The sequence below is a fragment of the Bacillus sp. TL12 genome (assembly GCF_022625245.1).
In the GTDB taxonomy this organism is placed as follows: Bacteria; Bacillota; Bacilli; order Bacillales; family Bacillaceae_G; genus Bacillus_A.
The window spans coordinates 57,672-115,342 of the sequence record NZ_JAJJBY010000007.1; the positions used below are offsets into that span (position 1 = coordinate 57,672).

Sequence of the window (57,671 nt, forward strand, 5' to 3'; positions counted from 1 at the left end):
AAGTAAAAAAACAAGAGTAGTTACACACTACTCTTGTTTTGACTCTAAAATAAATACATTACAATACTCAATGAAATCGTTAAGCATATAACCCCCAAAAAAGAAATTACATATTCCTTTGATTCTTTATCATATTTCCATTCCATAAATGTTCGAAAAACATGTAATGCGATGAAAAATATAAAAAATAAGTAACCTATATTCTTATAATCAAAATTCATTATCAAAATGAAGCTCGTGATTAAGTAAATCATAAAAATGCTAATTTCTCCCCATTTTTGAATGTTATTTACTGGCTTATATATAAAGCTATGTTTCCTAGGTATATGTAATTTTTTTCTTAACAATTTTTCAAATAAAAAAAGTGCAACAATGATGACGATGACGATTGCAAGTTTCCAGAACACGAAATCACCTCACCTCTTGATCACATTCAGCACCGTATAAATATATTAGGATAAAAAATACAGAACAAAAATGCATATGAGATAAAACAAAATAAACAAGAAAGAAATTACATATTCTTTTGATTCCCGGTTATACTTCCATTCTATCCATGTCCCAAAGCTATAAAATATAACACAAAAGATAAATAATAGATAAGTTAGAATGAGATTATTTGAAGAAAAAGAACAAATCAATATCATAACTAAAAAGGAAAAGAGAATTAACCTTTCTCCCCATTTATGAAGCTTATTAATATGTCGTGCTTTCCATCCCGTTTGCCTTGGTATCTTTAGTTGCCCTCTTATCTTTTTCTCTGAAAACGAAAATAATATGACAAGTAGAATTAATGCAATCACTTTCTCGAGAGACATCTACTCTCTCCTTCCCTTTGATTAGAGATATGTCCTTTTTGTAAGTAAATGCGAGACATTATCGTATTTTGATGCTATTAAAGAAACAATTCCCTCGGGATACGTCGGTTTACCTTTCAACTCTCGTATATTTTTCCATGTAAGAATAATATTTTCATGCTCTTTATGAACTAACACTTCATTGATCTCCGTTACCAGCTTACACCAATGAAATAACGTACATTGATGATAGGAATTCCCATCAACTTGAAATATATGTTCATTTACAATCGCTAATGCTTCCACTTGAACTTGTAGATCATATTCCTCCAATAACTCCCGATTAATTGCTTCGCTTGCTGTTCCACCAAATTCAATAGATCCACCAGGAAAACGGTAAAATGTTTCTTGTTTATCACACTGAACGAGAACTCTAGAATAACCCTCATTTATGATAAGAGCTTCCGCTCGTAGTACAGGTCTTTTCATTTCTAGTCTCTTTCTAACTTTTTCTCTGGTTGATCACTCGGATAAGTAGCATACGTACAGTTTTCAAAGTCCCAGCTAATCATCGTTGCACTATCTCGTCCAAACTGATGATGTACATGTTTTAAAACATTTTGAACACATGTCGTTAATTCCAGGTTATTTTCATACATATCTTCGTACAAATGATGCGAATTTTCATAACGACGTTCTCCGCATTCTAGTACACCATCCGTTACCATGACAATTCTATTTTTCCCTTTACGTAATTCTCGAACACCAGATGAATAACAAGGAACTGGTAAAGAAAATGTATTGATCTGCCCAATCCATTCATAAAAATGACGTTGATTTAGTGCATGTTGTCCTAGTTTATGTAGCTCTTCATGCAATACGTAAACGAGACAATCCCCGATAGAAAACCACCAAATATAATTTTCTTTTCGTACACAAATCAAACAAGCTGTTTCACCTTTTACTTGCTCGCACGCCTGTTTGAACGAATCCGATTGAAAAAGTGTAAGGATATGATTTTCAACAGAACGAAATGCTGTTTCGATAGGCTCTTCTAATAAAACTTTTATATTTTCATATTCATTTTTTATTGTATGTACTACTAAAGCGACACTTTCTGCACTATTGTGTCCATCTAATATCATCGCAAATTCCCAGTCTCCATTTGACCAAACAAAAGCGCCGTCTTCATTCTTCTTTGCGCCTGCACTCGTATTTCCACCATATATCTACCAAGCACTATCTCACCATGTTGCTGAACTGAAGTTTCCCCTAAATACATTTCGTCGCTACCAACCCATGAATATTGTCTGTTATTTGTTATATGCATACTCGTTCACCATATACGTTCGTATTCTTTCACATAGTTTTTGTATTTTTTCTGCTTGTCCATGAGGTGCACCTTTCCAACTTGCTATCTTTGTCGGAGACCAAAATTCCTGCGGTGTATTTGGGTAACGAGGAATGAGGTGCATATGCATATGGTTTGCCCCATTACCAGAAACGATAGCATATATATGTTCTGCACCCTCACGTTCTTTTAATGCTCGACTGACCCTACTTGTAACTAATCCAAAAATCTTCGCTTCCTCTTCTGTTAATTCAGCTAATCCTGGTATATGCCGTTTTATATCAATCATTACATACCCAAGATATGTTTCCTCTTCCCCCCAATGAACATGCCCTACATATACGAGTTCATCTTCATAGATCGCCCCGCCTGGCACCTTAATTTCTCCTTTATGTTTCTGACATATAAAACAGTGTTTTTCAAAGTGACTTTGTGTAGACATGTATATTCCTCTATTCCTTAAATTTACCATAATAATACCATAAAACACCCTATATTTCAGATTATTCAGAAGAAAATCATTTTATATTCCTATAATAAAATCGATGGAACAACAGCAAAATCAAGTGTGTGCACCAGCTGGAGGTTCGGTAATTGTGTGTATGTAACCCTGTTTCATTCTATACTTTCATTCAAATAAAAAACACGCATCGTAACCTCGCTTACAATGCGTGTTTCATTTCTTTTTACACTCTTTTTTTCTTATGAAATCCTTGTGTAATCCGATCTAATACAATCGCAATGACTACAATAGCTAGTCCAGCTTCAAATCCCATTCCAATATTTACTTGGGTTACAGAACGATATACATCTACCCCAAGTCCTGGTGCTCCTACAAGTGAAGCTGTAACAACCATTGATAAGGACAGCATGATGCTTTGGTTTACACCAGCCATAATAGTTCCCGTTGCGAGAGGTAACTGAACTTTAAATAACTTTTGCGATGTAGTTGAACCAAATGCATTTGCAGCTTCAATTAAATCTTCTGGCACTTGCCTAATACCAAGGTCAGTAAATCGAATTGTCGGTGGCATCGCAAAAATAACAGATGCAATAATGCCTGGAACAACGCCCACTCCAAAGAATGTAATTGCTGGGATAAGGTACACAAAGGCTGGCATTGTTTGCATAAAGTCTAACGTTGGTTTTAAAATTTTTGAAAATCGTTCATTTTGCGATGCTAAAATGCCGATTGGAATCCCAACAATAATGGAAATAATGACTGATGTAAGAACAAGTGCTAATGTTTGCATCGTTTGTCCCCAATAGTTAATGTTTAAAATAAATAATAAGCCGATTAACGTAAAAACCACTAAAGATATTTTACGTGTTGTATACCAAACGAGAAAACATACGATTATGATCATTAAAAGTGCTGGAATCACTGATAAAAGATTCGTAAGTAAATCAACAAAACCGCCAATGACATACGAAAATCCTCGAAACAGTCCTTCAAAGTTTGCATATAAACTCTCTACAAACGCATCGACCCATTCACCTAACGGAATACGAGGAATACTATTCATTTTTATTCACCTCTTCCTCAATATTTCCTGCGAGTGCTTGAATGACGCTTTCACGTTTGATAATCCCTCTTAGCCTATTTTTCTCATCAATAACTGGTAATGGAAACTTCATCTCTGCCATTTTTGCATATGTTTCTTCTAGCAATGTATCTAAATAAACATGAGAAATATCTTTTATTAACAAATCAGCAATTGGCCATTGCTTGTGCACCGCTTTGCTCGCATCATCTGCCGTTAAAATACCTAAAAATTCATGCTTTTTATTGACTACATATACAGTGGACACACCCGCATTTCTCATAATTTGCAGCGCTACACGTGGTCCACGATCAATTAATAATGTTTCTGGTCTTTTCAGAATCGATTCGGCAGTAATGACTTTTCCTAGGTTCACATCCGCAACGAATTTCTCTACGAACTCATTCGCAGGGCTCATCATAATTTCTTCAGGCGTTCCGATTTGTACAATTTCTCCATCTTTCATTAACGCAATACGATCGCCAATTCGGAGCGCTTCATCTAAATCATGCGTAATAAAAATGATTGTTTTTTCCATTTTATCTTGGAGCTCTAACAATTCATCTTGCATTTCTTTTCGAATCAGTGGATCTAATGCGCTAAATGACTCGTCCATGAGAAGAACATCTGGGTCATTCGTAAGAGCCCTTGCAATCCCAACACGTTGCTGCATTCCTCCACTTAACTGTCCCGGAAAGCTATCTTTATGATGATCTAATCCCACTAACTTAAGTGATTCCAGTGCCTTTTCTTCTCTTTCCTCTACTGGAACTCCTTGTATCTCTAAACCATAGGCAACATTTTGTATAACTGTACGATGCGGAAACAACGCAAACTTTTGAAAGACCATGCTCAGTTTTGTTCTTCTAACTCTCCTAAGCGCTTCTTTCCCCATCGTTGCAATGTCTTCTCCATCTATATAAATATGACCCGCAGTTGGTTTAATTAGCTGGTTTAACATTCGTACAAGCGTTGATTTTCCGCTTCCGGACAATCCCATAATTACAAAGATTTCCCCCGTGTTTACTTCAAAAGTGGCTTTTTTCACACCAACATTCATTCCTGTTTCTTTCAATATTTCCGATTTACTTTTTCCTTCTTTTAGTAGTGCAACTGCTCTTTGCGGGTTTTTTCCAAAAACCTTCGTTACATTTTCAACACGAACTTTTGCATTTCCCATACAACGACTCCTTTTCTGCCTATCTATTCACATAGTGTAACGATTTTAAACAGAAATATTACATAGAAATGACATAAAGTGAAACTTTAATCAGTGGGAGCGTCATCCCCACTAATTATTAGCCCTCACGAATCGAACTTTTACGAGCAATTGATTTCCTACTTAACTTTGTTGTTTTGGATAAATTTTAAGGCGAGAATATCACCGCCCATTTATATAGGATTATTAAGCTTTTTTTAAAATTCTTGTTTCCGTTCATAATAAGAAGGTTCACTTATAGATTTATTCATAAAAGCAATGCTATCCAAAATGAAACAAAACAATTTTTATTTATGAAACGGGAGGATTCAATGAAACGGAAAATATGGCTTATAAGCATTTTGTTATTTATCAGCATGATTATTACCTCTTGTAATGCTACGAATGCAAATATGAAAGGGAAAATTAAACTTGGTGTAACAAGTTGGAAAGAAAATATTGCGGCAGCAAATATGTGGAAAGTTTTATTAGAACAAAAAGGCTATAAAGTTGAACTCATGTATTTAGAAAAAGCAGCCATTTGGACTGGTGTCGCCCGCGGTGATGTTGATGCAAACTTAGAAGTATGGCTTCCGGTTACCGATAAACCCTTAAATGATCGGTATAAAAATGACATTGTCTTAAAATCAAAATGGTATGAAGGAACTGGGCTTGGTTTAGTCGTCCCTTCTTATATGAAAGACATTAACAGCATCGAGGATTTAAATGCTCATAAGGATGAATTTGATAATAAGATTGTCGGTATTGAACCTGGTAGTAGCCTTATGAATTTAACGGATAAAGCAATGAAAGAATATGATATAAAGCTAAAACTTGTCCAATCCTCAGAAGCAGCAATGATGAGTGAGCTAAAAAAAGCATATACACAAAAGAAACCAATCGCTGTAACGCTTTGGAATCCACACTGGGGATTTTCAGAATTTGATTTAAAATATTTAAAAGACCCTAAGAAAGTATATGGTGAAAAAGACGACATTTATTACTCTGTACGAAAAGGATTTGAAAAAGATTATCCGGAAATTGTGAAATACTTCGATAAATGGAAAATGAATGATGAACAACTTGGTACTTTAATGGTTATGTTAAATAAAATAAAGGATCCTGAAGAAGCTGCACGAAACTGGATTAAAAAGAATCAAGCATTAGTGGATACATGGACAAAAGATTAATTTATTATACAAAAACAGGCCAGAGATCCCAATGTTCTCTGGCCTGTTTTTGTTATTTTTTTTCAATTACAGCATCAACAATACCATATGTTTTTGCTTCTTCCGCTGTCATAAAGTAGTCTCTTTCTGTATCAAGAGCTACCTTTTCAATCGGCTGACCTGTTCGATCCGATATGATTTTGTTAATATCGTGTTTTAACTTTAATATTCGTTTTGCAGTTATTTCAATCTCTGTCGCTTGCCCTTTCACTCCGCCAAGCGGCTGATGAATCATAATTTCACTATTTGGAAGCGCAAATCTTTTTCCTTTTGCTCCAGCAAGCAACAATAATGCTCCAAATGACGCTGCAAATCCCATACAAAGTGTTTGAACATCTGGTTTAATCAAATTCATCGTATCCAATATCGCAAATCCTGCTGTAGTGGAACCACCTGGGCTATTAATATATAGAAAGATATCCTTCTCCGCATCTTCTGCTTCTAAAAATAATAACTGTGCGACTACACTGCTTGCTACTTGATCGTTAATTTCTGATCCAATCATAACAATACGATCTTTTAACAACCTTGAATATATATCATAGGAGCGCTCTCCTAATTTTGTTTGTTCTACAACATACGGAATTGCATTCATCATAATCCCTCCATCTACTTTTTAAGCTGCGCACAGCATATAACCGTAAGAAGAAGGTGTTTTCGTATTGAATAGTAGTACTGGCTGCTTCGATGATAGATGTGTAAAGTCGATTGTTGGAAGAAGTTTTGTCAACAATTCTGGTCTTTGTTCACGAATAGCTGTTACAACTACTTCAACATCATCCTCCTGCCCTCCTAATTCAATCACCTCTTCTTCACTTACCGTTTTCAATCTATTTCTACTTCGAAACAACGAAGCCTTTACTGCACCTTCTGATATTGAACATATCTCCGCAATATCGGATAAACTATATTGAAAAACATCTTTTAATAAGAAGATGACGGATTGCTGTACATTTAATAAAGACAAAACTTTCTCCGCCATCTCATGCACATCAGCAATTTTTTCATGTGGTTCTTCAAATGTAATCTCCTGCTCTAATTTCTTCTTAACTGATTTTGCTTTGATTTGATCTAGCCATTGATTTCGAGCAATTTTATATAGAAGCGTAATACAAACCTCTTTATGTTCTGCACCTACATATTTTTGGAGTACTTTACAAACCGTTTCTTGGGCAAGGTCTTCTCCGTCCCATTTGCTTTTTGTTAAAAACGTACAGTACCTTTTTAACTCCGCATAATTTTCAATGATAAAGTTTATATTTGAATGATTCATATCAATATGATTTTTTAACATTCGAGTTACTTTTGTGCACAAAATAACCACTCCTTTTCAGCGCTTACTTTATAAACGATTTTACCGATAAAAAAGTTACGGGTCTGATAAAAAATTTTACAACGTTTACGATTACGAAAATGGGGTCATAAATATGTTATGTAGAATTTTAAATGAGGAGGCAATAATATGCCAAAATTAACCGTTATTGGTAGTGGCACGTTTGATGTAAAAGAAGGAACAAAATTAGTACTAGCACTTGAAGATAATGGTGTCAATATTCTTCATCGTTGCGGAGGGAAAGCACGTTGTACCACTTGCCGCGTTGAAATTATAGATGGAGATTTTCAGGAGCCAACACATGTTGAAAAAAATGCGATTACAGAAAAAGGTATTGAAGATCATTTGCGATTGTCATGTCAAATGTACGTACATACAGACCTTACTGTTCGTCCCATATTAACAGTTGAAAATTCCGGATTAGACGCTGGACCACGACCTGCGGAATAACTTTGGGAGAATGATAATGAACTTAAAACGTTTAGCTGGTGAATACGCTGTTGATTTTATAAAAGATGGAATGAATATCGGCCTTGGCACTGGTTCCACTGTATACTGGACAATCCAAAAATTAGGACAGCTAGTCAGTGAAGGTTTAACGATTCAAGCTGTACCTACTTCAATAGAAACGAAGAATTTAGCGGAGCAACTTTCTATTCCTTTAATCTCTTTAAGTGAAATAGATTCTCTTGATCTTACGATTGATGGTGCTGATGAGATTAACCCGGATTTACAGTTAATTAAAGGGGGCGGTGGTGCTCTTCTTCGTGAAAAAATAGTTGCTGTGTCTTCTCAAAAACTAATCATAATCGCTGATGAATCAAAACTTGTAACAGATTTAGGTCTATTTCCTCTTCCTATTGAAATCGTACCGTTCGCTTGGGAACAAACTTCAAAACGAATTCAATCATTAGGTTGCCAGACGATTTTGCGTATCCAAAACAATCAACCATTTATAACAGACAATGGCAATATGATCTTAGATTGTGTTTTTCCAAACCAAATAACCAAACCGATCAAAGCTCATCAGCAGTTAAAAATGATAACCGGTGTGATTGAAACTGGTTTATTTATTAATATGGTAGATACAGCGATTATTGCTACGGAAAACGGTATAAAAGAATTATAATGAAAAGGCTGGCTGTATAATTATAGTCAGCCTTTTCATTATAATTCTATTTGTTAAAACTGCTATATTGTCATATATACCTTTTTACAGAAAATCACTATATGTTTTCTCTAATTCAAGTAACCATGGTTTCACATTCTAAAAACCAGAAAAATTAACACTAATTTTATCTAAAATAGACCATTCATCTCCCACTTTCACTTCCAAACGAAGTGAAAGTGGGAGTAGTTCAAATTATAATGTTACTTTTATTATTAAACCCACTACCCCTGTTAAAACTGCACCTATAATAATTCTCAAACTCCAAGTTGTATTCATTTTAATTCTTTCTAATTGTTTATTAATTGTCGCTATATCTTTTTTATTTATAAGTACACGCATTTCTATAAGTCGAATATCTTTTGTAAGTTCTTTAATTGTTACTTTTAAATCATCAATTTCTTCATGCAAATCTTGAATCTCTTCATCTGAACTTTTCATGTTATCACATCCTTTAAGTGAAACATCTATCTCTATATAATATGAGACAAGTTTTTCGATGTGAATGTGTATACCAATACATTTCTTAGTACATATAAAATAAAATAATAATACACCCTAGTATATAAAAACAGTATCATAATTTTCCGAACCTACCAGAAAGGACTGAATAAGTTGCAATCAAAACAAATAAAAGAAATAATTGATTTAGAAATTGCCTTTCACATTCGAAAAGAAGTATTTGTTAAAGAACAAGATGTTCCTCTAGAAGATGAATTTGATACATTTGATACACTAAGCGATATATGTCATCATATTTTAGTTTATTTTAATGAAATGCCTGTAGGAACTGGGCGTATTAGATTTATTGATAACATTGGTAAACTAGAAAGAATCTGCATTTTACAACCCTACCGAAAATACGGTTTAGGTAAAATCATTATTCAAACATTAGAAGAGATTGCTAGAGAAAAAGAGATCTCTAAGGTGAAACTGCATGGGCAAACACATGCAGAGGGATTTTACAATAAACTTGGCTATCAAACTTCATCGGATGTATTTATGGAAGATGGTATTCCACATATTCTTATGATTAAAGATTTATCTGTTAATAAAGTTATAAAATAATAAATTAAAATCCCTTTTTCACACTTGTGAAAAGGGATTTTGAAATTCTTATTTTTATACTTTTCTCAAACCTATAATTTTTTTCGAAAAACGAATTCACAGAACGTGCCAATTCCAATCCCTATCGTATAAGCCAATACATCACTCCACAAAAACCCATAGCCTAATACGAGTCCTCCTAAAGTTGTTGCTCGTATACTATCTATCCATTCCGCATGATATAATTGACTGATCTCGATACAATAGCAAAATAGCAAACTCAATAAAGCAACCTTTTTGGTCCCCATTTGATGAAAAAGGAATCCAAATCCAATGAAAATCATGAGAGCCCATAGTGCATCTCCTAAATAGTCATTTAATAGAGTTGGTAAAGCATACGCAAACTTTCTTGACCCTAATCCTAAGATAATTACTAGTATCGTTAGTACCGCATACAGTATCCTATTTCGTTTATAACCCATTCCTAAATCCTCTCTTATCGCAACAAACTTTTATTTATTCCTCATACAACACTTGAAAATCAGTAACAATTGAAACTATATCTCCCTTCTCATCAACTCCCCAATAGGAAGGATAAAAACCATCACCATAACCTGAACGGAACATAATAATATTACTACCCGTTTCCTCACAAACTACACAGTTTCCCCATTCATCATCATGTTCTGTTAGAATATCGTCTATCAAATCATCATACAAGCTTATAAATTCGTCTCCTAATTCTTGTTGTAGTCTATCTTCTATTTCTTCTAATTTATCAATTGCTTCAACATCTGCAAAACATCCTATACCTGTATCGACTGGGTATCCAAAAATAAAGCCTTCTTCTAGTTCACTTGCATTCTGCCCCGGTTTTGTTGCCATCTTCCATTCTGTCACCTTTGATTTCGATAGTTTCAATTCAGCACCAGCAATTACACCATCTTCTTCGTTCCACCAAGCAATAATTGGATATGCACCTGGCTGAATTGTATGTTCGAAATGATTTTTATGAAAAATAAGAGGATCACAAGCAACCAATTTACCCGAAGTAATTTTTAAACGCCCTAATACTTTGGGGCGTAGTATCTCGCTATCCGGTTTAGATAATTCATGTAGTAGTCTTGACATACTGTTTCTCTTCCTTTCATTTTCTTATTCGTAGAATTTACTTAATAAAGTGTAAGGCAATCGAATGGATAAGACACCGTTTATTCCTCTCCCAAAATCTCTTTCTGTATCTTTTTCGAAAGAGACTGCAGAACTAAATCATAAGACCAATCTACCATTTTATTAATTTCCTCTTGTCCTAAGCCCTTATTTATGTAAACTGTATTCCAATGCTTTTTATTCATATGATAACCAGGAATAATTGAATCCGGATATTCTTCTCGAATTCGCAATGCGATATTGGGATCACATTTCAATGTGATCGCTGTTTTCTCCCCTTTTTCATGGTTTACAATCGCAAATATTTTATTATAAATTCTCATACATGTTGCATTCCATCCATCTGGAGAATCTTCCGTTACTTTTCTTTTTGAAAGGCAGTATGTACGTGTTGCTTCCAATGTTTTCTTCACCTCTTACATTTATTGATGCTTCGATTACAAAGTTACATAATATAATTATGTTATATCTCTAAACGTTTCTCTAAAAAATGCTGGCTATACCCTTTAGGATGATCCTCTACTACCCCAAACTCTCTATACCCGTGCTTCTTATAAAATTCAGGTGCTTGAAAACTAAATGAATCAAGCAGTATTAATCTACATCCTTTTTCTTTTGCGATTTCTTCGATTTTATTTAGTAGTTGACTACCATATCCTTCATGACGCACTGATTCATCCACCCATAAAAAATCAATATGAAGATGATAAAAATACATCGTTCCTGTTATGCCGCCAAATATTTTGCCCTCATCGTCTTTTACTAGAAAGCTTACATGCTCTAATGGGCTTTTCACTTCATTTGGTAGTACAGACATATTGTATTGGATTACTTTATTTTTTATATACTCACTTTCGTTTGGCGTGTACTGTTCAATAATTTTCATATAATAATACTTCCCTTCCTATCAATGAAATAAGAACTAAACGCCCTTTTCTCTTGATCCACACATTTAATTATCTTTATTTTTTCTAGCCAAAATGCTAACAATAATAAATCCTTCTGCTTATATATGAACATATTTCATTTCTTTTTCTATACACTCTTTATACAGACACCTTAAAACTTCTATTATTTTAGAATCAACTTCTTGATTCTCGTAACGATTTGGTAAATCCATTCCGCCAATCACATAAAGCAATGGATTTTCATGAAATGTTCCTAGTATACCAATATTTATAAAAGCAGTAGGTAATCCACCTGTCATATGTGTCAGGTGGTAATTTGGTATTCCCTCATAGTTTCCTTGTTGTCTCACCATCCCATTTATAATGGGTTCCCATAACATTGGATTCGATTCATATCCTTGGAATATACGAATTAAAAGTTTAAGAACTTGTTTTAATTTCCCAACGTTTTTCGCATCCCTTGGGTCTTTCGTAATATTAATCTTTGAAAAAGAACTTTGAATTCTCTTATTTACTTCTTCCCATCCCCCGCAAAAGCCTACAACAGATTGTGCAATACAATTGTCATGACATGCAATCATTATTTCCACAGCATTTCTGAGTGTTAACACTGTTCTTCCCTGCAAATGTGGATATATTTCTTTACTATCCTCTTTATGACTAAATGCTATATTGTCGATTTCATCACTCCAGCGAACCTGCTTTCCTTCAATCATTTTGGCTACAGCAAATCCAATTGCAATTTTTGCTGCTGACGCTAATGGAACCACAACATCATCATTATATAAAGCGACAATATTTTGACTTTCTGCTGAATAAACAACTATACCTACCTGACCTGATTTTATCTCCTTTATTTTCTTGATTACTTCCTCCATTTGTACGCCTCTTCTCGATTTCGTTTTATCCCTTTCAGTATTTCGATAATACAAATCAAAAATCCTTTTATGAGGTTAACAAATTAACAAATGTATTCTATTAGTTACGCTCTAACTCTACCGGTAAAACATAGACGCCATTTTCTTTCTGAAGTTCTACTACTTTCACAACAGCATCAGCATTTACGGTTCCATATATATGTGGATAATTTTGACCATTAGACGCCAGTTCATATTTTATTTCCGCATGAACAAATTCTGGGTCAATTACAAGTAAAACTAGCTCCATGTCAGTACTAAAATGTTTTTCTGCAACTTCAAGCGATTGTTCTAAAAAAGAACAATGAATAAACCCTTCTTTTGTAAGTGAATCTTCAATTATTTCTCTTTTTATTTTTGCTACTTCCCATGCATTTTTTCTCATTATCTTTGTAATCATATTCGATCTCCTTCTTCCCTATTATTAAAAAAACAAGAGGATTTTCTCGCTTATTACTTGAAAATCCTCTTAAACAGCTTCTATTTACTTTCATAAAACTCTTCTTGTATTCCTTGAATTAACGGTGATGCTTCTCCAGAATAGAAAATCCGTAATTCATGAAGTGATCTCGTACATCCAACATATAATAATTTTGCATCATGCTTTGTTCCTTTATAATGCATAGCATCTACATCTATAAGTAATACAGCATCGAATTCTAAACCTTTTGCCAAATAGACAGGTACAACTGAAATACCACCTTCATATTTACTTTGGTTCGCTTCGATAACATTAACAGTGATTCCTGCAGCTGTTAACTTCTCATATATATCACGGCACTCATCATCTGTTCTACCTATTACAGCAATCGTCTTCACATTTTCACGTTGCATTTTTTGTAGTGTTTTTACAATCTCCGCAAATTGATCGTCTGTGGAAATAACCTTTACTTTCTCACCACTACGAAAAACAGGAGTTGCAAGCCCTACCGGAATGTCCGCGTTTTTAATGACTTCATTTGCAAACTCAATAATTTCTTTTGTAGAACGATAACTTCTCGTCAATTCATAGTAACCTGTTTCTTGAAACACTTCTTTAAAGTCATTCCAGTCTTCAATTCCTTGATAATCATATATCGCTTGCGATAAATCCCCTAAAATCGTAAACGAGTTACCCATTGTAATCTCTTTTAATATATGAATTTGGAAGGGTGAAAAATCTTGCGCTTCATCTATTACAACATGGTGGAATTTTTGCCCGATTTCAATACCTGCCAATCGATGGTGAATATGAATAAGAGGCGCTAAATCTTCTACATACACTTCTTTTTTACGGCAATTTTTTTCTGTTTCTTGAACAAGTTCTTCAGGCAAAAGTTCTAATATTTCTTTTTGCTTCATCATCGAACTATAAAATGCTAACGGGCTCATTTTAGGCCAAAATTTCATATAGGCATTTAGTCTCTTTGTAGCTTCTTTTTTTAATTCCTTTTTCTTGTTCGTTCCTTCAAACTTCTTGAGTTCGATCTCAATCCAGCGCTTTATCCGACCAACTAATCGTTCTCTACGCTTCGCTAATGGATAGTGCTTATATTCAACTTGCATCCATTTTTTGATCTCTTCTACTGTAATAATAGCTTGATCCCATGCCTCAAAATCTTTTTCTGGCACTAAATTCCCTTCAAAGTGAATTATACTTTTTTCAATAAATTCCTTGAATTTCATCGTTCCTTTTAATTTACCGAGCATAACCTTTTTATCATCGCGATTTATTGAAAAAGCTTCTTTCAATTTTTCTTCCGTATCTTTTAACTTCACCGCATCATCTAATGTGCGCAGTGCCCAATCTTGAAATGTTGTTTGTTTAATATTTCCGACGCCAAGTTCAGGAAGTACACTAGAGATATAATCTAAAAACAAACTGTTGGGTGCAAATACAATCATTCGTTCCGCCTCTAACTGCTCACGATATTCGTAAATTAAAAAAGCAAGGCGATGTAAAGCGATTGTTGTTTTTCCGCTTCCTGCAACCCCTTGAATCAATAATGGTAAATTCTTCTCTGCACGAATAATATCATTTTGTTCCGATTGTATCGTTGAAACGATATCTTTTAATTTGTTATCTTTATTTTCACCTAATCGATATAGAAGAAAATCATCTGCAAGAGATACATCTTCACTTCCTTTTACATATGTATCAACAACACGTTCTAGTTCTCTTTTACGAATGGCAATGTTTCTTTTTAAATACACATCGCCTTCCACTAATCCATCTGGTGAATGATAAAAAGCCAGTTCTTCACCACCAGTAAATGAATAAAACATACTCGCAACAGGTGCACGCCAGTCAATAACAATTGGTTTCATCGTTTCTTCATCCGACACCCCTACTTTACCAATGTAAATTGGCATTGGCTCGTCTTGTCCATCTTCCTGAAAATCTAACCGTCCAAAGTATGGCTCTTGCACACCAACACGTAAGTTTCTTCGACTTGACTCCCTCATACTTTCAAGGATTTGCTCTTTAAAATCCTCTCCATAATAAACTGGAACCTTTTCTAGTTTGTCTAACTGCTCATCCATTGTAGATAAAGTTTCTTTCATCCGCTGTAATTCTTCTTCAAATATGTTGCTCATTATGATAACTCCCTCCTGTCCGTTCGAAATTTTCAGTCGAAATATAATTGTATAAAAAATACATTTACAAAGTCAATAGTTTAATTGGGAATTTTCTAAAATATAAAAGAGGCAAAGAGAGAATCCTTTGCCTCTTTTATAAAAATGATGTTAATCTGAATAAAACATTATTTTTATTTCATATATTCAGACATAATCGTATCATGTTGCAACATTGTTTCGGCCTCTACGGAAAACACTGTATCAGCATCTTCTTTTTTATCTACAAGAATACCACGAGCCTTTCCATGTAGAACGAATAAGTCATATAAATGTGGTTTCATTAAAGATGTTAAAGCTTTCCCCATTAGTACAATTCCTTTCTCATTACCATCCACATTGTTCGCATACATCGGGTACTGTTTTAACTCGATATCAGCCCATATCATTTTATTTTCCTTTAAGTCAAAGATAATCGGTATTGAAATTGCCGAGCTACTTGTTAAATCTAAGCGATCTATCACACTTCGTGGGTCAAATATTTCTCCTGACTGCGGTTTGCTTCGCAACATCCAGCCTGCAAAGCAAACTGGCAATTCTGCAAATAAATGTCCTGTAAAAGAAAAAACGTTCATTACAACATATCTTCCGCCACAATCTCGAATCGATTGTATATCTAAGTCTATGAATTCACATGCTCCTTTTGGCGCAGATGTAACATCCCCACTATGAGCACCTTGAAATAAATTTGATTTAAAAGCTGTGTAATCAATATGCGTCATATAGTTCCAATCATCTCCGTATTAAACAGCTGATAAGTCAATATCTACACGACCCGTTTTCTTTCCATCCACTATCCCTTCACTCCAATATAAAAAGAAACGAAGTGTATGACCATCCGCTATTCGTTCAACACTGCCTCACACGAGTGTCCGCAAATTTTTACTCGCAGAACGTTGAGAAAACGGAACCAAATATTGTTTTAAATTTGGATCCACATATACTTTTCCTAAAGAAGGAAGTGATTGAAAATGTGTACACAATGCCTCTTCAGTAATTTCCACTACCCGTCCGCATACATTCTCACTAAGTAGAGGAAGTGTATTTTCTCTTGCAAATACGTTTGCTATATTTCCTTTTGGAAAAAAGACACGCATCGGCTTTTGTTCAACACGATTTTGAAAATGTGAGTGTATTTGCAGTAGAACAGGTGTGCTGATTTGAGTGGCTATTGCACTATATTGTGATAAAATTTCTTCTATATCACCTCGGCGCAAAAATTGATCTAACCGTCTTCCGAATTCACCAGGACGTGAAGCTAAAACTTGAGCAGCTTTTGTAATATCCCCTTCGTTTAATAATGCTTCTACTTCACTTCGGTACGTGTGAATTCGCATATCATTCACGACAACATGAAATGCCGCACAAGCTTTTGGATATCGTTTTTTATATTGAAAAGGGTGTAGTTCTTTTGCTACACGCTTCCACATTTCTCTATGACGAACTATATCTTCACGCGAATCTCCACATTTCTCTATGCAAGATAAAAATAGACGACGTAATTTCCTTGGTATTCTTTGAAACTTTGTTGGAGTTGCTAAACTTACATCACCTTCACTGTATGCAACAATAAGCCGCAGCACATCTGTACATGTTTGTATGTAAGGAGCAATTAGATTAAACGATACATCACGATACTTTACAAGCGTACTTAATACCACAGCTTTATTTTCATGGTAAGGAATTTCACTTGGTAATAATTCATAGTAATATTCATAGTTTTTTAATACTTCACTTATATCTTCTTTATAATCTTGGGATAAATTACCATTGGCGGCTATACGTTTTTTTATCGTGCTTAAAAAGCCTGAAAATGTTCCAAGTGACAATACTCGCAATTCATGTTTTTCTGCAAAAGGCGGTCGCTCTATCTTTATTGTGTCTGGTCTTATTCCAAACCAATAATGCAAAATCGCATTTATATAAAGCTGACTCTCCTCCTCATCCATCACCTCTTCTGGAAAATTCGGATAAAAAGGTTTATATGTGACATGACTACCTACTCTCTCTTCTAATAGAGCTAATAGATCTTGGTACCACGGCAGAAACTCCTCTATTGCTAGTAATTCTATTGCCTGCAACAGCTCAGATGAAAAAGTAAAACCTAGGCTATGAATATTCTTCAGTGCACTAGCAAGTATTGGTGCAGGAAGTGACCCGTTCCCTTCCGGAAGCATTACTTTTGATTGTTTCAAATACATCTTGTTCCATCGTTTCAATTTTTATCATCCTCTATATGTAAAAATAAAAAAATCAGGGACTAACTCTTTTGCCACTATTTGCAAAAAGCCGTTCCTGATTTTCAAAGTTAGTATGTAAAATAAAATGCACAAGAAAGCCACACCCCTAATTCCCAAAGAGTGAGTAGAAGGAAGGAGCGTGATGGCCTGTGCGAATATAGTATACAAGATGCAAATTATTTTGCCAAGTAAAGATGCTTTCTGATTATTAGCTTTACGGAGGATTACTATGATTGAATCCTCCCTCTAACACTTTCGCTACATTTCTATTTCATGTTTATACTTTACCCAATCGCCAGAAGTGATTGGTTTCTGTAACATTTTTTTATTCTGTGCCGTATATACATATGCATGCATTTCTTTATCCGCAAAATAAATTGTTTGCGTAATTCTGTCATACAAATCCGTCTCTGTATTCCCTGTATATTCTTCGAGTTCATCTAATTTCTTTAAAATTTCATCATCTACTTCATACATTTCTCCGTATACTTTATCCTCTTTTGTACAAATCATTGCCGGATAACCTTCATTTGTATCAAAGAGTTTTCCATAAGTCCATGCTTCTTCAGATATACTTGTTGCCCCATGTAAATAATGCGCATTTTCCTGTTGTTTTCTTAATGTGCCGTAAACAAAAACATAGTGCATTTCCCGATCCCCTTCGTACTCTTTATTTTCTCATTTGTAAATAAGCACGAATCATAAAGTAACTCACTTCATCAGGAAGTTGTTCTTTAATAGATTTCAATCCGCCTTCTGCATGTTGTACTGCCGATTCAATAAGAGATTCATATTCTGCTGGAACAAAACTTGGCCAGTCTACTTCCATACCTTCCTCATAACAGCGAATTAAATGGTTTTCCACAGTTTGACGTGATAAACCTCGTTCTTTTGCAATCGTACTTAACTCCGTTCCTTGTTTATACATTTCATACGTTTCTATGTGAGAATTTGCTGATGCTTTCCCAGATTTTTTTCGTTCCGTAACAACTTCTGTCTTAACCGTTTCAGCGTAATCAGGGTTTTGTTCAATAAAATGAATGACTGCCTGTAAAAAGTGAGAACCGTACTTCGCAAGTTTATGTTCCCCAATCCCTTTTACTTGTAAAAGTTCCGCATCGCTTTGTGGCATTTTCGCACACATATCTTTTAAAGTTTGATCAGAAAAAATAACAAACGGTGGTACGCCTTCTCCTTGCGCGATTTCTTTCCGCACTTCACGAAGTATTTCAAACAGTGGATGATCTTGTACAATTTGTCTTGTTTCCACTCTTTCTTTCCGTAACACATTTTCATTTCCAAGTAATACTTCTTTCCCTTTTGCGGTTACTTTTAAGGTTGGATACGTCCCGTGTTCCACCGCAATTAACTCTTCTGAAATTAAAAACTCTATAAACTCACTTACCTCTTTTACACTACGATTGGATAAAAGGCCGTAAGTTGGTAACGTATGAAAATTAAATTCAATCACTTTTTTATTTTTTGATCCGGTCAACACTTGCGCAATCATTTGTTTTCCAAATCGCTGGTTTGTTCGAATCATACAAGATAATACCATTTGTGATTCTCGCGTAACGTCAACGCTCTCACGTTCATCAATACAATTCCCGCAGCGACCACAATCTTCTTTCGGTTCTTCTCCAAAATACTCTAGAATAAATGATTGTAAACATTGTTCTGTATGACAGTAATCTGTCATATGTTGTAGTTTTTCCAGTTCATTTGAGAAACGTGATTCCCCGGTAGACTGATCAATTAAAAAACGCTGCACTTGTACATCCTGAGAAGAATATAACAAAATACACTCACTATCTAACCCATCACGACCAGCACGTCCTGCCTCTTGATAATAACTTTCCATATTTTTTGGAAGTTGATAATGAATCACGTATCTTATATTTGACTTATCGATTCCCATACCAAATGCAGATGTCGCTACCATAACACTTACTTCATCGCGTAGAAAACGTTCTTGCTGTTCATTGCGATCATGATCATTCATTCCTGCATGATAGCGTGCAACTGAAACTCCTGCTTTATATAAATCTTCATACAATTGATCCACAACTTTTCTTGTCGCTGCATAAATAATTCCAGATTCCTTTTTATTTTGACGAATATAATCTGCTAAATAGGCATTTCGGTCCTGCCCTTTAATCACTGAAAATGATAAGTTTTCCCGTTCAAACGTTGTCATAATTGTATTATCTTGATTAATTTCAAGCGCACGGCAAATATCTTCACGCACTTGAGGTGTTGCAGTCGCTGTTAACGCAAGTACAAGTGGTTTTTCTGGAAGATAGTCTAATATGCGATGTATATGTAAATAACTTGGGCGAAAATCATGTCCCCACTGCGAAATACAGTGTGCTTCATCAATTGCGATCATCGGTATTTTCATATCAATTAATTGATCCACAAATTCCATTGAATCAAGACGCTCTGGCGCCACATATAACAGCTTATAATGACCTTGTTTCGCCAACTGGATTCGTTGATTTGCTTCTGTAATTGAAATAGAACTATTAATATATGTAGCTGAAATCCCATTTTGTACTAACGTATCTACTTGGTCCTTCATAAGTGAAATAAGCGGCGATATAACTAATGTCGTTCCCTCAAATACTAATGCCGGAATTTGATAACAAATTGATTTACCACCGCCTGTTGGCATAATACAAACGGTATCTTTTCCATCCAATACATTTTTAATTGTCTCATCTTGCCCTCTGCGGAATGACGAGTAACCAAAATAGGACGCTAAAAGTTCTTGTGCTTTTGTAAACAAAAAAGATTCACCTGCTTTTCTTAGTCTTTCATCTACTAGTATTATATCATTACTTAGAAGTCATTGTACTCTCTACTTCTCTCCATACCTTCGCATGCTTACGTATAACCGTTACAAACTCATGCAGGGCTGGAGAAAACCATTTGTTTTTATGATACGCAAGTTGTGTTGCAAACTTTGTTTCATTTGAAATAACAGCGTTTAATCTCTTATCTTTCCACTCTTGCTGGACCGTAATAATTGGTAATAAAGAAATCCCTAATCCGCACATTACACATTGTTTTATTGCCTCAATGCTCCAAAATTCAAATGTACTTTCATGTTGGATGCCTTGTTTTTGTAAATAATGTTCAAAAAATGCTCGGTAACTACAATCACGTTCTGTATACAAAAAAGTTTCCTCTTGAGAAAATTGGACATTTTGCGAATCTGTTTGTCTCACAGTGTAATCTTTCGGAAAAACAAACACCATTTGCTCCATAACAAGTTGTTCGATATATAAATCCTCTTCATGGCGCTCGGTGTCTAAGAGGAAAGCAATATCTATATTTCCACTCTTTAAATCGTTTCGCAATTCCCAACACGTTGAAGCTTTTAATGTGATTTTTACTTTTGGATACTTCTTTTTATATTCATGAAGAATAGAAGGCAATCGGTAAATTGTTAATGATTCTGGAGCACCAATTACAATTTTTCCAGTAATCTCATTATCTGCGCTTGGAATTTGTTTTGCTTTCTCAGACAAAGCAATCATTTCATTTGCATAAGGCAGTAAATGCTTTCCTACATCTGTTAACACCATTTTCTTCCCTAAACGATTGAATAAAGGCTGTCCCATTTCTTGTTCAATCGATTGAATATGCCCTGTTACAGTAGATTGTGCATATCCTAAATAGTCAGCTGCCCGTGTATATCCTCCTAACTCAACAATTGTTTTAAAAGTTTTCAAATGCCGAATCTCCACTTCAATCTCCCCATTCTAACATCATGATTTCCGATTATTAACTTCATATATATCTATTTTACTGATAGATATACTCCCATTACAATAAAACCAACACAATATTTTAACTTTTCAAAAGGAGATGTGTGTAAATATGAGAAAGAAGAAATTAGGGCCAGTACTTCTCAGTGGTTTAATTATTGGTCCCATTTTAGGATCAGGAATTATTTTACTCCCCCCACTTATTTACAAAACAACAGGAGATTATGCCATTATTGCTTGGTTACTTATTATGGGAGTTGGATTTCTTTTTGCTTCCTTGTTTGGTAAGTTAAGCATTCACTTCCCTAGTGAATCTGGAGTTGCACATGCAGTTGATCAAGCTTTTGGACCTTCCATGAAACAATTAACTTCTATTTTCTTTATCATAGCGGCTTGTCTAGGACCTACGGCTGTTCTTATGACAGCCAGTCAATATATAGCAGCTTTGTTTTCAAACTTTAAACTTCCGTTAGAGGGAATTGGTTTTCTTTTAATGAGCCTTTGTGTAATAATTTTATTATTAGATATATCATCTATTGGAAAAATATCATTTGTATTTTCAACAGCTGCAACCGTTCTTTTACTAAGCGGTGGAATGAGTTCTATTCCTCATTTCCGATCAGAACAACTATTTCAAACACCTTTTTCTTTTAAAGATTTTGGATATAGTATTTTATTGCTCTTTTGGGCTTTAGTAGGTTGGGAGATTATTGGGAATTACAGTATGGATGTCAAAAATCGAAAGAAAACAATTCCGCAAGCAATTGCGATAAGTACAATTACTGTAACGATTGTTTGTCTTGTCGTAGCAGGCGCCACACAATGGATTGAAATTCCTAGTTCAAATCAAGAAGACTTACGAATAACATCCATATTAGCTACTTTATTTGGGGATTTTGCTATTCCTCTTATTGCCTTTATTACTACTGTACTTTGCATGAGTACATATTTATTGGTTATTGGCGGTGTCTCACGGCTCGTCGCTTCTGAGGCAAAATATATAAAGAAATTATCTAAACTTTCTTATCGTACAAAATCGAATGTACCAATCATTTCTTTACTGTTATTAATAAGTATACATACTACTGTATTCATCTGCCTATATAACCATCTCATTACAGTTGAACAAATCATAGCCATTGCAAATGCTTTCTTTATCTGTAATGCCATATGTGGAATCTTTGCAGCATATAAATTATTAACAGGTCTCTTTAACAAAATTCTTTCCTTAAGTTTAATTGTCTGTTTCCTTATCATTCTCTCTTTCTCTTCCATCTGGATTTTAATAAGTATCGGAATACTAGTTGCTTTCTATTGGGTACAGTACTTCAAAAACAGATCAAATACTTATGAAAAGGAAATTTCAATAAGATAATGAAAAAATCATTAAAACGATTCATCACACAAATTACACATTCATTTCCATAATATATCCGCATCAAATGAATGGAGGTTTATTTATGAAACGTAACAATAATCTAATTCGTTTTCGTTCTTCAAATAAACAACCCAAAGTTCCTAATTGCGATGATTGGAAATATGAATCTCTTTATAAATATCGACCTTTATTTTCATACAAAAAGCTTTTTAGCATCTTTTTCAAAGTAAAAAAGCGTTAATATCTTCCATACAAAGTTTCTCAATATATAACTTATGGACTTCATTCATCACAATTGATAACATCTAATTAATCTGTTGGATTAGAGCCCCTTCTTACGACCTGCTTTTTACTTGCAGGTCTTTTTTTATTCTATTATCCAATACATAAGTAGTACAAAACACCATAATAAAGAAATTTGATACAAAGCAAACAAATTCACATCACAGTTTTATTTTTTTCTCAATACACAAAATCAATTTCAATTGTTATGATTAAAGTACTCTAGATGGGTTATTCTCATCAACATTATCTAGTTAAAGGGACCTGCCGCGGGAAGTAGGTCTCTTTGACTTTGTTTGAAAGGATTCTTATATACTTCGAACTAGGCCCCCATTCATTTGGACACATTTACCAGGTTTCTTTCCAAGAAATTCATGTTAAGATTATTTTGTCGATTCCGATATTCTCGACTATACCCTTATGAATCCCTGCAACTTCCCTTGCAGGGATTCATTTATTTCCCATTTACTTCATTATGATCTACTTCAGCTAAATCCCCTATAATTTCACCCAAAATACTATCTTTAAAATTCTATATAAATCCAACTCTATACTCTTTTTATCGTCTAGAAATCCCTTAATAATATTTACAGTAATCTTTTACCAGTCACCTTCTCTCTTTACATTTAACATGTATCAAGATATTTTATTAATATCTTTGTTTACATTTGTAGGAGGAAACGTATTGATTAATGCACTAGGTCTCGCTTTTATTCTTTCTAATAAGCCTGAAAAGAAGAAAAAAGTTTATCTTAATGAAAGATTTGCACTAATAGACATTATTGAATCTAAAGATGTATATGATTCTGAAGGTAACCCACTAGTAGAGCTAACATGTAAATATAGTATTTATTTGGATGAAAAATACTATTGTAAATCTCTCGAAGACTATACTGGACAAGTATTTCCTTTCCTAAGTGCAAAAATTGGAAAAGGTCTTGTTAGAAATTTAAATTATCATTTTTCATATGTTGATGTATACGATAAAAAACCGCCCGTTAAAGAGATTAGAAGTCGTATGGAGGAAGTCATTCATTATAAAGCGAAACTGTAATCAGCGAGGGACTTCAATAGTCCCCCTGTTATTCATAAATAAATGAATCATCCTCATCTCGATACGATAATTCTGCTAAAAATTCTTCTAGTGAATCGCTATGTAAGAGCGGCTCCCATGTGCCAGTTCCATGCTCGGCTGTATACACTGGGAATTTTTCATCTTTCACATCCACAAAAAAGGGATCTCCCATTAACTCTTCATACCCAATCACAAACCAACTATCTTTCCAATCCCCTTCTTCATTTCCTATAAGAGATTCATTGTCTATTCCTCCCACACGGTAGCCAAGTTGCCCTTCTTCAAACTGCTCTCTTAAAAATATATAAACGGGTTGCATTTCGTCCGTGATATCTAAAATTCCCACTTTGTTTGTTTCTAATCGCTCAAGCATACATAATAATGTATCAATTTCATTTTTATAGGGCATATAGTAATCTCCTTATCTATTTTTTATAAGTCTATATTTTTAATTTCTTTATCCGTTTCAACTGCTACCTTCAACCTCTGCAACATATATCCAATTCCCGTGCAACCTTCTAATGGATAAGAAATCATCTCTTCTGGATATAACTTCGTCACGACTTTCTTATGCTTCTTTCCTACCAGCAAAACAATTTCATCAAATTTTAGTAGTCCTTTATCCACCATCTGCTTTTTTAGTTCGTCTATATGAATAATTTCATCGCTTTTTGAATCAAAAGCAAGATCATAGTTTTCTTGTACGATATCAGTCGGTCGTAAAAAACCATGTTTTGCAGATAAAATAACCCAATGCGTAAAAAATTGAGACGCATACGCCTGACATGCTTTACCGAATGGACTAATGTATACATCTTTCGCCTCAGTCGGTCCTTTCTCGGAGTACTTATCCCAAATTTTCTTTTTTCCACATGGAATAATACATAGTCTTTTCATCGTTACGTTCTTACCTCTTCTCTCTTTCGGTCTCCTATAATCTATTTCATATTTTTTATTATTAATTTCAGTATGTGATACAATAAAATCATAGCAGTTTTCATTCATAGATAAAAACATTAGGTTTTCCTTTTCTCCCCACCCCATTTCCATTATCCCTAAATGAAATATGAAAATAACAGATCTAAATATCCGAAATTGTATGCTTTCTAAATACAAAAAAGAACAAGCAGACTATATATCTGCTTGTTCTTTTACATCCAAAGTTACTCTTATAGAGCTTGGAACGTTTCTGTTAATACAGGAACGATTTGTTTTTTACGAGATACAACACCTTTTAATGTTGCAGTGTTGTTTTCTAGTGATACATTGTAAGCTTTCTCAACAGCTTGTACTGATTTACCGATCGCAAGACCAACAGAATCGTTAGTTAAGATATCAGTTACAACGAATAAGAATAGGTCTAAACCTTTTTCTTCTACTACTGCAGAGATTACTTTTTCTAATTCCGCTTGGTGTACAAGAACGTCGTTTGTATCAACAGCGTTTACTTGTGCGATTTCAACTTTCGCATCGCCCATTTGGAATTCTTTTGCGTCAAGGGAGATTAATTGCTCCATTGTTTTACCACTTAAATCTGCACCAGCTTTTAACATTTCTAAGCCATAGCTTTCTGCATCAACGCCAGCGATTTCTGCTAATTCACGAGCTGCAGCTACGTCTTGTTCTGTGCAAGTTGGAGATTTAAATAATAAAGAATCTGAGATAATTGCAGATAACATTAAACCTGCAACTTCTTTACGAATTGCAACGCCGTTTTCTTTGTACATTTTGTTTAAGATTGTAGCTGTACAACCAACTGGCTCACAACGGTAGTATAAAGGATCGCTTGTCTCAAAATTAGCAATACGGTGATGGTCGATAACTTCTAACACACGAACAGATTCGATATCGTTAGCACTTTGTTGACGTTCGTTATGGTCAACTAAAATAACGTTTTCCACTTCGTTTGCTACTGTCTCAACAAAACGCGGTCCTTCTACTTTAAAATGATCTAACGCAAATTGAGTTTCACCGCTGATTTCACCTAAACGTACAGGCTCAGCATTCATTCCTAATTCTTTTTTCAGCTCTGCATAAGCAATTGCAGAACAAATTGCATCTGTGTCTGGGTTTTTATGCCCGAAAACTAGTACTTTTTCCATGATTTCCACCTCTTCATGAAAAGGATATCTTAAAGAAGCAAATATGACAACATTTTAAACACATTTTTTATAAATAAAATCAAATTTCTATCCTATTTACAAAAAAACATCTTACTTCTCCTATATAAGAGGAAAAAAGTTTGAAATATGGAATAAAATCATGAAAAGGAGGTTTTCCATTATGCCTATTATAAAACTTGAAAATGGTGTGGATCTACATTACGAAGATCAAGGAAAAGGTACGCCCATTCTTTTTATTCACGGAGTTTGGATGAGTAGCCGTTTTTTTCATAAACAAATCCCTTATTTTAGTGAAAAGTATCGTACAATTTCAATTGATTTACGAAGTCACGGGCGCTCTCCTCATATTGAAACTGGGCATACGATTGCAAACTATGCCCAAGATGTACATGATTTTATAGAAAGTTTATCTTTAAAAGATGTTATCTTAGTCGGTTGGTCAATGGGGGCATTTGTTATATGGGAATATATAAAGCAATTCGGAGAGGGAAATATTAAAGCTTCTGTTATTGTAGATGAACTTGCATCGGATTTTAAATGGCCTGATTTTCCCATCGGTGCCTTTGATTTCCCAACACTTATACATTTCATGAGAGAAGTGCAAACAAATCAAACTGAATTTCTAAAGGGATTTATTCCTCTCATGTTTAAAAACCCCCTTTCTACACAAGATGCAACTTGGATGCTTGAAGAAGTTACAAAAGTTCCAGCATCTATTGCGAGTGCGATTTTATTTGATCAATCTGTTGTGGATTACCGTGAAGACTTAAAGACAATCACCAAGCCAACTTTACTTTGCTTCGGCAGAGAAGAAAAATTAATTCCAGTGGCTGCGGGAGAACATTTGCATGAACATATTCATAATTCAAAGCTTGTTATTTTCGAAAACAGCTGTCATTGTCCATTTCTAGAAGAATCTGATGATTTCAATAATGTGTTACATGCTTTTATTGAATCACTTTCATAGTTGAAATTTCATCTCAATCGTCCAATCACCATCTATTTGTATAGTAAATACATGTACACCATTTTCTTTCACAGCTAATTTTTTGTTATATCGGCATTACCTATTCCAGTGAATATCAGTGGATTTATAAAAAATCCAACACAAAGAGAACAAAGGTATGTTTACCTTTGTTCTCTAATTGTAAGTCCTTTTAAAAAGAAAGAATTTTCAGAATTAAAACTTTACACTTTGATCAATCGTAACTTTTTCCTTAGCTCGATTTCTTTCTATTTCTTTACACTTCTCTTCCCAAAATTCAATGCCTTCAAATCCTGCTTTTCTTGGATCAAACACTGGATCTTTCCCTTCTTTTTTCTGACTTTCATAATCCTTCAACACTTTTAAAGCCGGTTTTGTTAAAAGTAAAATTGCGAGAAGGTTAAGCCAAGCCATACTTCCTATTCCTAAATCGCCAAGATTCCATAAAAAAGAAGCAGATTCAACACTTCCGATATAAACCATTATTAAGAAAACAACCTTTAGTACTGCCTTTAACCAATGCAACTTCATTTTATGATCAAGATAAACGAGTGTAGTTTCTGCAATATAGTAGTAGGCTAATAGCGTTGTAAACGCAAAGAAAAAAATAGCTATCGATATAAACAATGGGCCAAAACCTGGTAATGCAGTTTCAACAGCTTGCTGTGTATAGATAGGACCTGCTTCAACATCCCCCATATTTTGAACGATTGGAGCTTTTCCTTCTGGTATGACATTGTACATCCCAGTAATCAAGATCATAAGTGCTGTTGCTGTACAAACTACAATTGTATCAATATAAACAGAAAATGCTTGTACTAACCCTTGTTTAGCTGGATGCGACACTTCAGCTGCCGCTGAGCTATACGTTGCTTCTCCTACACCAGCGACATTGGAAAATACAGCTCTTTTTACTCCCCAAGCAATCGCTGCACCTACAATCCCTCCAAAAGCTTGATCCATCCCGAGTGCACTAGAGAAAATAAGGGCAAACATACTAGGAATTTCAGTAATATTTGCAAATAATACAATACACGTTACGATTACATATCCGATTGCCATAAAAGGTACAAGCGCTTGTGAAACGCCGGCAATTCTTTTAACACCACCAAAAATAATAGCTGCAAGTAATACTACCAATAAAATACCTGTAATATTTTTACCTACACTTGAAGAGTTTTCAAATGCAACCGCAATACTACTTGATTGAATTCCCGGTAGTAAGATGCCATATGAAAGCGTAACAACAATCGCAACAAGTATAGCGAACCATTTTAACTTTAGACCTTTTTCAATAAAGTAAGGTGTCCCGCCTCGGTACTCATTTCCCACTTTACTTTTGTATAATTGAGAAAGGGTCGATTCGACAAAAGCGCTCGCTCCCCCTAATAAAGCCATTACCCACATCCAAAAAACAGCCCCTGGCCCTCCAAAGGCAATCGCTGTTGCAACACCGGCAATGTTTCCGATTCCGACACGCCCTGATAAAGCTAAACAAAAAGCTTGAAAAGATGATATTCCTGTCTCTGAAGTCTTCCCTTCAAACAATAACTTGATCATTTCTTTAAAATACCTAATTTGCAAAAAACGAGTAACAATCGAAAAAAATACCCCTGCTCCTAACGCGAAAATGACTAGCTCAATACTCCAAACTTGTCCAACTAACCACTCTACTAGTTTCTCCATCCAATCCCCCCTAAATAGTTTCACCACTTCATCATGCAATTCACATACCAACCTATAATAAATCTGTGAATACTTAACTCGGGATAAAGATCATGCATTTATCTGAACAGAATATTTTTACACATCTGTGTAAAAATATTTTTGAAGTGTTATTGCTTTTTTACATAAATATTTAAGCGTTACTTCCTTCAAAGTTCAAAAAATCACTATATGAAGTAATTAAAGTAAGTATGCGAATAGTAAAAAGGAGCTGCCGAGATTACTCTCAACAACTCCTTTTTACTATTCATCTGAGTTATTTAAATTCGCTAATGCAATAATACCTTCTTTGTCATCTAACTCAAGCTGTAATCTTACCGCAAATGGATTGACATTGTATTCCCTATCAAGCCATAAGCGAAGTGCTTCAATTAAGTTTGCTTGAATTAAAATTTGTTTGCGACCATTTACTTCTACTTCCGCAGAAAAACCATAGTCATCATCATACATCAGTTCAGTTAATACCTCTTCTGGACCAACTTGACGCTTTTCTGCAATGTATACGCATAATGCATTTATCAGCTCTTGTTCTGAAATTTTTATCGTCTCCATGTTGCTTCTTCCGCCTGTTTCTTACGTTGGTTTTTAAAATATTTAAACGCTCGGATCGCTAACATTACGATACCAGCCATTACTAACATGTTTACCATAAACGCTAATACAGAACCAAGTGCTCCCATGTTTGCAAATAAACTTCCCATTAGTAATCCACCAAGACCACCAAGTAATAAACCTTTCATAAAGCTTCCTTTATTACTCTTTGGTGCTGTGTTTGATGCTTTTGTTTTTGTATCAGGGTTTGTTTTCTGTGCATTCACATTAGAGTCTTTTTTATTTAAATCCACTTTTGAGTTTTGCCCTGAACTTGGTGTAAATGATTTTTTACCAGATTTGTAACTTTTCGCTGCTGCATGATCTACAAATACAAAACTACTAGCTCCAAAAACAACCATGAATGCAGTCATTACTGTAACGAGTTTTTTCAACATATTATATCCATTCTCCTTTTACTATAGATATATGTGAAATCTATCTTTCTCTCAAATAAGAATGATAGATTTGTTTTAAACTTAAACAAAAAGTTCTTATGAACCTATTATATGAACTTTTATTAAAATAAGCAAGCATTATTTAACTTTATTAACGATTTAAATAAACAGGAAAAATAAAGAAAAACGGAATTGACTTTACAAGCAACAAAACATATTATATGGTCATAAGAACTTTTAAAATTTTGGAGGTGAAAAGATGGAAACATTTCATCTCACACGAAACGAAATGGCGACGCTCCTTCTTTCTCTTAGAGGATGGAATGCAAAAAAACCTCTCGTTATTTTACAAGAAGCTTGGGCAAAGTCACATAAAAAAGATATTGAAAGCGGACAAAGTGTTACAGCTTTTATTACAACCGCTCTTTCACCTATTTTTGAAAAACTGATTAAAGTTGAAGATACAGACATTGGTTTTTCTTTAAATGAGATTGTTGCGCTTGGTAATCAAATTGAAAATACCAGTTTTTCTGTAACAGCTATGCAAAATTGGGTAAAACGAGATATAAAAGAAATGATTGGTTCACCACAAAAAGGAAAGAAATACTCAATTGAACAAGCAGCACTACTATTCATTGTAGAAGATTTAAAAACCGCACTGGACTTTGAATCCATACGTAAGTTATTAAGACTAATTGTAAATGATCCAGCCGATCGTAGTGATGATTTAATTAATCCTGTTCATTTATACGTCGCTTATTCCTCATTATTTGAAGAATTGAATCAAGGTGGCTGTTTACAATTAAACGCGACTGATACCATTCACACAATTGAAAATACTGTAAAAGAAAAAGCGGATAAAATCGCAAGCAAGTTTGATCAAATCAATAACGAACAACGAGAAGCCATTCGGAATGCGATTATTATCGCAACGCTTTCTGTGCATACGGCATATGTACAAATGTTAGCAAAGCGCTATGTATCCGCAACATTATTTTTACAAAACTTAGATGTGAAACCATAAAAAATAGGCGCATACAATGCCCCTATTTTTTATTATATGAAGGTATAAACAGCAATCTCAAACCACTATATTTTACAATCAAAAGTTTGAACGAATAATCCATCCCCTTCTAGCCACTCTGCAATAAATACATGTTTATACTCAGTAATCCCCTGTTTTTTTAGTTCATATTTTATCCATTGCTCATCTCTTCCAATATCATTTAGTTCATCCTGCAATACTTCTCCATCTCTAATAATCGTTACAGGAACATGAACGGACGTTCTTGGAAGATTAAAGTCTTCTTGCGTTGTCTTTTGATAAGCTGACTTTTTCAATATACTAAGTGAACCGTTTGCTTCTAAATAACAATATGCAACCTCACGCATTGAAAAAGTTTCGGATTGTCGTAATAAACTTTGAAGCTGATTTAAGTTCATACGACTTTTTTTAAGCTGATCGTGATTTACTATCCCATTTCGAATCAACACCGCCGGTTTTCCTTCAAAAAATCTGCGCATTTTTAAAAACTTTTGCCCTAAAATTTCAACCCCAAACAATAAACCTCCCCATAAACACATAGCGTAGATGACATATTGCACTCCCACCTTATCATCATATAACGCATTTCCTAGTAACTCTCCTAAAACAATCGCCGCAATAAATGTAAATGGTGAAGCTTGATTTATTATTTTTTTACCAAGTACTTTTATAAGGAGAAATAAAAAAAGAATCCAATTACTAATTCTAGTGTTAAATAAGACAGCTTCATCACTAATATCTCCTAGCAATTGATGTTAGTACAATTTTATCCCATTCTTTAAATTTTATTGATTTTAAACAAATACGATGGAAAAAAAAGTAATCCTAAATTCTACATAGTATCCTCTTTCCAAGTAAATATTAATGGCAGCTTGATAAAAAGGAGGAAACATTCCATGAAAAAGAAAAAATATTTATTCGCTCTAATGGCTACAGTTTTATCAACAGGATTATTATTTGGTTGCAATCCCGGTGTTGATGAACAAGAACCAGACCCAACAGAAGAGCCTTCTGAACAAAAACAGCAAGATGAAAGACAAAATGAAAATGATACTAACAACAATCAATAATTGATTATCGTAATACAAAGGCTACAGATAAATTTTTCATACATTAAACATAGAATTATCAATATACACCATCTTCTAATTTGAGGATGACATAGGTTAGAGAAATGTATTTGAATTTATCCATAATCGCCATTGCTAGTAACAAGGTTATATCGATTTTTAAAATCACTTTTCCATTTCTCTATGCGATCATAAAAAAATAGGAGCAATTTTGCCCCTATTTTTTTATGATTAACCCAGATTTCTCCAAGAAATAAGTATGTTCCTTTAACGGCAGGCGAGCTATTTCTCTAATATAATTTGAGCTGTGCATAATATCATGTAGGCCATCATCTTTTTTTACAAAGATACCACCTGTGTAAGAGCTGTAATTTTTCTTTTCAATGATAACGTCTAAAATTGAAACATCTTCTCTATTCATTTTAGCGTTAAACGGCTTACCTTCCATCCATTGTAGACTACTGGATGAGGAGAGATAGAGATGTGCTAAAGCTGCTGCCTCTGTCTCTTTATTCATTGAAAGTGTTTTTATCTCATTGTAAATGGTCTCGTCATTTAAAACTAAGAAATCTGTTAGAAGTCGTTCTCCTTCCTGCTTATTAAAGAACACTTTTAAATCAGAAATAACAAATGGAATCTTTTTTTCTTGCATTATGCGGAAAATCTCTCGTAATAACAAATCTTTCCCAACAACAAAAGGATGTCCAAATCCTGTATCGTATAGATTTTTCTTCACTTTCACTAAATGCTCAATATACGGAATTCCTTCTTCTTCCATAACTAATCGATCATCCACAAAGCGCAGCGTCAATATAAGGTTATCAATTGAGATTGGTTTCAGCTGCAATGATGAATAATATAAATCCCGGTTCCAATAATCTAATTGATCAATGCCAAGCCACGAATACATAATTTCTTCAATAACTTGAAATTCCCCTTCTCCTTTTAGCACCTTCACAACATCTTCTAACAAGTTTGGAATTCTGTTTAAGATGCTACGAATTTGTTCATCTTCTTCAATAATCTTTATTGTCCACTCACCATGATCTTCTCCAGAAATTTTTTGAAAACAATGTGAAAAAGGTCCATGTCCAATATCGTGTAACAGTGCAGCAACAGTTGCCACCTTCGTATCGTGCTCAGAAATTCTAATATCTCCAATAGAAGTAAGATGGCTTATTACCTTATTCATTAATTCATATACGCCTAAAGAATGTCCGAATCTTGTATGTACAGCACTAGGATGTAGGAAATAAGTATTTCCTTGTTGTTTAATTGACGATAATCTCCGAAAAGCATTTGTATTTATTAAATCTAAAATTTCTGTATCTTGAATATGGATTGCTTTATAAATAGGGTCTGTAAATTTCATATAAACCTCCCAAAGATAAAGTGAAACTTTAATCAATGGGGTGGTTCTTCATCCCCACTGATTATTGGTTGAACGAATCGGACTTTTACTGCCCGCAAATAGCAGGATAAATTCAATTATATATTATATGAATTTTCCGTTATTTTAACAAGGGGCATTCTATATAAATAATACCGTTTAAACATTACTTATAGATTAAAAGATAATGAAACAGACACCAGGATAAGCAACATTTAGCGCTCCGCATCGTACATTACATTAAAAGGAGTGATACACATATGCCCTGGCAACAAAAAGTACAATATTTAATTGGTCGGCCCGTTGGTGTTTCTCTCGTAAACGGTCAAGGGACATCTGGAGTTTTATGCGGTGTACACGGTGGACATATTTATTTGTATGAGTACTTATATCAAGCACAATTCGCAATGAAACATTATGATTTTAGGCAAATCCAAGATATACACCCCTTCCCAAATTGCCCGCCTCAAAATCCCCTGTATTAAAAAAACAGGAACAGCTTAAAAAGCCGTTCCTGTTTTTCGTATTCCCTCTTATTTTTTCACATCCGCCCACTTCAAGCTAGTCGCTGGTCCGAATTGATGTACATATAACTCTTTCACGTGTGGTTTTTGTAAATAAGATAATCCGCGCTGGAACACCGGTGCAATTACAGCATCATCCAGAAGCATTTTTTCTGCATCTTGCATTGCTTTCCAACGTGCTTTTTCATCATTTCCTAACTCCGTCTTTATCTTCTTAATTAATGCATCATATTCTGGATTTGCATAGCCTGTGTTATTGACACCACTTTCCGAAATAAAGACTTCTAAATACGTCATTGGATCTGGATAATCAGGTACCCAACGTGATAATGACATTTCATATTCTTTCTTTTTCTCTAATGCTAGTTTTTGAGAATGTGGCTGTAGTTTTACATTCACCGTTAGTCCTGGTAAATTCTTTTCTAATTGCTCTTTAATATATTCTCCTACTTTTTTAAAGTTTTCTAAATCATAGTTAAGCATTTCTAACGTAGCTTCATTCGTTCCTGTTTCTTGCTTTGCTTTTTCCCAATATTCCTTTGCTTGTTTTACATTCGTTTTATTAAATTCTGTCGTTGTTTCCCTAAAATCTTTTTTATCTGGCCCTTTCAAAAAGCCATTTGGAATGTAATAGTTGGCAGGTACTGATCCATCATTTAAAAATGAAGTCGCTAATCCTTTCTTATCAAAAACCATACTTAGCGCAAGGCGAGCATTTTTATTTTTTAAAATCGGCACGTTTTCATTAAAACGGAAGAAATACATGACAGGATCTGTATATTGCTTCAACTCTTTATCATTTTTATATTTATCAACAAATTCTGTTGAAATAACAGCACGATCGATTTTATCTGTTTGATATAGATTTACTACCGTCGAAATCTCTTTTACAATTTGATAATTCACTTCATCTAACTTCACTTCTTTTTTATCCCAATATTGATTGTTTTTCTTCATCGTAAAACTTGCTTCGTACTTCCATTCTGATAATGTAAATGGACCATTATATATGGTTGTATTTGCTTCTAAACCATATTTATCTCCTTGCCCCTTTGCATACTTTGGATTAATTGGATAAAAAGATGGTAAACAAAGCAGTTTTGTAAAGTATGGCACAGGATGCTCTAACTCTACAGTAAAAGTTTTTTCATCTTGCGCTTTTACTCCTAATTCGTCCAGCCCCATCTGCTTCTTGTTTATTTTTTCCGCATTTTTCACGTCATACATAATATATGCATATTCAGACCCTGTTTCTGGATTAATAAGTTGTCTCCAAGCAAATTCAAAATCGTGAGCTGTTACAGGATCACCGTTAGACCATTTCGCATCACGTAAATGAAATGTATATGTTCTCCCATCTTTACTCACCTCATACTTTTCCGCAATGCCAGGAATGACCTCATCATTTTTTGAAAGTCTAAACAACCCTTCCATTACATTATTTAATACGTTAAATGAAACAGCGTCTGTTACTTTTAAGGAATTCAATGATGGAATTTCTCCTGTTTCTGTTAACTGCAATATTTTCTTCTCTTCTTTTGGTTTTGTAGTCGTTTTTTCTTTTCCACAGCCAGCTAAAAATGAAGAAAGTAGTAACGTACTAACTAATGAAAAACGAACAACTTTGTTCATTCAAAAACCCCCTTGTATTATTGTTATATTACTCTCTCTTATTAAGGTAAATAACGGCGCGCACCTGCATATTCTTCAATGTATCCTGGCGTGTTCACAGGAATAATTTCAACCGTCTTCGCTGCGTTTGGAGAGTGGATCATTTTCCCATCGCCAATATACATACCTACGTGATGAACACTTCCTTTACCTTGGTTGTAAGCAAAGAATATTAAGTCACCTTTTTGTAAGTGTTCTTTTTCAACAACAACCCCCGCTTTTGATTGTGGACCGGAGTCACGTGGAATTGTAATACCATGAGATTTGTAAATTGTATGTGTAAAACCAGAACAGTCAAAGCCGAAACCACTTGTTCCAGCCCATATATATGGCAATCCTAAAAACAATTCTCCAGTATTCACTAAATCATCGCCTGTTGGAAGGGGAATATCATTTTGCGATTTATATACTTTTCCGTCATTTTTCCGTAACCATGCTTTTTGTCCGTTTGGTAACAATACTCGATACGATATATGATCTTCACCTATTAATGGTAAACGTGTGTTATAACTAACCTCTAAAGACTTATATTTATCAGATGGATTAATGTATAAAATAGCTGTCGGCTTTGTAATAAGAACAAATGGTTGTTCCTTTTTCTCTGCAAATTCTTGATTATAGGTTAGTTGTTTTATTGGGACCCATCCTGGATAACCACCCTCATTTCTTGGCGTTGGCTGACCATGAACTACTACTTTTGCCCACTCACCTTGCCGATCAATGATTGTTACTTCCTGCCCTAACAAAGCTTGTGTTTCTAATTTATTAGTACTTGTTAGCCAAAGTTTTTCATCGAGAGTCATCGACTTCGTCCATTTCCATAAATCAACAGGATTCGTCGCACTTGGCTCATCAATTGGACGAAGCAAATTGGGTCCAGTCCATAACGTTGCAGCTGCTACATCGACATATGCTTCATTACTTTTTACTTCTTCAGCATTTACAACAGAAAAAGATGAAAATACTAACAAACTACTAAAAAGCCCAGTAATAAGTTTCCTCATAAGCACATCCCCTTTATTCATAATTTTCCTGCTCAAACAGGTTATAGCTTGTAAGCTAACAACTAAAGCTTTATTTTATATTCACTGCATGATGCAGGTTTACCTTTGGTCCGTTATATGTGATTCCGCCTGGCTCTTCCATTAACCATAAAGGAGCATCCAGATCAAAGTAATGAATGTTTGGATGAGCTGCAGCTACATGTGCAATTGCTGCCACCGAAAGAGATGATTCCATCATGCTACCAACCATACATTTCACGCCAGCAGCCCCAGCAATATCAGCAATCTTCCACGCTTCTCGTATCCCGCCGCATTTCATTAATTTAATATTTAATAGATCAGCGTACTGTCCTTGAACAAGTTTTAAAGCATCCTGCGCCAAAAAAACACTTTCATCAGCCATAATTGGTGTTTGCACATGATCTTTTACATATTTCATTCCTTCCCAATCTTTCGCGTGAACGGGTTGCTCTACGAATTCTATATTTAAATTTCTATTTTCCATTTCTCGAATAATCGATACAGCTTCTTTGGGGCTCCATCCTTGATTTGCATCTAATCGTAAAGTTACATCCTTCGGCACAACATTTCTAATCGCTTCAATGCGTTCTAAATCCAATTCTGCTGATTTACCAACTTTAATTTTTAATGTGTTAAATCCTTTTTCCACATGACTTTTTGCTTCTTTCGCCATTAATATAGGTTCATCAACACTTACTGTAATATCCGTTTGAATCTCTTTCTGTCCACCTAGTAACGCATATAGTGGGATACTATGAAACTGGCAATATATATCATATAAAGCCATATCAACTGCTGCCTTTGCGCTCGTATTTCCTACACAGCTCATTTGAATCTGTAACAACAATGTTTGAAATTGCTGCAATTCTTTCCCAATTAATACAGAACGGATCGACCCTAAAATAGCTTCTTCCATTCCACTCGCAAAATCTCCTGTAATAACTGGTGTCGCAGTTCCAGCGCCTTTTCCTATAATCCCTTCATCTGTATGAATAAAAACATCGATACTTTCAATTTCGGTTACAGTGCGCAACGCTGTTTTAAACGGTGTATGGAGTTTGATATAACGGCGTTTTACTATTAGATCTATGATTTTCATTTCATTCATCCCTTTCTGTCCAATAAAAAAATCCAGCCATAAGAAACGAATCTTATGGCTGGATTTTGTCTATGAATGTGTAGACAAAGCAGCAATTTGATTATATTTTTTTTGTGCATCTTTTAAAGCTACAAGCAATGCTTTTTGAGACGATCCGAAATACCGAGTTCTAATCTCTTCTACTAATTGTGGGTCATTTATATTTCTATGTAGAAATAAATGTTTTACAAACTGACTCGTCAATGAAATGGTTGCTGAACAATCCGCATCTACAATCTTTCCTGTATCTTTTTCAACAACAAATGCAACGAAATAACTCTTAAATTTTTCTGTAATCGGATTGTTTTGAGGTGCTTTTGCGTCCCCTACGATATAAACCGTATTAGAAGCGTACACATAAATCTTCCTTTCTTATACGAGGATAACGGTTTTCTTCACAGTCGAATGAGCTGACAACTCATCGTTAATCAAGAAATGTATCCGCTTACTAAATATTATATATATTTGACAGAATTTTAACAATATTTATTTTAGTAAATACTGGACAATTAGGCTTCCAATCTCTGAAAATATATAATTTGTATGATTTACACATTCAACATTTGAGCTTAAGACGGCTACATATACCGTTTGGTTATTTATGTTCATCCTTGCAGCATCATGTGTAACAGTTTGCAGTTCTCCCGTTTTGTTCGCTGTTAAAAGTCCTTTCAGCCCATCTAACTTCCCACATAATTTATAAGTAAATTGTTGATTTTGAAGCGGGTTATAAAATTGTTCTTCATTCTCATAACGCTTTAGTAGAGACACAATATCTTCAGCTGTTGTAAAATTATCCTTTCCCGGTTCTTTAGGTGGTTGCATCATATATCGTTGTAGTTTCGTTCCATTTAACTGCAGTGAATCAATATGTTCTTGAATACGATTCATTTTCAACTTATTTATAAGCCAATTTGTCGCAGTGTTATCAGAAACTGTAATCATCAATGTAATAAGATCTTGTATCGTTACATTTGGTGTATGTAATGAAGCAACAATACCGCTTCCGCCAGTCTTTTCAAGAGATGAAACAGGAATTACTTCATATAGATTTAAAATTCCACCCTTCATCGTTTCTATCACACACGAAAGAATAGGTAACTTAATAAGACTAGCTGATGGATGTACAAATTGTTCATTGTACCGATACGCAATTTCCCCTTGTATTATGACGCTTATTTCTCCGTTTATCCTTTCAATCCGTTTCTCTAATTCATATATAAAGTCCGCTTTTTTCATATAACCTCTCCTTTTGGAAAATTATATCACCTACAAATATTCAATTATGACACACTCCCTCTTAAAAGCAGTCAAAAAAACAGTACCTCCAATTGTTAGGTTGTGTCTAACAATTGGAGGTACTGCTCAATTTGCTAACTATTTTTAACAGACATTTTCCTTTTCAACACTGCTTATTTACTTAGGCAGTACAAATATAGTTTCATTCGGCTTAGAGAATTGATACTCCTTTCTTGCATACTTTAAAATTTCTTCTTCATTATCTGTCAAATTATTAACTTCGCTTTTTAAATAACGTGAATCTTTTTCTAAAGAAATTAATTGCTTTTGCTGATTTTTAATCGTATCTCGCTTTTCTACAATTATTTCTTGTTGCTTATTAAGAATATATTGGACATAAAAAGTGGCGGAAAAAATAAAAATAAAAACGAAAATAAACCGGCGTAATTTTTTCTTATTTATAACTTGATATTCATTAGACTGGATTTGCTGTTGTGGCGTATTAGGAACATTTACTTTCTTGAGTTTCCTCATTTTTTAAATCCCCCTAACTCATTTTATTTCACTACCACAGACATACTTTCTTACTACCCTAAATTCTCTTCTCGTAAAATAAGCTCCTCCATAAAAAAATCTCATAAATTAACCAATTAGAGATAGCTTTCGACGACATCTCTATATTTCAGATGAAAATTTTATTTTTTGTGCTATAAATTAGTGTTTTATGTTTTTAAGCTAAGCAAAAAGGTCTCACAGACACATTCGCTTTTTCACTGAATAATTTATTAGGGATTCCTTTTATTAAGGAGGTAAACAAATGAAATACCGTGCATTAGGAAAAACCGGTTTAACTGTTTCTGAAATTGGATTTGGAGCATGGGCAATTGGCGGTGATGAATGGGGTCCTGTAAATGACAAACATTCTATCTCTGCCATGAAAAAAGCAGTTGAATACGGAGTGAATTTTATTGATACCGCTGATGTATATGGTTTAGGGCATAGCGAAAAATTAGTGGCACAAGCAATAAAAGAACATCGAAATGATATCGTTCTTTCCACAAAGGGAGGGTTAATTGGTCATCACTATGATCCTAATAGAGAACCTGTCTACGATACAGCAGAAAAGGTAATTGCAGTATTTGAAACGAGTTTACTCCGCCTTCAAACAGATTACATTGATGTTTATTTTTGTCATATTTGGTGGGATAAAAAAGAAGAAACCGAAGCCTTCCTTCGCGCATTTGAAATTTTAAAACGAGATGGAAAAGTAAGAGCAGTTGGTGTTTCTACGCATGACTTACAATATATTAAAAACTTTAATAAAGACGGGAAAATTGATGTTGTACAACTTGACTACAGCATACTAAACCGAGAACCTGAAGATGCTATTTTACCTTACTTACAAGAGAAAAACTTAGGAGCCGTTATTCGGGGGCCATTAAAAATGGGGATATTGACTGGAAAGTTTACAGAACAAACAACATTTCCTGATGGTGATTTACGACAAGATTGGCCAAAAGAAACATGGTTTCAAGATGATTTACGAAAGGTTGAGAAATTGAGATCACTTTCAAACTCTAAACGAACTTTAGGGCAACTGGCCCTTCGTTATGTATTATCGCATCCTGCTGTATCTGTTGCTATTCCCGGAGCAAAAACAGCTAATCAAGCAGCCGAAAATGCAGCTGCTTCTATACGCCCGCTTCTATTAGAAGCAGAATTGGCATATATACAAGACTTCTAAAAAAAGATTGGTAGCAATGCAATGCTACCAATCTTTTTTGTTACTCTATTATTCTCATATTATATATGTATTTTTTATTTCGATTTTCTTTATACAAGGTGTAGTAGATGCTGATGTCCTTTCTCTAATGCGATATCATATGCTGTTTTACCATCATCTTTCTTAATACTTTTATCCGCTCCATTTTCAATAAGTAATGCTACTATTTTTTCATCGCCTAATAAAGTCGCTTCATGAAGTCCTGTCCAACCACCACTTTGTACAGCATTAACATCTGCCCCTTGCTCGATTAAAAATGTAGCTAGTTCAATTTTTTTGTTTGCAATCGCTGCTTGAAGAGGTGTATTTTCATTTTGATTCTTCGCTTTCACATGTAAATGGGCACCCTTTTTCAGAAGGAAATTTGCAATTTCTCTATAACCAAAATAAGCTGCTAAATGAAGAGGTGTCCAGCCATCCTCACTATAAGAATGCACAAGATCTTGATCCTCATTTATTAATCCCACTACCTTCTCCTCTTCTCCATTCATTACTGCATTTGTAATTGCTACAATTGAATCCATTGTTATCCCCCTTTTACATAGACTCATTTTATTTTCTGGCTATAAAATAATTCTATTAAACATGGGAAATTCCTTTTCAATCTATTTCAATTTACATAATAATATTATAAGTATTTCTTCATTTTCATTAATTATATAAAAAAATTCATAATAAAAAACAGTATATTTCAAAAATGAACTGCTTGAGATTTAAATAAAACATATTTTTATATTAAATGTATTTTTTATTTTTTAAAAATACAAAAATGCATAATATCCAAATTGATCGCCCTTCATTTTTTAAATTAAGATATTTCTTTATAAATTAGAACACAATGATTAGTTTTAATAAAAAAATGATAGTTAGACAGCGTCTATTCGGATTTTTCAAATGGAATTTAAAAATCGTTTTTATATTCTATTTGAAAAATGATTAAATTTTATATTCTTTTATAGTTACAATAACGCCTACATTAACCTATAGCAGTTTTGCTTCCTTCCCTTTCCCGTCTCTTTTAATACGTATGATTTTACTACGAGTTCTGTTAATGAATCCGTTAATGTTTTATATGATAAATTAGATAGTGCTAGTAGATCATTTGTATATAAAATTCTATGTTTTTCTAATAGTAATAATACTAATCGTTCAGATGGCTTTAATGTTTCATCACTTTCTAGTATAAAATCTACATCTTTCATAGGTATCTCCTTATTTTAAAAATTACAATTATCCATTATTAATACGAAAATATTATATAATAAATCTGTTGTTATTTCAAAATAGCATACTACCTATACTGCTGTATATCCTTTTAGTAAAAAAAGCGCTCTCCTTCTTCCCTCCTTTATAACATCCTTTTGAGAATTTTATATTAACATCCATCTCTTGTTTTCAATACAAAAAAACAAAGCCTCCGAATGTGGAGGCTTCTTTCTATTTTACAATTGGTAATGTTAATTCACTTAATTTCACCGTAAGTTTCGTTCCTGCTTTTGGACGAATCGTATAGTCATAGTCACTTGCAATTAATACGATTCCGATTTGATGGCCGGCTTGGAATACATAATCATCCGGCTGCATGTCCCATGTAAATGTGTAATCTTTCCCTGGTATAATTGGCGTTGACTGTTCTTTTCCATTCAAGTTTTGCGGATCCATCCATCCATCCTCTAGTCACAATTTCTGGTTTCGCACCGCCATAATCAACAAGTAATGCAGTTAAATTTGAAACTGGACGATCAATACTTCCCTTAAATGAAATTTTTGGTGTACCACTTATTCTCATTTCCTTTTCGAGCTTCGGCATTACATATACTAATCGATTTGGTGACTCTAATTCTGGATTTGCTATCAATTGATTCGATTTTATTTTTGCATCATCTAACAATAAAGATACTTGTTGCATCGCACCCATTCGAAGTGGTAAATCTACTGCTTTATTACTTAAAAGCATGCGTATTTTAGACGGAGCTGCCGCAGGATCTGGCCAATTTTTTAATTTTTGCCACGTTTTATTTTCTCGTTGTACATCTACCATCGGTTCGTTCATAATTCCATTTTCAATTCCGTATAACCAATAGTCAAACCATTTATTTTGTGTTTGCTGCCAGTTATTACTTGATGTTCCACCATGTCCCCCTTGATGTAACCACATTTTGCGAGGAATATTATTTTCTCCAAGAGCATCCCACCACTGTGAAAATTGTTTTGTCTTTACATTCCAATCGTTTAAACCATGTACAACAAATACACTTGCCTTTACATTTTTAGCATCCTTCACGTAGTTACGCTTATCCCAAAAATCATTATAATCTCCTGTTTTTCGGTCTTGCCCTTCAGTTAGCTCTTTTGTGATTTTTTGACAAACTTCAGGATTCTCTCTCGTTAACACTGCTTCGGCCATATTATCTGTATCTTCACCTTGATAACCACCTGGTGCAACAACCGCCCCATTTGCACGGTAATAATCATACCAGCTACTAATTGCGGCAATCGGAATAATTGTTTTTAATCCTTCAACTCCTGTTGTTGCAACCGCATTCGGTAATGTTCCATTATAAGAGACACCCGTCATACCAATATTTCCAGTAGACCAATCCGCCTGTATTTCCTTACCATCTTCTGTGAATGCTTTTGCTCTTCCATTTACCCAATCAATGACAGATTTTGTACCAAGAATTTCTTGTTCGTCACCAGTTGTTGGGCATCCATCTGATTTCCCAGTACCAATGCTTTCTCCTAAAATAACGGCATATCCACGAGGAACATAATAATTCCCATATGAGCCAAGGTTAGCTGGCCCTGCATAAGGTTTGCCTCCGATAGGATGTAATTCTTCGTCTACATTATAAACTGGTACATCCTTTATCCCTGAACGATAAGGACTCATTTCATAAATAACAGGAACTTTCACACCCGGTTCTGTTTTCGGTCGCATTACCTTTATTGATACACGATCCTTTTTCCCATCTCGGTCACTATCAATCTCAGTTTCTACAAATAAATTTTCTACAATCGCCTCATCAATTGAATAAATAGGCTTCGTCATTCCATTTTCCAACTCTATCTTTGTCGACTGTGCTAATGTTTCTGGCACTTTACCATTTAACGGTATCGAAGAAAATGTTATCGAACTTTCTTCGCTCTTTTCTGCATGTACTGTAATACTAGAGATACTTGATGTAAGTGTTAAAGAAAACATTGCTGAGAGTGCGACTACTAGCTTCTTTTTCTTCAAATTTCTTCCCCCTTTATATTTTTCTATCACTTCTTTCACTATACAACAAAATAACAGAAAATTCAGTTTATAAATAGGTGAAAACTTGAGAAATTTGTAATATTTTAACCTCTCTTATATACTTCATAAGATTTTTCTAACCCTACGTTGTATTTTGTATTGTTATCTGTCCATTCTTCTCCTAAATTTCCAGGCCATCCCGATGTATTGGCCACATATTTTAAAAGCGCTAACTCTGTTAATCCTTTGTTTACGCCACGTTTATAGGAATTTACCATATGCGAAATTGCTATTGTCGCATTCGTTTTTGCATCTTTTAAATTCTCTTCTGTTAGTTGCGCAGGTGCTAATCCACCCCGATGTAACTGAAATAATCCAAAAGATGTCCCTTTATCTCCAACAGCTTTTCGATTAAATTTTGTTTCATGATCGGCAATTGTAAGTGGAATCCATTCCGGTATACCATACTGCTTTGAAACTTCACTAATTACTAATTTATTATTTTCTATTTCTTTTTGTTTTTCATACTTCATATAAGCTGCATAACATAAAAGAGTCAACGTGCAAATTACTACTATATATTTTAATAATTGTTTCATAGATTCATCCCCTATATTGTATATGTTTAATCTTGTATACCCCTACTATAAAATGTTCATGTGACAACTATTTGACAGAATGAAATTAAAAAATAAAAGAACGATTTTTGTTAACATACTATTATTCAAAGAGGATAATATATTCAATATAGGAGCATAAATCCAAACGACGATGAACTGGTAAATATACTGGCAGTACTCATACACAGTTAAGATAATAGTTTATATATTTTTCTGTTAAGTGAAACTTGATTTTCTGCTACTTATGTGTACCGACACATGCCCATCAAGCTAATATTTTGAAATGTCCCCAAAACGAAAAATTTATTGTTTTACAGTTATTTATGAGAGTTCAACTCATTTTTTTGTTTTTGGGACAACCCATTTCTTAAGTTGATGCGCATGTGACGAGAACCTAAAATGTATTCATTCATATTCACAGATGATGTCCTTTTCGTTTGATTCTTACGCTGAAGCAGCAAGAAATTGTTGTTCTTTGCGCATTAATTTGATTTTTTATGGAAAGATATACCAGTAAGTATACGATTTGAACGTTCTATTTTTTAGAGTATAACAGGAGGAGAATGAATATGTCAGAAATTGAAGTAGGCGAAATTTTTACCCTTAGCGATGAGAGTAATGAGGAGCAGGAAGTTGAAGTGCTCGGAAAGATGAATGTCGAAGGAGCAGAATACATTGCTGTTGGCTTTGTAGAAGACATTCAGACGGAAACAGAGGAAGACATTGATATCTTCTTTTTAAAAGTAGAAGAAGATAGTGAATTCTCATACATTGAGAGTGACGAGGAATTTGAAAAAGTATCTGCCGCATTTGAGAAAATTATGGACGAGCAAGAATAATATTGGTTGGACACAAGAGGGGGATGTATATCTGCCCTCTGTTTTTGTATATAGGGGATACCGCCCCATTGCCATCAAACCTAGTACCGTGAAGTATCCCCAAAACGAATTTAGTTATTTATATCATTTTTTTGTTTTTGGGAACAACCCTTTCTTCAGGTGATGGGCATGTGGTGATGCCTCATATAAAGTAATTTTTATAAAGTGAAACTTTAATCAGTGGGGGTTTTCTTCATCCCCACTGATTATCAGCCCTCACCAATCGGGCTTTTACGGGCAGTTTATCTCCCACCTAACTTCTTTGCTCCCGCCGAATTTTGAGGTGGGAGTATGACTGCCCGTTAATGCGGGATAAACTATACTATCAAATTATATAAAAGAAAACTGAGGTGCTTTTATGAAAAAGATATGTTGGATATTATGTTTTTGTTGCTTCATAACATTTTTGAATGCTAAAATTCCTGTAAGTTACGCTAAAGAAGGACAGGTATTCACATATACAGTAAATCAACAAGAATTATTAAAATTTTTAAATTCAAGTCCAAATGAATATAACAATGCAATGAAGCAAGGAATAACTCTAGCTGAGTTTGCATCTAAAAAAGGCATAGATGAGGCAAAGTTAATCCATTATTTTGCAATAGAACAAAAAAAACAATTAGATATTGCACTAAATAATGGGAAAATAGATCCTCAGATGTATCAAGATCTCTTACCTGATATCCATCATAGTATTTATAGAACTATTCATTATAATCCTAATTCTAAATAGACGTTTCCTTCTTGAAAATCAGCTGAAAAAAGGATAAAGGATAGAAGAAATTAGTAAGATTGAATAAGTACGCACTTATTCAACTAAACCGCCCTTTCATACAATAAGAAAAAACAAAAAGCTCTCACAAATGAGTCATACCTAATTTGTGAGAGCTTTTATTTTTTAACATTTAGATCTTACTAACACAAAGTAAACTCTTTTCTATATACATATAAAATTGTATTTCATTTTTTATAATGAAGACACCGTACTCAAAACCATGTCGTTCTAAAATACTCTTTACAATGGCTAACCCTAATCCAGTCCCTGATATTTCTTTATTACGTGAAGCTTCTAATACATAAAATGGTTCCCAAATTTTTTCGATATCTCCACTTACTTCAGGATTAATTCCATTTTGGATACTAAAATATATCCAATCATTTCTTTCTTCCAATACAATCTTAATATTTTGATTTTCTGTATATTTGATTGCATTTGAAATTAAATTATGAAATACCATTTTCATTTTATCAAAATCTGCATAAATACTAACATCTTCTACACGACAATCTATTTGTAAATGTATATCTTTGGCTTGGAATTCAATTTCATGTTTATCAATTACACTTTGAATAAGTGATACTACCTGAAATTCTTCTTTCTGCAGTAAGTCTCTTTCAATTTTAGAAAAACGAAGCAGTTCCTCTATTAAATTTGACATTTGATCCGTTTGTTTAATAATTGTATCTAAATATGTTCCATCATCTAGTCCATCTTGAATCCCCATTGAATATGCCTTAACTAATGCAATTGGTGTTTTTAGTTCATGAGTAATATCTCCCATAAACTGCTTCAAATGTTCATTTCTATCTGTTAAATCTTGATGAGCTTCATGTAACTTATTACTCATAATATTAATGCTACTAGCTAATTCACCAATTTCATCGTTTGTTTTTACCTGCGATTGCTTAAACTTAAGGTTAGAAATATCTTCTGCGACATCGCTTAATTCTTTTAATGGAGTTGTAATTGTTTTGGATAGCACCCAGACAAGTACAACGACAAGTAATATTGAAAATCCTAAAATATATAAATAAAATGTGTTAAGCGCCTCTATCAGTTCGTTTGAATGAGCAATCGAAACCCCTACTAAAATTAACATATCATTTTTAGCGATATATTTTGCAAAAAAGCTAGCTTTTAGCTTCTCTTGATCATATAATTTATTCGATTGCCCAGAACGCTTTACTTTCATTACCTCTTCTTTTGTAATCCAAAGCTTATTCAATGTCACCCTCTTATGAGCAAGCTGCAAACGTAATGCGTCATTCATTTCATCTTCTGTGCCTTTTATAGAAGTATAAACTATTGTTACATTGTTTTCATTCTCAATTCGATTGATCACATCTACTAGTGTTTCATCAGACGCAGATTGTATTTGAGTAGTAATTTTATTTAGACCTTCTCTTGTCTTGTATATATTATATTTCGGTAAAAAATAATTTATTAATAATAACGAAATTGTAAAAATAAGAATAATCGTTAAGGAAATACTTAGAAACAGTTTTCTACCAAGCTTATTCACGAGCATCCTCCAAACTATATCCTAAACCACGATGCGTTTTGATAATCTCTTCACCTATTTTTTTCCTCAATCGTCTAACATGTGTATCAACTGTCCGTTCATCTCCGAAATAATCAAATCCCCATACAATATCTAAAAGCTTTTTTCGTGTTAAAATTGTTCCTTTATGATTTAAAAAACATTTTATTAATTCTAACTCTGTTTTTGTAATTTCTAATTCCTTTTCATTTTTATATACTTTATTTTTCGTCAGATCTATTTTTAAATCTTGCACTTGGACGATATTCTCTTGATGTAACAGCTTTTTTGCTCTTGTCAGTAATATACCTGGATGAAATGGCTTTTTGACATATTCGTCCGCTCCGCTTTGCAAGGCCGCAAGTTCATCTTCATTTTCACTTTTAGCAGTAAGCATCAATACTTTCACGCTCGAGTTCTTTTTGATTTCCTGACATACAGAGATTCCATTCCTTTTTGGCATCATCCAGTCTAAAATAGCCAAATCAATTTTTTCTTCATAAAATATTTCAAGTGCTTCTTCCCCATCCTTTGCTAGGAGAACTTGGAATCCTTCTTTCTCGAAATAAGCTTTTAAAATTTTCAGCATATCTTGCTCATCATCTGCGATTAATACTTTCATGTGTTTCTTCCTCCATTAACTATCTGTAAACCTTATCATACCAAAGTAAAATGAGAAATTCATATTTATGGCGCTATCATACAATTTCTTTGTTACACGAATGTGACAAAAAATATTTATAGGATTTGAGGGCATAGTAAATATGAGGTGTTGTAGCATGTTTAAAAAAATAGGATTCATTTTTCTGTTTTCATTTTTATTATCAGCAAATGTTTTCGCAGAAACAAATAAACAAATTGAAGTTTTTGACTGTCAAAAAGAGATGGTCGTGCAAAAACAATCCCTAGACATAGAAATTCAAAAAGAGGCAATACAACTTGCAAAATCCATTACTGGAGCATTTAAAAACCTGAACGTTGTCCCTAAAACTGGCCATATGATAAAAATCCCTTTATCTAAACCGGTTACCATTACAAATCAATGGATTCATACAACGATAGATGAAGTTCTTGTACTCCTTCCGCTTAACGAAAAACCTTATATCATGATTTATGATGATGAAAATAATCCGCATTTTTATTATGTACAAGGTCATCCTGAACATTTATTGAAGCATTTAAAAGTAAAATTATAATTATTTATAAAAAAGATTCCATAAGATTGTGCCGTATGGAATCTTTTTCTTTATAATCTTAAATAATGAGTCGACCCTTGATATCCTTCACTTTTCCTAAATTCATTTGAAATATAAAATTGACTACCTTGTTTTGTGTCTGTATACAGAACAACAATTTAAAAATGCTCTTTTGCATCAGATAAGATTTTCTTTAATAATAAATTTCCTATTCCTTTCCTTCGATATGCTTTTGAAATATAAAACCTTCTTAAGCGTCCAATTGTTTCAGTTTTCGTATACAGATCTTGATTTATTCCACAAATTCCGATAAGAACTTCACCTTGAAAAACGCCATACAAGCACTCCCCCTTCTTATTAAATGTATTTGTTTTATTTCTGTATTCATTCACTAACTTTATAAGAAAGTTAAATCCTTCTTTTTTACTTTCTTCCATAAGATGAGTGATACCAACTTGTGATAAGCTTTCAATTTGTCTCGCTTGAAAATTCCACACCTCCATCCCCTACCAATAATATGTAATACTACAAAAAGGACTTTCCATTTAAAAGAAGTCCTTTTTTCATTCCTATCACACTACTATATTACTTTTCATATTCTTAATTATTTCAATAATAACCCTCGAAGATTGATTCGCTGCAACTTTTGCAAAGCTTTCATAAGATATAGTTGCCTCAGCATCTGCAGTATCAGAAATACATCGAATGACAAGAAATGGTACATCATTTATATACGCAACATGACCAATCGCCGAACCTTCCATCTCTACACAATGCGGCGAGTATTCAGTAATTAATTTCTCTTTCAGCTGCGCATCTTCAACAAAGCATTCCCCGCTAACAATTCTTCCCTCATAAACGTTTCCTTCTAGTCCAATTGTATTACATGATTGTAATGCAAGCTCTCTCAATTCCTTATTTGCAATGAACGTTTCTTGAAATGGAAATAAATTCTTCATTTGTCCTTTATCTACATCATGATGTGTAACATTCGTAGAAATTACGAGATCTCCAACTTTCATACCTGAATACAATCCACCTGCAACGCCAGTATTAATCATACAATCTACTTCGAATTTGTTTATTAAAGTTTGTGCACATGAAGCAGCATTCACCTTTCCAACACCACAGCGAGTAAGGATAATTTCTTTATTCATAAACGTTCCTTTATAAAAAGGCATTTTGGCAATCGTAAATTCTTCTTGAATCTCTAATTTTTCTAAAAGTATGTCTATTTCAATTTGCATTGCTCCAATAATACCGATTTTTTTCATTTGTCATTTACCTCTTCTCGATTACATATAAAGTTTAAGTTACTGAACGCTTTTCCGGACCCTCTCAGCCATAACGGATACTAAAAATTTGGGAAGGATAAGCTGCCTTTTTATTCTCTTAGGCTGTGTTACTAATCTATATAACCATTCTGTACCAGTATCCCTCATTAGTTTTGGAGCTCGTTTTACCGTGCCAGATAAAATATCAATCATACCTCCAATCCCAATAGATAACGGTATGTTTAATTCTTGAAGATTTTCATAGATGAATAACTCTTGCTTAGGAGATCCTAACCCTACCAATAGTAAATGTGGTTCGAATTGTTGAATTCGAAGTTTAACTTCTTCTATCTGCTTTTCATTTACAAAGCCATGTTGTCCTTCAAAAGTAGCATGTAGAAAACGCATTTTTAAATTCCCTAACGCTTTCTCATTACTTTCAGGTGCAGCACCAAAAAGAAACACACGGTATCCCTTTTGATTACAATACTCTATTAAGTCATGGGTTAAATCTGCACCTGTCACACGCTCTTTCAATGTTCCCTTTAAAATTTTAGAACCGAGTATCACACCTATTCCATCCGCTGTTATTAAATCCGCAGATAGTAAAATATTTTTGAAACGTACAGATTCATTTGAAGTTTCTTTAGCAGACATCACAATTTCAGGATTCGCTGTAACAATAAACTTTGGTTTGTGTTCCTTTTCAGATAGCCAATTTTTTAATAAATCTATTACTCTCTTATACTCTAAGCTACAAAATGGTATACCTTTTATGTATTGTTGTTCCATTTCTTACATACACTTCCCCTACGTGTTCTCTTATAATAAATGGCTTAAACTTCCTCTTTTACAAGCTGTAAATACTCATCAGCATCCTGATTTATTTGAAGCAATGCTTTCTCCCAAAACTCATGATCAGCAAGATCGATGTAAAAATATTGTTTCACCAACTCTTCGACTGGGCGCTTTCCAGTCTCACACAAGAATTTTTTATATTTTGAATGAAACTCACCACCTTCTTGCTTTGCAATTTCTAGTAATCCTAAACTTAGTAGATAACCAAATGTATATGGATAGTTATAAAATGGAACATTCGCTGTATAAAAATGCCCATACTTCATCCAAACAAAAGGTTGGTATGCTGTTAGAGAATTTCCATAAGCTGCTTTTTGTGAGAGTATAGATAAATTCTCTAATTCATCCGCACTTAAAGGTCCCTTTTGACTTTCTTCATAAAATGTTTGCTCAAATTGAAATGAAGCTCGAATGGCCATTACATAATTAAAGCTATTTCTGATTTTCCAGCTAAGCAATGATTTTCTCAGCTCTCTATGTTCTGCTGTTTTCACTAAGTAATCTACAAGTACCATTTCAAAGAAAATTGATGCTGATTCAGCCATACTCATTGGAAGATAATCATCCAAAAATGCGGTAGACTGTTCATGGCTCATTACATAAAAATGCCATGCATGTCCTAATTCATGGGCTAATATTCTTATACTATCAATTGTTCCATCATACCGTAATGAAATTCGAGATTCTCCTTCACTAAAAAAAGGAGCGCAAAATCCACTAGGAGGCTTATGATCTCTTGGTTCAGCATCTACCCAACCATCTATAATGGCGCGCTGTGCAAATTGTGCTAGTTCTTCATCAATACCCTTTAAGGCATCATATATATTTTCTATTGCCATTGAAAAAGGAATTTGAATCTGATTATTCTCTTCCAATGTCATCAAATCATGCCAAGTAAATGTCTCCTTACTTCTTTGATGAAACGCTATAACACTCGATAATTTTTCAAGATTCCCTTCAATAGCATTCCACATTTCCAATAATGCATGTTTAGAAATACCGTTTGCTTGAAGGGATTGCGACAATACCTCATTTTCTTGCAGTAGGTTACTTTTTATATTGCGCAATCTACCCATTTGATTAAGCACGTTAGCAAATACTGTTTTCTCTTTTTCTAGTGCCTTAGTAAAAGAAGAAAATACCGACAATCTTTCATGATGAGTTTCAGCATTCATCGTAAGATAGTTTGCTTTTCCAAATGAAATTACTTCATTATTATTATGTATTTCTAATTTATTTCGTAATTGTATGTACATGTCTTCCCAAGCTTTTAATTCGTTTTCTATAAAGTTGATATTTTGATATTCGGAGAAGTTACTTTTTTCACAATTCGCTTCTTGTAGTAATAAACGAACTTCAGTTTTCAAATCATTTATTTTTGTATGTGGTAAAACGACTGTAGATTCATCTACTTGTTCAGTAGATAGACAGTAGAAGTAATACTCTGCCTTTTCAATTCTTTGTATAATCTTTGAGAGGATTACTGAATCTCTACCTTCTTTATATATTTCTATTAATTGTTCAATTATCTCTATTTCTGTAGAAAACGTAGGGTCTTTTGTTTCAGGATATAATCTTTCCAAATCCCACCGCGTTGGATGATTGATGATTTGATTCATTTTATAGCCTCCTGTTTTTACAGATACTTACAACCATGCATTCATTAGCTAATTATATACGAATTATTTTAATTTTAATATCTTGAAATATTCCAACTTTTATGCAAGTATTTTATTTTCCTTTTCTATTTCTTCTTATTTATATAGCGTGCATTTACTGCCTCTTCTTTTGGGTATGTATAGATACATTAAACACATCAACGCAACTACAATCGGAATGGCAATTACATCACCAATAAACGGATATACTATTACGCAACATGTAAATGCTATTACAGAAAATAACTTTCCTATTCTATTCTTTATCAGTCTGATTCCTGCTGCAGTACCTACGATATACGTAACAATTCCTAACGAATTAGGGATTAATACTAATTTATCTAGGTTAATATGAAAAATAAAACTTATGAAAATCCCTGTTACTGCGATGAATCCAACTGTCATTAAGGCATATGTCGGTGTATTCCTTTTATTATTTAAATATCCAAGATACTTAGGTGCAAATCCTTCTTTTCCTAAAGAATAACCAAGCCGACTTATACTTGCTATAAATGCATTTGTTGTACCTAAGCAAATCATGAAAGCTACTAATCCAACTAACCATGCAAATTGGTCACCTAATATATCTTTGATAACGATTACTAGAGCAGTACTATTATCAGATTCTGTAGAATATGATTTCGTACCAATTACTGAAACGGCAATGCCTACATATAAAAATCCAATAATCACAATAGCAACTCCTGTAGAAAAAATGATATTCCTTTTTCTTGGAGATTTAAATTCTGGTGCTAAACTTGAAATTGCTTCCCATCCAAAAAAAGACCAAAAAATTAATAATGACGCATGTAAAATAGGTTGTATATTATTTACTGAAACCTTCATATTCATATTCTTCATTTCAATAGTAGGTAATGAGCAAACAATGGTTATGAATAAAATAAGAAAAGTTAATACGCTTATACACACTTGAAATACTCCACTCATTTGCAATCCAAAGAAATTTGAACAAATAGCTGTACTTAATATAAGAAAAGCAATTACATATGCAAAGTAAGCAGGGAAATCGAAGACTTTAGTAATATACATCCCGCCTGTTAGAGACACGATAATTTGCCCAACACTTCCAGCAATAAAAAAACACCAACCTATTATAGCTCCAACATTTTTCCCAAAAGCTTTTTCAGAAAATGTTGCAATTCCACCTGCACTAGGATACTCAATAGATAAAAAGGCAAACGTAAACGCAAGCGGGATACTAAGCAAAATCATTATAAACCAAGAAATAATAGCATCTTCCCCCGCTATACTAGCTGTCATACCTGGTAAAATAAGAATTCCTGATCCTAAAACTGCTCCTACATATAAAGCAGTTTCCTTTCGAATAGAAATCGTTTCTTTAAAATCATTAGACATTCTATGCACCCCCATTTATATTTAAATTATAGAAAGTTATTTATCTATTTTATATTCAAAAATGAACATAGTTTTTTTCTAAACTTTATATTATGAAGGTGTTTTAGTTATTTATTTTCACTTTCGTAAAGGAGTACATATTATGGATGAAATCGATAAAAAAATAATTTTACTTTTACAAGAAGACGCCAGAATGACGATTAAAGAAATGACGGAACATTTACACCTTAGTCGTCCTAGTGTTACGGAAAGACTCAAACGATTACATGATGCAGAGATAATCGAAAAATATACAGCACGTATTTCTGCTGATGCAGTTGGCAAAGGCATTCAAGCGTTTTTAAGAATAGAAAACTTAAAAATCCCCTGTAAAAAATTCGAAGAGAAAATATACAACGAACATAGAATACTTGAATGTCACCGAGTAACGGGAGAAAGTAGCTATTACTTAAAAGTAGCTGTACAATCAATGAAAGAATTAGAATCATTAATCGATATTGTAATCCCATTTGGTACCGTGAAAACCTCTATGATACTCTCCTCACCAATCCCTTATAGACCGATTATTGTAGAATAAATATAAGAAAGGAGTGGTCATAAGGACCACTCCTTTCTACTTTAAATTTTTATAAAACCATGACTTTACTAGTTTATTTCCAAATCTCATTTACCCATTCAGGATGATCAATAAATGGATTGCGATTATGCTGATATTTAGTAAAAATAATTTCATTACGCTTTCTTTCAAATTCATCAACAGGGTCTTGTTCATTCCATTTTAGTAAGACAGATAGTTTCCCCATATATGGATCTTTATTATTATTCACTCGCTCATTAAGTTCTAAATCTACTTCACCGTTATCTCCTTCATAACGAACGGCCATGTAAAATAACATTCTAGCGATATCTCCTTTTACACTATCACGAGGTTCCCAAGAATCACTATCAAATTTACATTCTGTTGCTTCCGAATGATTCACACCGCCATTATCAAAATCCAAATTTCCACGTGAACTATTTACAGATACATCCGTCGCTCTTAAATGGTGAAGATCCGTTCCTGGTCCTGCTGCTGTCCCAAAATCACCGTGAGATTTTGCCCAAACATGCTCTCGGTTCCAATTATCTACTCCTGAACCATTTGTAAATTTCCCTTGCGAACGTCCTGTATATAAAAGAAGTACATTATTTTTATTATTTGGATCTTCGTCAGTATCTCTTAGCGCTTCCCAAACCGCGCTGTATGATATCTTTGTATGATTATCAATAATAGTATGAAGTTCCTTTTTTAATTCTGAACCGCTTTTCCCCTTCGCACTATTATAATACGTATCATCATAATTAGTTGCGATTACCCCTTGATTTACTTTTGAGGCCGAAGAAGTTCCTTCACCATATACGGTATCTGTAAATGATAGGGATGAAGAACCTAAAATAAAAAATGAAGAAATAGTAAAAATAGCAAGTTTTGTATTTCGAAACGTCATATACAGCTATCCCCTTTAAAATTTAATATAAACACGTTAAATATCTCAAAATTACATACACATTTTCTCTCTTTACGATAGAAAATCCTATTCAGCCTGTATAAATTTCCATGCTTTTGGTTTATCTGTTTTCTTTCCTAACACAACCCAGATTTTCTCTTTTCCATTTTCTTGATAATTTACTGGGTATCCATCTGTATATAGGTAATACTCAGATGAATTATTCGGATTTGGATACAATTTAAACTGCGCAGTATTTGTTTTTTGTTTTGCAAGATGTACCCAGTTTGTCAAGTTAGAGTAGTTTAGAAATACGTAATTATCATAATTTGATTGCGTCATTTTCAGCAGTACACTTTCTCCCCTATGAAGAATACCGTTATTCTCTTTATCAAATACAAACTGAACTGGCGTACCATGAACTTTATGATCGTCTACGTAATTAGATAATAGTGCATAGTCATTCCTCGCATACACTTCAAAGGTCAAACCTCTATTTGAAAACTCACTCGGCACAATGAAGTATTTTTTATTTTCTTGTATTGCTTCTCCTTTAGAATCTTTTACTACAGTATTTTCAATATCTTCAGCAGCAGTTTTGCCAACGTATGTTTTAAACCATAAATGAATAAATCCCGCTGTATTTCTTTGCGCTTTTTCTAAACTCCTCTGAACAGCTGGCATAACTTCTCTTTGCCAAAGAGCATTGTTTCCTTTATTGTATTGAGTTTTAATATTATCATTGGTAATATTCATAATTTCTGCCTTAGCAAGTTTAGCGGTTTCATGTATCCACTGTTTCGGATCATTAGAATCGACTAAATTATATGTTCCCTTGTCATCCTTCACTTCAAATTGTGTATGAATTGTCGTCACATAATTTTCAAAGGCGCTATGGAACTTTAAGGCACTCATATCGACAGCTGTAAAATTAGCGGCATGCATTGGCTGAGTCGCATCTGTAAAGTAATGCGTTGCAACGCCTAAATAATAAAAAGCTTGTTTTTGGTCACCCCTCTTAAAGTATTCACCTGCTAATTTAAAATATTTATCTCCTTGCGAGAGGGCTGTTGGCTCTTCTTCCCCTTTATAGTTCTTTCTCGTATCAGGATCGTAGAAATGAGACTTCCACCCTCCTCTAATTAGCCCGTCAATGCCGATTGTACCTGTACCGCCATCGTTAAATTCATCACGGTAATCAGCATCATAAAGACCTCTTTCAAATAACTCCTTATATTCAGGAGTATTTAAAAATTGTAATTCATTTTCTTGAACCGTCTTATCTTGACTACGACTCATAATTTGAACCGCATTTCGCGCAATCCATAAGTGTGTGCTTTCATTAGGATGATGCGGATGCTCTGCAGACCACCTCTTCACACGTTTGTGCTCTTGGTTCTCCTGTTTCATTACTTCTCCTATTCCACAAGCTTCTGCTACTGTTGGAATTACCGCAGCACTAGAAGCAATTGCTGTTACGAGAGCCAATGTACATAATTTCTTTTTCATACCATTCTCCTAAGCCTTAATTTCATCGATAACGTAAACGATTTCACTTTGAAGTAAAAATATCCTTCTACATTAAAAATGTAGTTTAATAATAACTTATATATTTCGATTTATTTATGCAATTATACATATTTGATTACTAGCTAAAAAAGAAACAGTTCACAATAAAAATTTCTATGCAACGAAACAGAAAACAGAAGATTAAAAACGAGAGTTACTCTCGTTTTTAATCTTCTGACACCTTAGCTAAGAAACCATTTCATTTCAGTATTCTACTTAAATAAGCGACAGAGCATATTCCTGATACGAGTTCTCCTTGTGTCAATCCTTTATGTATACGAATTTGGCGGATTCTTTCTCCAATTTGCATGTCTGTTCCCCTCTACCTTTAGTGAATCTAATCCAATTCTTAATTTAATGCATTTTCGGTTGCTATTTCGAAATATTTTGCAGATTGTTTATACGCTCGATTATTATAAAAGTACTTTCCTAGTTCAAGGGCAAACTCTCGAACTAAAG

General features: G+C 33.9%; 61 protein-coding genes and 5 pseudogenes (1 of these 66 only partly in view). 15 read left to right on the forward strand and 51 right to left on the reverse strand.

The genetic code is table 11. The annotated features are described in order from the left end of the window. Positions 1-44: 44 nt before the first annotated feature. The 7 genes and pseudogenes from LOK41_RS08830 to LOK41_RS08860 form a co-directional block, all read right to left on the reverse strand. Positions 45-407, reverse strand: coding sequence for a DUF4181 domain-containing protein (locus LOK41_RS08830; protein WP_241816138.1), 363 nt, complete (start codon positions 405-407; stop codon positions 45-47). A gap of 45 nt (positions 408-452) precedes the next feature. Continuing rightward, positions 453-818: a DUF4181 domain-containing protein gene (locus LOK41_RS08835; protein ID WP_241816139.1), complete on the reverse strand. Its 366-nt coding sequence runs from the start codon at positions 816-818 to the stop codon at positions 453-455. A gap of 21 nt (positions 819-839) precedes the next feature. Next, positions 840-1,286 carry an NUDIX domain-containing protein gene (locus LOK41_RS08840; protein ID WP_241816140.1) on the reverse strand — a complete coding sequence of 149 codons (447 nt, stop codon included), beginning with the start codon at positions 1,284-1,286 and terminating at the stop codon, positions 840-842. Between the two features lie 2 nt (positions 1,287-1,288). Continuing rightward, a pseudogene (locus LOK41_RS08845) lies at positions 1,289-2,127 on the reverse strand (PP2C family serine/threonine-protein phosphatase). Further along, on the reverse strand, positions 2,111-2,590 hold the full coding sequence (locus LOK41_RS08850) for an HIT family protein (RefSeq protein WP_241816141.1): 480 nt from the start codon (positions 2,588-2,590) through the stop codon (positions 2,111-2,113). Before LOK41_RS08850 ends, LOK41_RS08845 begins: the two are co-directional and overlap by 17 nt. A 244-nt stretch (positions 2,591-2,834) precedes the next feature. Then, on the reverse strand, positions 2,835-3,674 hold the full coding sequence (locus LOK41_RS08855; protein ID WP_174099928.1) for an ABC transporter permease: 840 nt from the start codon (positions 3,672-3,674) through the stop codon (positions 2,835-2,837). Beyond that, positions 3,667-4,872: a quaternary amine ABC transporter ATP-binding protein gene (locus LOK41_RS08860; RefSeq protein WP_174099929.1), complete on the reverse strand. Its 1,206-nt coding sequence runs from the start codon at positions 4,870-4,872 to the stop codon at positions 3,667-3,669. Before LOK41_RS08860 ends, LOK41_RS08855 begins: the two co-directional genes overlap by 8 nt. A 350-nt stretch (positions 4,873-5,222) precedes the next feature. On the opposite strand from LOK41_RS08860, the gene LOK41_RS08865 reads away from it, so the two are divergent. Then, entirely contained in the window at positions 5,223-6,080 is an 858-nt protein-coding gene (locus LOK41_RS08865; RefSeq protein ID WP_241816142.1) for a glycine betaine ABC transporter substrate-binding protein, read from the forward strand. Positions 6,081-6,132: 52 nt separating this feature from the next. Here the strand turns inward: LOK41_RS08865 and clpP are convergent, their stop codons facing one another. Together clpP and LOK41_RS08875 are read right to left on the reverse strand one after the other, a co-directional pair. Next, the gene (gene clpP, locus LOK41_RS08870; protein WP_241816143.1) at positions 6,133-6,714 is read right to left on the reverse strand and encodes an ATP-dependent Clp endopeptidase proteolytic subunit ClpP; all 582 of its coding nucleotides are present in this window, start codon (positions 6,712-6,714) and stop codon (positions 6,133-6,135) included. A gap of 21 nt (positions 6,715-6,735) precedes the next feature. Continuing rightward, positions 6,736-7,434 carry an RNA polymerase subunit sigma-70 gene (locus LOK41_RS08875; RefSeq protein ID WP_241816144.1) on the reverse strand — a complete coding sequence of 233 codons (699 nt, stop codon included), beginning with the start codon at positions 7,432-7,434 and terminating at the stop codon, positions 6,736-6,738. A 147-nt stretch (positions 7,435-7,581) separates the two neighbouring features. On the opposite strand from LOK41_RS08875, the gene LOK41_RS08880 reads away from it, so the two are divergent. Together LOK41_RS08880 and rpiA are read left to right on the forward strand one after the other, a co-directional pair. Further along, the gene (locus tag LOK41_RS08880; RefSeq protein WP_174099932.1) at positions 7,582-7,902 is read left to right on the forward strand and encodes a 2Fe-2S iron-sulfur cluster-binding protein; all 321 of its coding nucleotides are present in this window, start codon (positions 7,582-7,584) and stop codon (positions 7,900-7,902) included. A 16-nt stretch (positions 7,903-7,918) separates the two neighbouring features. Continuing rightward, complete coding sequence (gene rpiA, locus LOK41_RS08885) at positions 7,919-8,581, forward strand: ribose 5-phosphate isomerase A (protein ID WP_241816145.1); 663 nt, start codon at positions 7,919-7,921, stop codon at positions 8,579-8,581. A 234-nt stretch (positions 8,582-8,815) separates the two neighbouring features. Here rpiA and LOK41_RS08890 read toward each other — a convergent pair whose 3' ends face one another. Continuing rightward, positions 8,816-9,061 (reverse strand): hemolysin XhlA family protein, encoded by a 246-nt coding sequence (locus LOK41_RS08890; RefSeq protein WP_241816146.1) that lies wholly within the window; start codon positions 9,059-9,061, stop codon positions 8,816-8,818. Positions 9,062-9,235: 174 nt separating this feature from the next. Here LOK41_RS08890 and LOK41_RS08895 point away from each other — a divergent pair, with 174 nt between their 5' ends. Further along, on the forward strand, positions 9,236-9,688 hold the full coding sequence (locus LOK41_RS08895; protein WP_241816147.1) for a GNAT family N-acetyltransferase: 453 nt from the start codon (positions 9,236-9,238) through the stop codon (positions 9,686-9,688). A gap of 71 nt (positions 9,689-9,759) precedes the next feature. Here the strand turns inward: LOK41_RS08895 and LOK41_RS08900 are convergent, their stop codons facing one another. The 12 genes from LOK41_RS08900 to LOK41_RS08955 form a co-directional block, all read right to left on the reverse strand. Next, the gene (locus tag LOK41_RS08900) at positions 9,760-10,149 is read right to left on the reverse strand and encodes a ribosomal maturation YjgA family protein (RefSeq protein ID WP_241816148.1); all 390 of its coding nucleotides are present in this window, start codon (positions 10,147-10,149) and stop codon (positions 9,760-9,762) included. A 34-nt stretch (positions 10,150-10,183) separates the two neighbouring features. Continuing rightward, on the reverse strand, positions 10,184-10,798 hold the full coding sequence (locus tag LOK41_RS08905; protein WP_241816149.1) for a DUF4241 domain-containing protein: 615 nt from the start codon (positions 10,796-10,798) through the stop codon (positions 10,184-10,186). Positions 10,799-10,878: 80 nt separating this feature from the next. After that, on the reverse strand, positions 10,879-11,238 hold the full coding sequence (locus tag LOK41_RS08910) for an MmcQ/YjbR family DNA-binding protein (protein WP_241816150.1): 360 nt from the start codon (positions 11,236-11,238) through the stop codon (positions 10,879-10,881). 62 nt (positions 11,239-11,300) lie between these two features. Beyond that, positions 11,301-11,723, reverse strand: a complete 423-nt coding sequence (locus tag LOK41_RS08915) for a GNAT family N-acetyltransferase (protein ID WP_241816151.1) — start codon at positions 11,721-11,723, stop codon at positions 11,301-11,303. A 120-nt stretch (positions 11,724-11,843) separates the two neighbouring features. Continuing rightward, complete coding sequence (locus tag LOK41_RS08920) at positions 11,844-12,623, reverse strand: serine hydrolase (protein WP_241816152.1); 780 nt, start codon at positions 12,621-12,623, stop codon at positions 11,844-11,846. Positions 12,624-12,723: 100 nt separating this feature from the next. Beyond that, positions 12,724-13,062: a DUF952 domain-containing protein gene (locus tag LOK41_RS08925; RefSeq protein WP_241816153.1), complete on the reverse strand. Its 339-nt coding sequence runs from the start codon at positions 13,060-13,062 to the stop codon at positions 12,724-12,726. 80 nt (positions 13,063-13,142) lie between these two features. After that, the gene (locus LOK41_RS08930; RefSeq protein WP_241816154.1) at positions 13,143-15,239 is read right to left on the reverse strand and encodes a HelD family protein; all 2,097 of its coding nucleotides are present in this window, start codon (positions 15,237-15,239) and stop codon (positions 13,143-13,145) included. A 173-nt stretch (positions 15,240-15,412) separates the two neighbouring features. After that, a complete protein-coding gene (locus tag LOK41_RS08935) occupies positions 15,413-16,000 on the reverse strand; it encodes a TerD family protein (protein ID WP_241816155.1) in 588 nt (195 codons plus the stop codon). Positions 16,001-16,138: 138 nt separating this feature from the next. After that, positions 16,139-17,497 (reverse strand): hypothetical protein, encoded by a 1,359-nt coding sequence (locus LOK41_RS08940; RefSeq protein WP_241816156.1) that lies wholly within the window; start codon positions 17,495-17,497, stop codon positions 16,139-16,141. 279 nt (positions 17,498-17,776) lie between these two features. Further along, entirely contained in the window at positions 17,777-18,166 is a 390-nt protein-coding gene (locus LOK41_RS08945) for a gamma-glutamylcyclotransferase family protein (RefSeq protein ID WP_241816157.1), read from the reverse strand. Between the two features lie 22 nt (positions 18,167-18,188). Further along, on the reverse strand, positions 18,189-20,306 hold the full coding sequence (gene recQ / locus LOK41_RS08950; protein ID WP_241816158.1) for a DNA helicase RecQ: 2,118 nt from the start codon (positions 20,304-20,306) through the stop codon (positions 18,189-18,191). A 49-nt stretch (positions 20,307-20,355) separates the two neighbouring features. After that, positions 20,356-21,270 (reverse strand): LysR family transcriptional regulator, encoded by a 915-nt coding sequence (locus tag LOK41_RS08955; protein WP_241816159.1) that lies wholly within the window; start codon positions 21,268-21,270, stop codon positions 20,356-20,358. A gap of 133 nt (positions 21,271-21,403) precedes the next feature. On the opposite strand from LOK41_RS08955, the gene LOK41_RS08960 reads away from it, so the two are divergent. After that, positions 21,404-22,666, forward strand: coding sequence for an APC family permease (locus LOK41_RS08960; RefSeq protein WP_241816160.1), 1,263 nt, complete (start codon positions 21,404-21,406; stop codon positions 22,664-22,666). 970 nt (positions 22,667-23,636) lie between these two features. Beyond that, positions 23,637-24,005 carry a cytoplasmic protein gene (locus LOK41_RS08965; protein ID WP_241816267.1) on the forward strand — a complete coding sequence of 123 codons (369 nt, stop codon included), beginning with the start codon at positions 23,637-23,639 and terminating at the stop codon, positions 24,003-24,005. A gap of 28 nt (positions 24,006-24,033) precedes the next feature. Here the strand turns inward: LOK41_RS08965 and LOK41_RS08970 are convergent, their stop codons facing one another. The 3 genes from LOK41_RS08970 to ppaC all read right to left on the reverse strand — a co-directional run bounded on the left by LOK41_RS08970 (position 24,034) and on the right by ppaC (position 26,128). Beyond that, positions 24,034-24,435 (reverse strand): hypothetical protein, encoded by a 402-nt coding sequence (locus tag LOK41_RS08970; protein ID WP_241816161.1) that lies wholly within the window; start codon positions 24,433-24,435, stop codon positions 24,034-24,036. A 23-nt stretch (positions 24,436-24,458) separates the two neighbouring features. Continuing rightward, entirely contained in the window at positions 24,459-24,923 is a 465-nt protein-coding gene (locus tag LOK41_RS08975; RefSeq protein ID WP_241816268.1) for a DUF6884 domain-containing protein, read from the reverse strand. A 272-nt stretch (positions 24,924-25,195) separates the two neighbouring features. Further along, positions 25,196-26,128, reverse strand: coding sequence for a manganese-dependent inorganic pyrophosphatase (ppaC, locus tag LOK41_RS08980; RefSeq protein WP_174099950.1), 933 nt, complete (start codon positions 26,126-26,128; stop codon positions 25,196-25,198). A 181-nt stretch (positions 26,129-26,309) separates the two neighbouring features. Here ppaC and LOK41_RS08985 point away from each other — a divergent pair, with 181 nt between their 5' ends. After that, the gene (locus LOK41_RS08985; RefSeq protein WP_241816162.1) at positions 26,310-27,116 is read left to right on the forward strand and encodes an alpha/beta fold hydrolase; all 807 of its coding nucleotides are present in this window, start codon (positions 26,310-26,312) and stop codon (positions 27,114-27,116) included. A gap of 213 nt (positions 27,117-27,329) precedes the next feature. Here LOK41_RS08985 and LOK41_RS08990 read toward each other — a convergent pair whose 3' ends face one another. The 3 genes from LOK41_RS08990 to LOK41_RS09000 all read right to left on the reverse strand — a co-directional run bounded on the left by LOK41_RS08990 (position 27,330) and on the right by LOK41_RS09000 (position 29,848). Continuing rightward, on the reverse strand, positions 27,330-28,820 hold the full coding sequence (locus tag LOK41_RS08990) for an alanine/glycine:cation symporter family protein (RefSeq protein WP_241816163.1): 1,491 nt from the start codon (positions 28,818-28,820) through the stop codon (positions 27,330-27,332). Positions 28,821-29,102: 282 nt separating this feature from the next. Then, the gene (locus LOK41_RS08995) at positions 29,103-29,411 is read right to left on the reverse strand and encodes a YxcD family protein (protein WP_241816164.1); all 309 of its coding nucleotides are present in this window, start codon (positions 29,409-29,411) and stop codon (positions 29,103-29,105) included. Next, positions 29,399-29,848, reverse strand: coding sequence for a hypothetical protein (locus LOK41_RS09000; protein WP_241816165.1), 450 nt, complete (start codon positions 29,846-29,848; stop codon positions 29,399-29,401). Before LOK41_RS09000 ends, LOK41_RS08995 begins: the two co-directional genes overlap by 13 nt. A 259-nt stretch (positions 29,849-30,107) precedes the next feature. Between LOK41_RS09000 and LOK41_RS09005 the strand changes: the two genes are divergently transcribed. After that, positions 30,108-30,872, forward strand: a complete 765-nt coding sequence (locus LOK41_RS09005) for a DUF1836 domain-containing protein (protein ID WP_241816166.1) — start codon at positions 30,108-30,110, stop codon at positions 30,870-30,872. A gap of 65 nt (positions 30,873-30,937) precedes the next feature. Here the strand turns inward: LOK41_RS09005 and LOK41_RS09010 are convergent. Next, a pseudogene (locus LOK41_RS09010) lies at positions 30,938-31,623 on the reverse strand (DUF421 domain-containing protein). 166 nt (positions 31,624-31,789) lie between these two features. Between LOK41_RS09010 and LOK41_RS09015 the strand changes: the two are divergent. Further along, complete coding sequence (locus tag LOK41_RS09015; protein WP_241816167.1) at positions 31,790-31,963, forward strand: hypothetical protein; 174 nt, start codon at positions 31,790-31,792, stop codon at positions 31,961-31,963. A 217-nt stretch (positions 31,964-32,180) separates the two neighbouring features. On the opposite strand, the gene LOK41_RS09020 is transcribed toward LOK41_RS09015, so the two are convergent. After that, positions 32,181-33,335, reverse strand: coding sequence for an HD domain-containing protein (locus tag LOK41_RS09020; RefSeq protein WP_241816168.1), 1,155 nt, complete (start codon positions 33,333-33,335; stop codon positions 32,181-32,183). Positions 33,336-33,613: 278 nt separating this feature from the next. On the opposite strand from LOK41_RS09020, the gene LOK41_RS09025 reads away from it, so the two are divergent. Then, complete coding sequence (locus LOK41_RS09025; RefSeq protein ID WP_241816169.1) at positions 33,614-33,838, forward strand: hypothetical protein; 225 nt, start codon at positions 33,614-33,616, stop codon at positions 33,836-33,838. A gap of 48 nt (positions 33,839-33,886) precedes the next feature. Here the strand turns inward: LOK41_RS09025 and LOK41_RS09030 are convergent, their stop codons facing one another. The 6 genes from LOK41_RS09030 to LOK41_RS09055 all read right to left on the reverse strand — a co-directional run bounded on the left by LOK41_RS09030 (position 33,887) and on the right by LOK41_RS09055 (position 39,484). Beyond that, the gene (locus LOK41_RS09030) at positions 33,887-35,509 is read right to left on the reverse strand and encodes a peptide ABC transporter substrate-binding protein (protein ID WP_241816170.1); all 1,623 of its coding nucleotides are present in this window, start codon (positions 35,507-35,509) and stop codon (positions 33,887-33,889) included. A 41-nt stretch (positions 35,510-35,550) separates the two neighbouring features. After that, positions 35,551-36,552, reverse strand: a complete 1,002-nt coding sequence (locus LOK41_RS09035) for a C40 family peptidase (RefSeq protein WP_241816171.1) — start codon at positions 36,550-36,552, stop codon at positions 35,551-35,553. Positions 36,553-36,622: 70 nt separating this feature from the next. Then, entirely contained in the window at positions 36,623-37,672 is a 1,050-nt protein-coding gene (locus LOK41_RS09040; protein WP_241816172.1) for a dipeptide epimerase, read from the reverse strand. Between the two features lie 69 nt (positions 37,673-37,741). Next, positions 37,742-38,068, reverse strand: coding sequence for a DUF3870 domain-containing protein (locus LOK41_RS09045; protein ID WP_241816173.1), 327 nt, complete (start codon positions 38,066-38,068; stop codon positions 37,742-37,744). 129 nt (positions 38,069-38,197) lie between these two features. After that, positions 38,198-38,950, reverse strand: coding sequence for a serine hydrolase (locus LOK41_RS09050; protein ID WP_241816174.1), 753 nt, complete (start codon positions 38,948-38,950; stop codon positions 38,198-38,200). 177 nt (positions 38,951-39,127) lie between these two features. Then, entirely contained in the window at positions 39,128-39,484 is a 357-nt protein-coding gene (locus LOK41_RS09055) for an FtsB family cell division protein (RefSeq protein WP_241816175.1), read from the reverse strand. Between the two features lie 283 nt (positions 39,485-39,767). Here LOK41_RS09055 and LOK41_RS09060 point away from each other — a divergent pair, with 283 nt between their 5' ends. Continuing rightward, on the forward strand, positions 39,768-40,694 hold the full coding sequence (locus LOK41_RS09060; protein WP_241816176.1) for an aldo/keto reductase: 927 nt from the start codon (positions 39,768-39,770) through the stop codon (positions 40,692-40,694). 89 nt (positions 40,695-40,783) lie between these two features. Here LOK41_RS09060 and LOK41_RS09065 read toward each other — a convergent pair whose 3' ends face one another. The 4 genes and pseudogenes from LOK41_RS09065 to LOK41_RS09080 all read right to left on the reverse strand — a co-directional run bounded on the left by LOK41_RS09065 (position 40,784) and on the right by LOK41_RS09080 (position 44,573). Next, positions 40,784-41,257, reverse strand: a complete 474-nt coding sequence (locus tag LOK41_RS09065; protein WP_241816177.1) for an ankyrin repeat domain-containing protein — start codon at positions 41,255-41,257, stop codon at positions 40,784-40,786. A 447-nt stretch (positions 41,258-41,704) separates the two neighbouring features. Then, on the reverse strand, positions 41,705-41,935 hold the full coding sequence (locus LOK41_RS09070; protein WP_033676126.1) for a hypothetical protein: 231 nt from the start codon (positions 41,933-41,935) through the stop codon (positions 41,705-41,707). A 235-nt stretch (positions 41,936-42,170) separates the two neighbouring features. Then, a pseudogene (locus LOK41_RS09075) lies at positions 42,171-43,974 on the reverse strand (Xaa-Pro dipeptidyl-peptidase). Between the two features lie 104 nt (positions 43,975-44,078). Beyond that, positions 44,079-44,573 carry a transglycosylase SLT domain-containing protein gene (locus tag LOK41_RS09080; RefSeq protein WP_241816178.1) on the reverse strand — a complete coding sequence of 165 codons (495 nt, stop codon included), beginning with the start codon at positions 44,571-44,573 and terminating at the stop codon, positions 44,079-44,081. Positions 44,574-45,163: 590 nt separating this feature from the next. Here LOK41_RS09080 and LOK41_RS09085 point away from each other — a divergent pair. Further along, a complete protein-coding gene (locus tag LOK41_RS09085) occupies positions 45,164-45,433 on the forward strand; it encodes a DUF1292 domain-containing protein (protein WP_241816179.1) in 270 nt (89 codons plus the stop codon). A gap of 445 nt (positions 45,434-45,878) precedes the next feature. Further along, positions 45,879-46,205, forward strand: a complete 327-nt coding sequence (locus LOK41_RS09090; protein WP_241816180.1) for a hypothetical protein — start codon at positions 45,879-45,881, stop codon at positions 46,203-46,205. Positions 46,206-46,377: 172 nt separating this feature from the next. Here LOK41_RS09090 and LOK41_RS09095 read toward each other — a convergent pair whose 3' ends face one another. Continuing rightward, positions 46,378-47,775: a sensor histidine kinase gene (locus tag LOK41_RS09095; protein WP_241816181.1), complete on the reverse strand. Its 1,398-nt coding sequence runs from the start codon at positions 47,773-47,775 to the stop codon at positions 46,378-46,380. After that, the gene (locus tag LOK41_RS09100) at positions 47,768-48,415 is read right to left on the reverse strand and encodes a response regulator transcription factor (protein ID WP_241816182.1); all 648 of its coding nucleotides are present in this window, start codon (positions 48,413-48,415) and stop codon (positions 47,768-47,770) included. The genes LOK41_RS09095 and LOK41_RS09100 overlap by 8 nt, the downstream gene beginning before the upstream one ends. 157 nt (positions 48,416-48,572) lie before the next feature. Between LOK41_RS09100 and LOK41_RS09105 the strand changes: the two genes are divergently transcribed. Beyond that, positions 48,573-48,989: a hypothetical protein gene (locus LOK41_RS09105; RefSeq protein ID WP_174099973.1), complete on the forward strand. Its 417-nt coding sequence runs from the start codon at positions 48,573-48,575 to the stop codon at positions 48,987-48,989. A 50-nt stretch (positions 48,990-49,039) separates the two neighbouring features. Here the strand turns inward: LOK41_RS09105 and LOK41_RS09110 are convergent. The 5 genes and pseudogenes from LOK41_RS09110 to LOK41_RS09130 all read right to left on the reverse strand — a co-directional run bounded on the left by LOK41_RS09110 (position 49,040) and on the right by LOK41_RS09130 (position 54,156). After that, positions 49,040-49,492: pseudogene (locus LOK41_RS09110) on the reverse strand (GNAT family N-acetyltransferase). Positions 49,493-49,561: 69 nt separating this feature from the next. Further along, entirely contained in the window at positions 49,562-50,263 is a 702-nt protein-coding gene (locus LOK41_RS09115; protein ID WP_241816183.1) for a 5'-methylthioadenosine/adenosylhomocysteine nucleosidase, read from the reverse strand. Positions 50,264-50,302: 39 nt separating this feature from the next. Next, positions 50,303-51,055, reverse strand: coding sequence for a WecB/TagA/CpsF family glycosyltransferase (locus LOK41_RS09120; protein WP_241816184.1), 753 nt, complete (start codon positions 51,053-51,055; stop codon positions 50,303-50,305). A gap of 44 nt (positions 51,056-51,099) precedes the next feature. After that, positions 51,100-52,740: a M3 family metallopeptidase gene (locus LOK41_RS09125; protein WP_241816185.1), complete on the reverse strand. Its 1,641-nt coding sequence runs from the start codon at positions 52,738-52,740 to the stop codon at positions 51,100-51,102. Positions 52,741-52,875: 135 nt separating this feature from the next. After that, positions 52,876-54,156: an APC family permease gene (locus LOK41_RS09130; protein ID WP_241816186.1), complete on the reverse strand. Its 1,281-nt coding sequence runs from the start codon at positions 54,154-54,156 to the stop codon at positions 52,876-52,878. 142 nt (positions 54,157-54,298) lie between these two features. Here LOK41_RS09130 and LOK41_RS09135 point away from each other — a divergent pair, with 142 nt between their 5' ends. Then, the gene (locus tag LOK41_RS09135; RefSeq protein WP_241816187.1) at positions 54,299-54,733 is read left to right on the forward strand and encodes an Lrp/AsnC family transcriptional regulator; all 435 of its coding nucleotides are present in this window, start codon (positions 54,299-54,301) and stop codon (positions 54,731-54,733) included. Positions 54,734-54,806: 73 nt separating this feature from the next. Here the strand turns inward: LOK41_RS09135 and LOK41_RS09140 are convergent, their stop codons facing one another. The 4 genes and pseudogenes from LOK41_RS09140 to LOK41_RS09150 all read right to left on the reverse strand — a co-directional run. Then, positions 54,807-55,643: an endonuclease I family protein gene (locus LOK41_RS09140; RefSeq protein ID WP_241816188.1), complete on the reverse strand. Its 837-nt coding sequence runs from the start codon at positions 55,641-55,643 to the stop codon at positions 54,807-54,809. A gap of 87 nt (positions 55,644-55,730) precedes the next feature. Beyond that, positions 55,731-57,152, reverse strand: coding sequence for a zinc dependent phospholipase C family protein (locus LOK41_RS09145; protein WP_241816189.1), 1,422 nt, complete (start codon positions 57,150-57,152; stop codon positions 55,731-55,733). Between the two features lie 268 nt (positions 57,153-57,420). Beyond that, positions 57,421-57,522: pseudogene (locus LOK41_RS29100) on the reverse strand (helix-turn-helix domain-containing protein); the annotation flags it as partial. Between the two features lie 39 nt (positions 57,523-57,561). Continuing rightward, positions 57,562-57,671 carry the final stretch of a helix-turn-helix domain-containing protein gene (locus LOK41_RS09150; RefSeq protein ID WP_241816190.1) on the reverse strand. Its footprint extends 1,159 nt past the window's final position, so the window shows 110 of its 1,269 coding nt (coding positions 1,160-1,269); its start codon lies beyond the right edge, outside the window; the stop codon is at positions 57,562-57,564.

Excerpts from the sequence above, each read along its gene's own strand:
- LOK41_RS08835 (WP_241816139.1), bottom strand. The coding sequence starts at position 818 with ATGTCTCTCGAGAAAGTGATTGCATTAATTCTACTTGTCATATTATTT.
- LOK41_RS08840 (WP_241816140.1), bottom strand. The coding sequence starts at position 1,286 with ATGAAAAGACCTGTACTACGAGCGGAAGCTCTTATCATAAATGAGGGT.
- LOK41_RS08850 (WP_241816141.1), bottom strand. The coding sequence starts at position 2,590 with ATGTCTACACAAAGTCACTTTGAAAAACACTGTTTTATATGTCAGAAA.
- LOK41_RS08855 (WP_174099928.1), bottom strand. The coding sequence starts at position 3,674 with ATGAATAGTATTCCTCGTATTCCGTTAGGTGAATGGGTCGATGCGTTT.
- LOK41_RS08860 (WP_174099929.1), bottom strand. The coding sequence starts at position 4,872 with ATGGGAAATGCAAAAGTTCGTGTTGAAAATGTAACGAAGGTTTTTGGA.
- LOK41_RS08865 (WP_241816142.1), top strand. The coding sequence starts at position 5,223 with ATGAAACGGAAAATATGGCTTATAAGCATTTTGTTATTTATCAGCATG.
- clpP (WP_241816143.1), bottom strand. The coding sequence starts at position 6,714 with ATGAATGCAATTCCGTATGTTGTAGAACAAACAAAATTAGGAGAGCGC.
- LOK41_RS08880 (WP_174099932.1), top strand. The coding sequence starts at position 7,582 with ATGCCAAAATTAACCGTTATTGGTAGTGGCACGTTTGATGTAAAAGAA.
- rpiA (WP_241816145.1), top strand. The coding sequence starts at position 7,919 with ATGAACTTAAAACGTTTAGCTGGTGAATACGCTGTTGATTTTATAAAA.
- LOK41_RS08890 (WP_241816146.1), bottom strand. The coding sequence starts at position 9,061 with ATGAAAAGTTCAGATGAAGAGATTCAAGATTTGCATGAAGAAATTGAT.
- LOK41_RS08900 (WP_241816148.1), bottom strand. The coding sequence starts at position 10,149 with ATGGGTTATAAACGAAATAGGATACTGTATGCGGTACTAACGATACTA.
- LOK41_RS08905 (WP_241816149.1), bottom strand. The coding sequence starts at position 10,798 with ATGTCAAGACTACTACATGAATTATCTAAACCGGATAGCGAGATACTA.
- LOK41_RS08915 (WP_241816151.1), bottom strand. The coding sequence starts at position 11,723 with ATGAAAATTATTGAACAGTACACGCCAAACGAAAGTGAGTATATAAAA.
- LOK41_RS08920 (WP_241816152.1), bottom strand. The coding sequence starts at position 12,623 with ATGGAGGAAGTAATCAAGAAAATAAAGGAGATAAAATCAGGTCAGGTA.
- LOK41_RS08925 (WP_241816153.1), bottom strand. The coding sequence starts at position 13,062 with ATGATTACAAAGATAATGAGAAAAAATGCATGGGAAGTAGCAAAAATA.
- LOK41_RS08930 (WP_241816154.1), bottom strand. The coding sequence starts at position 15,239 with ATGAGCAACATATTTGAAGAAGAATTACAGCGGATGAAAGAAACTTTA.
- LOK41_RS08935 (WP_241816155.1), bottom strand. The coding sequence starts at position 16,000 with ATGACGCATATTGATTACACAGCTTTTAAATCAAATTTATTTCAAGGT.
- LOK41_RS08945 (WP_241816157.1), bottom strand. The coding sequence starts at position 18,166 with ATGCACTATGTTTTTGTTTACGGCACATTAAGAAAACAACAGGAAAAT.
- LOK41_RS08960 (WP_241816160.1), top strand. The coding sequence starts at position 21,404 with ATGAGAAAGAAGAAATTAGGGCCAGTACTTCTCAGTGGTTTAATTATT.
- LOK41_RS08970 (WP_241816161.1), bottom strand. The coding sequence starts at position 24,435 with ATGCCCTATAAAAATGAAATTGATACATTATTATGTATGCTTGAGCGA.
- LOK41_RS08975 (WP_241816268.1), bottom strand. The coding sequence starts at position 24,923 with ATGAAAAGACTATGTATTATTCCATGTGGAAAAAAGAAAATTTGGGAT.
- ppaC (WP_174099950.1), bottom strand. The coding sequence starts at position 26,128 with ATGGAAAAAGTACTAGTTTTCGGGCATAAAAACCCAGACACAGATGCA.
- LOK41_RS08985 (WP_241816162.1), top strand. The coding sequence starts at position 26,310 with ATGCCTATTATAAAACTTGAAAATGGTGTGGATCTACATTACGAAGAT.
- LOK41_RS08990 (WP_241816163.1), bottom strand. The coding sequence starts at position 28,820 with ATGGAGAAACTAGTAGAGTGGTTAGTTGGACAAGTTTGGAGTATTGAG.
- LOK41_RS08995 (WP_241816164.1), bottom strand. The coding sequence starts at position 29,411 with ATGGAGACGATAAAAATTTCAGAACAAGAGCTGATAAATGCATTATGC.
- LOK41_RS09000 (WP_241816165.1), bottom strand. The coding sequence starts at position 29,848 with ATGTTGAAAAAACTCGTTACAGTAATGACTGCATTCATGGTTGTTTTT.
- LOK41_RS09005 (WP_241816166.1), top strand. The coding sequence starts at position 30,108 with ATGGAAACATTTCATCTCACACGAAACGAAATGGCGACGCTCCTTCTT.
- LOK41_RS09015 (WP_241816167.1), top strand. The coding sequence starts at position 31,790 with ATGAAAAAGAAAAAATATTTATTCGCTCTAATGGCTACAGTTTTATCA.
- LOK41_RS09020 (WP_241816168.1), bottom strand. The coding sequence starts at position 33,335 with ATGAAATTTACAGACCCTATTTATAAAGCAATCCATATTCAAGATACA.
- LOK41_RS09025 (WP_241816169.1), top strand. The coding sequence starts at position 33,614 with ATGCCCTGGCAACAAAAAGTACAATATTTAATTGGTCGGCCCGTTGGT.
- LOK41_RS09030 (WP_241816170.1), bottom strand. The coding sequence starts at position 35,509 with ATGAACAAAGTTGTTCGTTTTTCATTAGTTAGTACGTTACTACTTTCT.
- LOK41_RS09035 (WP_241816171.1), bottom strand. The coding sequence starts at position 36,552 with ATGAGGAAACTTATTACTGGGCTTTTTAGTAGTTTGTTAGTATTTTCA.
- LOK41_RS09040 (WP_241816172.1), bottom strand. The coding sequence starts at position 37,672 with ATGAAAATCATAGATCTAATAGTAAAACGCCGTTATATCAAACTCCAT.
- LOK41_RS09050 (WP_241816174.1), bottom strand. The coding sequence starts at position 38,950 with ATGAAAAAAGCGGACTTTATATATGAATTAGAGAAACGGATTGAAAGG.
- LOK41_RS09055 (WP_241816175.1), bottom strand. The coding sequence starts at position 39,484 with ATGAGGAAACTCAAGAAAGTAAATGTTCCTAATACGCCACAACAGCAA.
- LOK41_RS09060 (WP_241816176.1), top strand. The coding sequence starts at position 39,768 with ATGAAATACCGTGCATTAGGAAAAACCGGTTTAACTGTTTCTGAAATT.
- LOK41_RS09065 (WP_241816177.1), bottom strand. The coding sequence starts at position 41,257 with ATGGATTCAATTGTAGCAATTACAAATGCAGTAATGAATGGAGAAGAG.
- LOK41_RS09070 (WP_033676126.1), bottom strand. The coding sequence starts at position 41,935 with ATGAAAGATGTAGATTTTATACTAGAAAGTGATGAAACATTAAAGCCA.
- LOK41_RS09080 (WP_241816178.1), bottom strand. The coding sequence starts at position 44,573 with ATGAAACAATTATTAAAATATATAGTAGTAATTTGCACGTTGACTCTT.
- LOK41_RS09085 (WP_241816179.1), top strand. The coding sequence starts at position 45,164 with ATGTCAGAAATTGAAGTAGGCGAAATTTTTACCCTTAGCGATGAGAGT.
- LOK41_RS09100 (WP_241816182.1), bottom strand. The coding sequence starts at position 48,415 with ATGAAAGTATTAATCGCAGATGATGAGCAAGATATGCTGAAAATTTTA.
- LOK41_RS09105 (WP_174099973.1), top strand. The coding sequence starts at position 48,573 with ATGTTTAAAAAAATAGGATTCATTTTTCTGTTTTCATTTTTATTATCA.
- LOK41_RS09115 (WP_241816183.1), bottom strand. The coding sequence starts at position 50,263 with ATGAAAAAAATCGGTATTATTGGAGCAATGCAAATTGAAATAGACATA.
- LOK41_RS09120 (WP_241816184.1), bottom strand. The coding sequence starts at position 51,055 with ATGGAACAACAATACATAAAAGGTATACCATTTTGTAGCTTAGAGTAT.
- LOK41_RS09125 (WP_241816185.1), bottom strand. The coding sequence starts at position 52,740 with ATGAATCAAATCATCAATCATCCAACGCGGTGGGATTTGGAAAGATTA.
- LOK41_RS09130 (WP_241816186.1), bottom strand. The coding sequence starts at position 54,156 with ATGTCTAATGATTTTAAAGAAACGATTTCTATTCGAAAGGAAACTGCT.
- LOK41_RS09135 (WP_241816187.1), top strand. The coding sequence starts at position 54,299 with ATGGATGAAATCGATAAAAAAATAATTTTACTTTTACAAGAAGACGCC.
- LOK41_RS09140 (WP_241816188.1), bottom strand. The coding sequence starts at position 55,643 with ATGACGTTTCGAAATACAAAACTTGCTATTTTTACTATTTCTTCATTT.
- LOK41_RS09145 (WP_241816189.1), bottom strand. The coding sequence starts at position 57,152 with ATGAAAAAGAAATTATGTACATTGGCTCTCGTAACAGCAATTGCTTCT.